The organism is Mucilaginibacter boryungensis (assembly GCF_015221995.1).
Lineage (GTDB): Bacteria > Bacteroidota > Bacteroidia > Sphingobacteriales > Sphingobacteriaceae > Mucilaginibacter > Mucilaginibacter boryungensis.
Genome location: NZ_JADFFM010000002.1, coordinates 288,356 through 346,026, shown reverse-complemented (window position 1 = coordinate 346,026; position 57,671 = coordinate 288,356). Strand labels below are relative to the sequence as shown.

At 42.0% G+C, this 57,671-nt stretch carries 54 protein-coding genes (2 of these 54 running past the window's edge); 24 read left to right on the top strand and 30 right to left on the bottom strand.

Going from position 1 to position 57,671, the window contains the following annotated elements; all coding sequences use genetic code 11:
- The 6 genes in view from rpiA to pgl are tightly spaced (at most 57 nt apart) and all read left to right on the top strand, a layout consistent with a single transcriptional unit that may run on beyond the window.
- Positions 1-171: the end of a ribose 5-phosphate isomerase A gene (gene rpiA, locus IRJ18_RS14390; protein WP_194107018.1), read on the top strand. It extends 531 nt beyond the left edge of the window; 171 of the gene's 702 nt are visible here — the last part of the coding sequence; the start codon falls outside the window, past its left edge; its stop codon occupies positions 169-171.
- A 57-nt stretch (positions 172-228) separates the two neighbouring features.
- On the top strand, positions 229-1,326 hold the full coding sequence (gene tal / locus IRJ18_RS14385) for a transaldolase (RefSeq protein ID WP_194107017.1): 1,098 nt from the start codon (positions 229-231) through the stop codon (positions 1,324-1,326).
- Between the two features lie 8 nt (positions 1,327-1,334).
- A complete protein-coding gene (locus tag IRJ18_RS14380; RefSeq protein WP_194107016.1) occupies positions 1,335-1,958 on the top strand; it encodes an HAD family hydrolase in 624 nt (207 codons plus the stop codon).
- Position 1,959: 1 nt separating this feature from the next.
- On the top strand, positions 1,960-3,393 hold the full coding sequence (gndA, locus tag IRJ18_RS14375; protein ID WP_194107015.1) for an NADP-dependent phosphogluconate dehydrogenase: 1,434 nt from the start codon (positions 1,960-1,962) through the stop codon (positions 3,391-3,393).
- Positions 3,394-3,403: 10 nt separating this feature from the next.
- Complete coding sequence (zwf, locus tag IRJ18_RS14370; RefSeq protein ID WP_194107014.1) at positions 3,404-4,918, top strand: glucose-6-phosphate dehydrogenase; 1,515 nt, start codon at positions 3,404-3,406, stop codon at positions 4,916-4,918.
- Positions 4,918-5,649 (top strand): 6-phosphogluconolactonase, encoded by a 732-nt coding sequence (gene pgl / locus IRJ18_RS14365; protein WP_194107013.1) that lies wholly within the window; start codon positions 4,918-4,920, stop codon positions 5,647-5,649. The genes zwf and pgl overlap by 1 nt, the downstream gene beginning before the upstream one ends.
- Positions 5,650-5,767: 118 nt before the next feature.
- On the opposite strand, the gene IRJ18_RS14360 is transcribed toward pgl, so the two are convergent.
- The 11 genes from IRJ18_RS14360 to spt all read right to left on the bottom strand — a co-directional run bounded on the left by IRJ18_RS14360 (position 5,768) and on the right by spt (position 18,302).
- The gene (locus tag IRJ18_RS14360; RefSeq protein WP_194107012.1) at positions 5,768-6,310 is read right to left on the bottom strand and encodes a CAP domain-containing protein; all 543 of its coding nucleotides are present in this window, start codon (positions 6,308-6,310) and stop codon (positions 5,768-5,770) included.
- 173 nt (positions 6,311-6,483) lie between these two features.
- Positions 6,484-7,539, bottom strand: a complete 1,056-nt coding sequence (locus IRJ18_RS14355; protein ID WP_194107011.1) for a tetratricopeptide repeat protein — start codon at positions 7,537-7,539, stop codon at positions 6,484-6,486.
- Between the two features lie 134 nt (positions 7,540-7,673).
- A complete protein-coding gene (locus IRJ18_RS14350) occupies positions 7,674-8,609 on the bottom strand; it encodes a phosphatase PAP2 family protein (RefSeq protein WP_194107010.1) in 936 nt (311 codons plus the stop codon).
- Positions 8,606-9,232: a sterol desaturase family protein gene (locus tag IRJ18_RS14345; protein WP_194107009.1), complete on the bottom strand. Its 627-nt coding sequence runs from the start codon at positions 9,230-9,232 to the stop codon at positions 8,606-8,608. The genes IRJ18_RS14350 and IRJ18_RS14345 overlap by 4 nt, the downstream gene beginning before the upstream one ends.
- Positions 9,233-9,241: 9 nt before the next feature.
- On the bottom strand, positions 9,242-9,823 hold the full coding sequence (locus IRJ18_RS14340; protein WP_194107008.1) for a DUF4833 domain-containing protein: 582 nt from the start codon (positions 9,821-9,823) through the stop codon (positions 9,242-9,244).
- Positions 9,823-10,569: a CDP-alcohol phosphatidyltransferase family protein gene (locus IRJ18_RS14335; protein ID WP_194107007.1), complete on the bottom strand. Its 747-nt coding sequence runs from the start codon at positions 10,567-10,569 to the stop codon at positions 9,823-9,825. Before IRJ18_RS14335 ends, IRJ18_RS14340 begins: the two co-directional genes overlap by 1 nt.
- 31 nt (positions 10,570-10,600) lie before the next feature.
- Positions 10,601-13,159, bottom strand: coding sequence for a DUF5686 and carboxypeptidase-like regulatory domain-containing protein (locus tag IRJ18_RS14330; protein WP_194107006.1), 2,559 nt, complete (start codon positions 13,157-13,159; stop codon positions 10,601-10,603).
- A gap of 351 nt (positions 13,160-13,510) precedes the next feature.
- Complete coding sequence (locus tag IRJ18_RS14325; protein ID WP_194107005.1) at positions 13,511-14,839, bottom strand: inositol-3-phosphate synthase; 1,329 nt, start codon at positions 14,837-14,839, stop codon at positions 13,511-13,513.
- A 42-nt stretch (positions 14,840-14,881) separates the two neighbouring features.
- The gene (locus IRJ18_RS14320) at positions 14,882-15,865 is read right to left on the bottom strand and encodes an NAD-dependent epimerase/dehydratase family protein (RefSeq protein ID WP_194107004.1); all 984 of its coding nucleotides are present in this window, start codon (positions 15,863-15,865) and stop codon (positions 14,882-14,884) included.
- Entirely contained in the window at positions 15,862-16,980 is a 1,119-nt protein-coding gene (locus IRJ18_RS14315; protein WP_194107003.1) for a GNAT family N-acetyltransferase, read from the bottom strand. The genes IRJ18_RS14320 and IRJ18_RS14315 overlap by 4 nt, the downstream gene beginning before the upstream one ends.
- 116 nt (positions 16,981-17,096) lie before the next feature.
- Positions 17,097-18,302: a serine palmitoyltransferase gene (gene spt / locus IRJ18_RS14310; RefSeq protein ID WP_194107002.1), complete on the bottom strand. Its 1,206-nt coding sequence runs from the start codon at positions 18,300-18,302 to the stop codon at positions 17,097-17,099.
- Between the two features lie 334 nt (positions 18,303-18,636).
- On the opposite strand from spt, the gene IRJ18_RS14305 reads away from it, so the two are divergent.
- From IRJ18_RS14305 to IRJ18_RS14290, 4 genes are all read left to right on the top strand, one after another.
- Complete coding sequence (locus IRJ18_RS14305) at positions 18,637-19,986, top strand: TolC family protein (protein ID WP_194107001.1); 1,350 nt, start codon at positions 18,637-18,639, stop codon at positions 19,984-19,986.
- A 22-nt stretch (positions 19,987-20,008) separates the two neighbouring features.
- Positions 20,009-21,145 (top strand): efflux RND transporter periplasmic adaptor subunit, encoded by a 1,137-nt coding sequence (locus tag IRJ18_RS14300; RefSeq protein ID WP_194107000.1) that lies wholly within the window; start codon positions 20,009-20,011, stop codon positions 21,143-21,145.
- Positions 21,146-21,171: 26 nt separating this feature from the next.
- Positions 21,172-24,336, top strand: a complete 3,165-nt coding sequence (locus tag IRJ18_RS14295) for an efflux RND transporter permease subunit (protein WP_194106999.1) — start codon at positions 21,172-21,174, stop codon at positions 24,334-24,336.
- A 372-nt stretch (positions 24,337-24,708) separates the two neighbouring features.
- Entirely contained in the window at positions 24,709-25,245 is a 537-nt protein-coding gene (locus IRJ18_RS14290; protein ID WP_194106998.1) for a hypothetical protein, read from the top strand.
- A 60-nt stretch (positions 25,246-25,305) separates the two neighbouring features.
- Here the strand turns inward: IRJ18_RS14290 and IRJ18_RS14285 are convergent, their stop codons facing one another.
- Positions 25,306-26,025 carry an RluA family pseudouridine synthase gene (locus tag IRJ18_RS14285; protein ID WP_194106997.1) on the bottom strand — a complete coding sequence of 240 codons (720 nt, stop codon included), beginning with the start codon at positions 26,023-26,025 and terminating at the stop codon, positions 25,306-25,308.
- A gap of 183 nt (positions 26,026-26,208) precedes the next feature.
- Here IRJ18_RS14285 and IRJ18_RS14280 point away from each other — a divergent pair, with 183 nt between their 5' ends.
- Positions 26,209-26,727, top strand: coding sequence for a hypothetical protein (locus IRJ18_RS14280; protein WP_194106996.1), 519 nt, complete (start codon positions 26,209-26,211; stop codon positions 26,725-26,727).
- 141 nt (positions 26,728-26,868) lie between these two features.
- Here the strand turns inward: IRJ18_RS14280 and IRJ18_RS14275 are convergent, their stop codons facing one another.
- The 4 genes from IRJ18_RS14275 to IRJ18_RS14260 form a co-directional block, all read right to left on the bottom strand.
- The gene (locus IRJ18_RS14275; protein WP_194106995.1) at positions 26,869-27,561 is read right to left on the bottom strand and encodes a response regulator transcription factor; all 693 of its coding nucleotides are present in this window, start codon (positions 27,559-27,561) and stop codon (positions 26,869-26,871) included.
- A 101-nt stretch (positions 27,562-27,662) separates the two neighbouring features.
- Complete coding sequence (locus IRJ18_RS14270; protein ID WP_194106994.1) at positions 27,663-28,784, bottom strand: redoxin domain-containing protein; 1,122 nt, start codon at positions 28,782-28,784, stop codon at positions 27,663-27,665.
- Positions 28,785-30,233 (bottom strand): Asp-tRNA(Asn)/Glu-tRNA(Gln) amidotransferase subunit GatB, encoded by a 1,449-nt coding sequence (gene gatB, locus IRJ18_RS14265; protein ID WP_194106993.1) that lies wholly within the window; start codon positions 30,231-30,233, stop codon positions 28,785-28,787.
- A 153-nt stretch (positions 30,234-30,386) separates the two neighbouring features.
- The gene (locus IRJ18_RS14260) at positions 30,387-31,061 is read right to left on the bottom strand and encodes a hypothetical protein (RefSeq protein WP_194106992.1); all 675 of its coding nucleotides are present in this window, start codon (positions 31,059-31,061) and stop codon (positions 30,387-30,389) included.
- A gap of 134 nt (positions 31,062-31,195) precedes the next feature.
- Here IRJ18_RS14260 and tyrS point away from each other — a divergent pair, with 134 nt between their 5' ends.
- The 3 genes from tyrS (at position 31,196) to IRJ18_RS14245 (ending at position 33,570) form a co-directional block, all read left to right on the top strand.
- Positions 31,196-32,485: a tyrosine--tRNA ligase gene (gene tyrS, locus IRJ18_RS14255; RefSeq protein WP_194106991.1), complete on the top strand. Its 1,290-nt coding sequence runs from the start codon at positions 31,196-31,198 to the stop codon at positions 32,483-32,485.
- 138 nt (positions 32,486-32,623) lie between these two features.
- Complete coding sequence (gene parS, locus IRJ18_RS14250; protein ID WP_194106990.1) at positions 32,624-33,118, top strand: type II RES/Xre toxin-antitoxin system antitoxin; 495 nt, start codon at positions 32,624-32,626, stop codon at positions 33,116-33,118.
- A 2-nt stretch (positions 33,119-33,120) separates the two neighbouring features.
- Positions 33,121-33,570, top strand: a complete 450-nt coding sequence (locus IRJ18_RS14245) for an RES family NAD+ phosphorylase (protein WP_194106989.1) — start codon at positions 33,121-33,123, stop codon at positions 33,568-33,570.
- Positions 33,571-33,633: 63 nt separating this feature from the next.
- Here the strand turns inward: IRJ18_RS14245 and IRJ18_RS14240 are convergent, their stop codons facing one another.
- A complete protein-coding gene (locus tag IRJ18_RS14240) occupies positions 33,634-34,713 on the bottom strand; it encodes a M20 family metallo-hydrolase (RefSeq protein ID WP_194108243.1) in 1,080 nt (359 codons plus the stop codon).
- A 146-nt stretch (positions 34,714-34,859) separates the two neighbouring features.
- Between IRJ18_RS14240 and IRJ18_RS14235 the strand changes: the two genes are divergently transcribed.
- Positions 34,860-35,600 carry a tetratricopeptide repeat protein gene (locus IRJ18_RS14235; protein ID WP_194106988.1) on the top strand — a complete coding sequence of 247 codons (741 nt, stop codon included), beginning with the start codon at positions 34,860-34,862 and terminating at the stop codon, positions 35,598-35,600.
- A 109-nt stretch (positions 35,601-35,709) separates the two neighbouring features.
- On the opposite strand, the gene IRJ18_RS14230 is transcribed toward IRJ18_RS14235, so the two are convergent.
- The 5 genes from IRJ18_RS14230 to IRJ18_RS14210 form a co-directional block, all read right to left on the bottom strand.
- On the bottom strand, positions 35,710-36,501 hold the full coding sequence (locus tag IRJ18_RS14230) for an undecaprenyl-diphosphate phosphatase (protein ID WP_194106987.1): 792 nt from the start codon (positions 36,499-36,501) through the stop codon (positions 35,710-35,712).
- A complete protein-coding gene (locus IRJ18_RS14225; RefSeq protein ID WP_194106986.1) occupies positions 36,498-36,767 on the bottom strand; it encodes a DUF3098 domain-containing protein in 270 nt (89 codons plus the stop codon). The genes IRJ18_RS14230 and IRJ18_RS14225 overlap by 4 nt, the downstream gene beginning before the upstream one ends.
- A gap of 3 nt (positions 36,768-36,770) precedes the next feature.
- A complete protein-coding gene (locus tag IRJ18_RS14220; protein WP_194106985.1) occupies positions 36,771-37,649 on the bottom strand; it encodes a cell division protein FtsX in 879 nt (292 codons plus the stop codon).
- Between the two features lie 141 nt (positions 37,650-37,790).
- Positions 37,791-38,801, bottom strand: a complete 1,011-nt coding sequence (locus IRJ18_RS14215) for an ABC transporter ATP-binding protein (protein ID WP_194106984.1) — start codon at positions 38,799-38,801, stop codon at positions 37,791-37,793.
- A gap of 108 nt (positions 38,802-38,909) precedes the next feature.
- Complete coding sequence (locus IRJ18_RS14210; protein ID WP_228072869.1) at positions 38,910-39,302, bottom strand: hypothetical protein; 393 nt, start codon at positions 39,300-39,302, stop codon at positions 38,910-38,912.
- Positions 39,303-39,454: 152 nt separating this feature from the next.
- On the opposite strand from IRJ18_RS14210, the gene IRJ18_RS14205 reads away from it, so the two are divergent.
- Positions 39,455-39,880: an SRPBCC family protein gene (locus IRJ18_RS14205; RefSeq protein ID WP_194106983.1), complete on the top strand. Its 426-nt coding sequence runs from the start codon at positions 39,455-39,457 to the stop codon at positions 39,878-39,880.
- A gap of 57 nt (positions 39,881-39,937) precedes the next feature.
- On the opposite strand, the gene IRJ18_RS14200 is transcribed toward IRJ18_RS14205, so the two are convergent.
- Together IRJ18_RS14200 and IRJ18_RS14195 are read right to left on the bottom strand one after the other, a co-directional pair.
- Complete coding sequence (locus tag IRJ18_RS14200) at positions 39,938-40,981, bottom strand: DUF6807 domain-containing protein (protein WP_194106982.1); 1,044 nt, start codon at positions 40,979-40,981, stop codon at positions 39,938-39,940.
- A gap of 4 nt (positions 40,982-40,985) precedes the next feature.
- Positions 40,986-42,341 (bottom strand): Gfo/Idh/MocA family protein, encoded by a 1,356-nt coding sequence (locus tag IRJ18_RS14195; protein WP_194106981.1) that lies wholly within the window; start codon positions 42,339-42,341, stop codon positions 40,986-40,988.
- 340 nt (positions 42,342-42,681) lie between these two features.
- On the opposite strand from IRJ18_RS14195, the gene IRJ18_RS14190 reads away from it, so the two are divergent.
- From IRJ18_RS14190 to IRJ18_RS14170, 5 genes are all read left to right on the top strand, one after another.
- Positions 42,682-43,110, top strand: a complete 429-nt coding sequence (locus IRJ18_RS14190; RefSeq protein ID WP_194106980.1) for a thioredoxin family protein — start codon at positions 42,682-42,684, stop codon at positions 43,108-43,110.
- Complete coding sequence (locus IRJ18_RS14185; protein WP_194106979.1) at positions 43,100-44,047, top strand: FAD:protein FMN transferase; 948 nt, start codon at positions 43,100-43,102, stop codon at positions 44,045-44,047. Before IRJ18_RS14190 ends, IRJ18_RS14185 begins: the two co-directional genes overlap by 11 nt.
- Before the next feature lie 9 nt (positions 44,048-44,056).
- Positions 44,057-44,278 carry a DUF4266 domain-containing protein gene (locus tag IRJ18_RS14180; RefSeq protein ID WP_194106978.1) on the top strand — a complete coding sequence of 74 codons (222 nt, stop codon included), beginning with the start codon at positions 44,057-44,059 and terminating at the stop codon, positions 44,276-44,278.
- Between the two features lie 15 nt (positions 44,279-44,293).
- Positions 44,294-45,607 carry a DUF3570 domain-containing protein gene (locus IRJ18_RS14175; protein WP_194106977.1) on the top strand — a complete coding sequence of 438 codons (1,314 nt, stop codon included), beginning with the start codon at positions 44,294-44,296 and terminating at the stop codon, positions 45,605-45,607.
- Positions 45,608-45,756: 149 nt separating this feature from the next.
- Positions 45,757-46,125, top strand: coding sequence for a DUF5655 domain-containing protein (locus IRJ18_RS14170; protein WP_317174089.1), 369 nt, complete (start codon positions 45,757-45,759; stop codon positions 46,123-46,125).
- A 60-nt stretch (positions 46,126-46,185) separates the two neighbouring features.
- Here the strand turns inward: IRJ18_RS14170 and IRJ18_RS14165 are convergent, their stop codons facing one another.
- The 5 genes from IRJ18_RS14165 to alaS form a co-directional block, all read right to left on the bottom strand.
- Positions 46,186-47,295, bottom strand: coding sequence for an IPT/TIG domain-containing protein (locus tag IRJ18_RS14165; protein ID WP_194106976.1), 1,110 nt, complete (start codon positions 47,293-47,295; stop codon positions 46,186-46,188).
- A 176-nt stretch (positions 47,296-47,471) separates the two neighbouring features.
- Positions 47,472-47,954: a DUF983 domain-containing protein gene (locus tag IRJ18_RS14160; protein WP_194106975.1), complete on the bottom strand. Its 483-nt coding sequence runs from the start codon at positions 47,952-47,954 to the stop codon at positions 47,472-47,474.
- 1 nt (position 47,955) lies between these two features.
- Positions 47,956-48,834: an AraC family transcriptional regulator gene (locus tag IRJ18_RS14155; protein ID WP_194106974.1), complete on the bottom strand. Its 879-nt coding sequence runs from the start codon at positions 48,832-48,834 to the stop codon at positions 47,956-47,958.
- A gap of 154 nt (positions 48,835-48,988) precedes the next feature.
- The gene (rpsA, locus tag IRJ18_RS14150) at positions 48,989-50,938 is read right to left on the bottom strand and encodes a 30S ribosomal protein S1 (RefSeq protein ID WP_194106973.1); all 1,950 of its coding nucleotides are present in this window, start codon (positions 50,936-50,938) and stop codon (positions 48,989-48,991) included.
- A gap of 250 nt (positions 50,939-51,188) precedes the next feature.
- On the bottom strand, positions 51,189-53,846 hold the full coding sequence (gene alaS / locus IRJ18_RS14145) for an alanine--tRNA ligase (protein WP_194106972.1): 2,658 nt from the start codon (positions 53,844-53,846) through the stop codon (positions 51,189-51,191).
- A gap of 201 nt (positions 53,847-54,047) precedes the next feature.
- On the opposite strand from alaS, the gene IRJ18_RS14140 reads away from it, so the two are divergent.
- The 3 genes from IRJ18_RS14140 to IRJ18_RS14130 all read left to right on the top strand — a co-directional run bounded on the left by IRJ18_RS14140 (position 54,048) and on the right by IRJ18_RS14130 (position 57,317).
- On the top strand, positions 54,048-54,383 hold the full coding sequence (locus IRJ18_RS14140; protein WP_194106971.1) for a MerR family transcriptional regulator: 336 nt from the start codon (positions 54,048-54,050) through the stop codon (positions 54,381-54,383).
- A 113-nt stretch (positions 54,384-54,496) separates the two neighbouring features.
- The gene (locus IRJ18_RS14135) at positions 54,497-56,611 is read left to right on the top strand and encodes a ComEC/Rec2 family competence protein (protein ID WP_194106970.1); all 2,115 of its coding nucleotides are present in this window, start codon (positions 54,497-54,499) and stop codon (positions 56,609-56,611) included.
- 64 nt (positions 56,612-56,675) lie between these two features.
- Positions 56,676-57,317, top strand: coding sequence for a DUF4412 domain-containing protein (locus IRJ18_RS14130; RefSeq protein WP_194106969.1), 642 nt, complete (start codon positions 56,676-56,678; stop codon positions 57,315-57,317).
- A 154-nt stretch (positions 57,318-57,471) separates the two neighbouring features.
- On the opposite strand, the gene IRJ18_RS14125 is transcribed toward IRJ18_RS14130, so the two are convergent.
- On the bottom strand, positions 57,472-57,671 hold the 3' portion of the coding sequence (locus tag IRJ18_RS14125) for a hypothetical protein (RefSeq protein ID WP_194106968.1). 415 nt of this gene lie beyond the right edge of the window; the window shows 200 of its 615 coding nt (coding positions 416-615); its start codon lies beyond the right edge, outside the window; its stop codon occupies positions 57,472-57,474.

The window sequence follows — 57,671 nt, the reverse complement described above, 5'->3', positions numbered from 1 at the left end:
AAAGGGAAAGACGGCCCCTGCATTACAGAGAACGGTAACTTAATATTAGACTGCCGCTTTAATAATATGCACAGCCACTTTGAAAAAGACATTAAAGCCATAACAGGGGTAATTGAAAGCGGCCTTTTTATGGGGTATAACCTGGAAGTATTGGTTGCAGCCAATAATTAATGTCTACTAAATACATCTACAAAATAGAAATATACGTAAAAATAAAACAAGCATACCATGGCAACTAATAAAGTAAAGCAAATACATGATTTTGGTCAGAGCATCTGGCTTGATTTTATAGACCGCGAGATCATATCAAACGGTAAATTAAAAAGCCTGATAGATGATGATGGCGTACGCGGTGTAACTTCAAACCCGGCAATTTTTGAAAAAGCCATCAGCAGCAGTTCTGCTTATGATAAAGAGATTGCTGAACTTGCAAAAACCGCAAAAACTAACGAAGAGTTATTTTTTAACCTGGCTATTACAGATATCCAAAACGCGGCAAAGCTATTTGAGGGTGTTTATAACGAAGAAGTAAAAGGTGCTGATGGTTATGTTAGTTTGGAAGTATCGCCGTTTTTGGCTTTAGATACCGAGGGTACCACCAAACAGGCCGAAGAACTTTGGAAAAAAGTTAACCGCGAGAACGTAATGATAAAGATCCCCGGTACTAAACCGGGTTTAAAAGCCATTCGCGATTCTATTGCTAAAGGCATAAATATCAACGTTACTTTATTGTTTGGTTTGCCACGCTACGAAGAAGTTACCGAAGCCTATATTGCTGGTTTGGAAGATTTATTAGCAGCCGGCGGCGATGTAAGCAAAGTAGCATCGGTAGCCAGTTTCTTTTTAAGCCGTATTGATGTATTGGTTGACCCAATGCTTGATGAAAAAGGCTTAGGCGATTTGAAAGGTGAGGTTGCTATCGCGTCGGCTAAAAAAGCTTACGAAATATACAAACGTGTATTCAGCACCGAGCGCTGGAAAAAACTGGAAGCTAAAGGCGCCAAACCACAGCGTTTACTATGGGCCAGCACCAGCAGCAAAAACCCTGCATTTAAAGATACTAAGTATGTTGAGGCATTAATTGGTGCCGATACTGTGGACACTGTTCCATTAGAAACCATTGAAGCTTTCCGCGATCATGGTGTAGCTGCAGATACTTTAACATTGGGCCTTGATAAGGCTACCGAAACTTTAGAAAGGTTAAAAGCAGCTGGGATTGATATTGACAAGATAACACAGCAGTTGGAAGACGAAGGGATTGATAAATTTAACAAGCCTTTCGAAAAATTGCTGAATGCCATTGAGGAGCAAAAAAACAAAGCTTAATCAATGCCATGCATAGCGACCGGATAAAGATCCTGTTTTTTGATGTGGGTGGTATACTGCTCACCAACGGCTGGGGAAACGAGTCGCGCAAACTGGCATCCGAACAATTTAAACTGGATTATGCAGAGGTGAACGCCCTGCATAATTTCATTTTTAACGTGTACGAAATTGGTAGTATTACGCTGGATGAATACCTGGATACGGTAATATTTAACCACGAGCGCGATTTTACCCGCGAAGATTTTAAAGCTTTCATTTTTGAGCAATCGGTTGAATTACCAGATATGCTGGCTTGGTTAAAACAATGGAAAAAAGACTGCGGCTTCAGGGTAATTTCCATTAATAACGAGGGTAAGGAACTGAACGATTATCGGGTAAAGAAATTTGGTTTGCACGATTGTTTCGACGCGTTCATCTCATCGTGCGAAGTAAAAATGCGTAAACCCGATCCGGGGATATGGCAGTTGGCCATGGGCATTGCACAGGTATCGCCTAAGCAATGCGTTTATTTCGATGACAGGGCTATGTTTGTTGCCACCGCGCAAAAACTGGGTATCCGATCGTTCCAGCACACCGGTTTTGAAACAACCAAACAGATATTAGAACAATTGAAAAAAGAAAACCTCAATTAAAATGAGCGATACAGAAAAAAAATATGCCTTCGGGATGATAGGTTTGGGCACTATGGGCCGTAACCTGCTATTAAATATGGGCGACCACGGCTTTGCCGGGGCCGGTTTTGATAAGGATGCCAGCAAAGGCGCTTTACTTGAACAGGAGGATAAAAATAAAAATCTGAAAGGCTTTAGCGAAGTTGAACCTTTTATTGCCAGCCTAAGTACCCCGCGGGCTATTATGATGCTTGTACCTGCCGGTAAAATTGTTGATGATGTAATTGCCGAACTTTTACCGTATTTGGATAAGGGCGATATTTTAATTGATGGGGGTAACTCGCACTTTACCGATACCAACCGCAGGGTTGAGGAATTAGAAAGCCAGGGTTTCCACTTTTTTGGGATGGGTGTATCGGGTGGTGCCGATGGCGCGCGCCGCGGGCCAAGCATTATGCCGGGCGGTGATAAGGCAGCCTATAATGTAATGAAACCGATATTGGAAGCTATTGCTGCCAAAGCCGAAGATGGCGAGCCATGTGTAACCTATATTGGTCCTGGCGCGGCAGGGCACTTTGTAAAAATGGTGCACAACGGTATTGAATATGGCCTGATGCAACTGATAGCCGAAAGCTACGAGATTATGAAAAAAGGCCTGAAGATGGATAATGATGCCATCCAAAAGGTATTTGCTAAATGGAACGATGGCCGCCTGCAATGCTTTTTGCTGGATATCACAAAAGATATTTTTCTGTTCAAAGCGCCGGGTACCGATCATTTACTGATTGACGATATTAAGGACGAAGCCCGTGCCAAAGGTACCGGTAAATGGACATCGCAGGTAGCAATGGATCTGCAAGCACCCATCCCTACGGTAGATACAGCGGTAGCGATGCGCGATCTGTCTAAATACAAACAACTGCGCGTACAGGCGTCTGAGTTATATAGCGATGTGCCTGTTATTAATGTAGATGACAAAGAGCAATTCCTGGCCGAACTGGAGCAGGCGTTCTACTTCACTATGATCATTTCTTACGCGCAGGGCATGCACTTGTTAACCAATGCATCTGCAGAATATAAATACGATCTGAAATTGGCGGAAATAGCCAAGATATGGCGCGCGGGCTGTATCATCCGTTCTAAATTCCTGTACGATATTTATAATGCTTATACTAAAGATAGCGGTTTAGCCCATCTGCTGCTTGATGGCGGTGTGCAAAAACTGGTTAATGAAGTAGTGCCAGGTACCCGTTCGGTATTATCAAAAACTATTGCTGCGGGCATAGCTGCACCTGCATTTACAGCCAGCTTAAGCTATTTTGACGCGTTCCGCAGCGCACGCATGCCATCTAACTTAACCCAGGCACAACGCGACTTTTTTGGTGCACACACCTACGAGCTGATTGGCAAAGAGGGCGTATTCCATACAGAGTGGATGGCTAAAACCAACAATTAAAAAGAAAGACATGAACCCAAGCACACATACAGAACCAACCATATTTATAATTTTTGGCGGCACCGGCGATTTAAACATGCGCAAGCTGGCCCCGGCGTTATATAACTTATATTTAGATGGGTGGTTGCCCGAAAACTTTGCCATTATAGGTACCGGCCGTACCAAATTTACCGACGAAGCTTACCAGGAAAAATTGCTGGAAGGCATCAACAGTTTTTCACGCAGTGGTAAGGCCGATAAAAAGAAATGGGACGAATTCTCGAAACATGTAGCCTACCAGGTCTCTGATATCAAAGATTCGGAAACCTATAAAGAATTTGGCGGGAAGATAGAAGGGTATAATAAAGAATGGAAAACCAAAGCCAACGTAATCTATTATCTGGCGGTGTCTCCTAACTTTTTCCCCATTATTGCTTCAAATCTGGCTAAAGCCAAATTAACCGAGGATACCAAACGTGTACGTATAGTTATTGAAAAACCGTTTGGGCACGATCTGGATTCGGCAAAGGAACTGAATAAACTGCTGGCTAACATTTTTGATGAGCGCCAGATCTATCGTATCGACCATTACCTGGGTAAAGAAACAGTGCAGAATATTATGGCATTCCGTTTTGCCAACTCGCTGTTTGAACCGCTTTGGAACCGTAACTATATTGAACACGTGCAGATATCTGTAACCGAACAATTAGGCGTGGAAGACCGCGGCGATTACTATGAAGGTTCGGGGGCATTGCGGGATATGATACAAAACCACTTGCTGCAGCTACTTTGCCTGGTGGCTATGGAAACGCCTATCAGTTTCGATTCGGACGAGGTACGCAACCGTAAAGTTGAAGTATTGCGTGCAATGCGTCCTTTCAGCGCCGATGATGTGCGTAACTCGGCCGTGCGTGGACAGTACGCCAAAGGCTGGATGGAAGGCAAGGAAGTGCCGGGTTACCGGGAAGAATCGAATGTCGACCCGGAATCGAACACTGAAACCTTTGCCGCTATTAAATTTTTTATAGACAACTGGCGCTGGCAAGGCATCCCGTTTTACCTGCGTACCGGTAAGCGCATGCACCAATCGGCATCGGTAATTACCATCCAGTTTAAGGATGTACCGCATAGGGTATTCCCTTCAGAATCAAGCGAAAGCTGGCAGCAAAACAGGCTTATCATTAGCATACAGCCTGAAATGAGCATCCGCCTGCAGGTACAGGCCAAACGCCCCGGATTGGATATGGTGTTGAATGCTGTTGACATGGTATTTGATTATAAAGGTACTTACACCAACCAGGCGCCAGAGGCTTATGAAACCTTGCTGCTGGATACCATGCTGGGCGACCAAACCCTGTTTATGCGCGGCGACCAGGTTGAAAGTGCCTGGGAACTGATTATGCCGATATTGAACGCATGGCAAAGGAAAAAGAGCCTGAGCTTCCCTAACTATTCAGCCGATTCATGGGGCCCGGAAAATGCTGAAGCTTTAATAGCCCGCGATGGTTTCCATTGGTTTACGTTACCATTAAACGGGAAGAAATAATGGGCGTGAAACTAAATATATCGGCTACGGAAGCCGAAGTATTGGACAATTTAGCAGGATTTTTTATAAAAGCCGGCAACGAAGCAATTGCCGATCATGGCCGCTTTTCGGTATCATTATCCGGCGGGTCATCACCAAAGAAATTGTACGAGTTACTGGCTTCCCCGGCTTATAAAGACCAACCAGACTGGTCAAAAGTTGATTTCTTTTTCGGCGATGAACGTAACGTAAAGCATACCGATAAAGACAGCAATTACCTGATGGCTAAAACTGCCATGTTTGATGCGCTGCATATTGATGGAAAGCAAGTATTCCCGGTTGATACGAGTTATAGTCCGGCTGGCGCGGCTAAGGCCTATGCCGATACCATTAACGGGTACTTTGAAGGTAAACCCGTGGTATTTGACTTGGTGTTATTAGGTTTAGGGGATAATTCCCACACGGCCTCGTTATTTCCCCATACGCCCATCTTGCATGACGATACCGTATCGGTTAAGGAAGTTTGGCTGGAAGACCAGCAGGTATACCGTATTAGCATGACCGCACCGATGATCAATGCGGCCAAGCATATCGCTTTCTTAGTATATGGTGAGGGCAAGGCTATAGCCGTGCACCATGTGCTGGAAGATGCTGCCGACATTGAAGAGTATCCGGCACAACTGATCAGAAAAGATGGTGGTGTGCAGTGGTTTTTGGATACGGCGGCGGCATCAAAATTAGAAAATAAATAAAAATGGATAAAAACAGATAAAAATAAATAAGAACTGTTCATATCAACAAAAAAGGTGTAAGTACGGATACTTACACCTTTTTTGTTATTGGTACTGATGTTTAAATAAAAATTAAATGTTAGTTTTTGCCTTTATCCAAAGTACTTACCCGGGCCTGGCCACTTTCTAAAGCCCTTTGCTCGGCCGGGCTATAGGATTCGCGACCGCCGAAGTCCTGCACCCAGTAATCATTATATTGTGCTATACCTATTTCTCTAAAGGCGGGATTCATCAGGTTATGGCAATGGCCCTCGCTTGCAAACCATTCTTGCATTACTTGTCTGATACTTTGCTGGCCTTCAGCAATGTTTTCGCCAATGATAAAGCTTTTGTAACCATTAAATATATAACCGGCAAATACAATCCTGTCCTGCATACTACGGCCGTCTTTACTGGTATGGCTAAAGTAACTCTTATCGTTCATATCCTTAGCATGCCTGAAAGCAGATTTTTGCAGCGAGGTGTTCCAGCTAAGCGGCGGCGCTGGCGGGAACCATTTGGTACCGCAATTGCAGCCTCTGGCACGCGTAGTGTTAATATAGTTTAAAAATTCCTGTTTAAAGCTCTCGGCGGTTGCCGGGCGGTATTGTGTGCGGGCGGTGCTTACTATTAAAGTAAGCATGAGAAGTAATCCCCCTCCAAAAATCATTTTCCTCATAATTGCCTTTATGACTGCCCTTTAATCCCTTAGGTTTAATCACACTAAAGTAAATTTGCTTTATTGTTTATTTAACTTCTTTTTACGATAGTAAATTAATAAGACGGCAACTATTAACGTAATGCTGGCAACTAATATTATAATGATACTGTTTTCTTCGCTGAGCTTGCTTTTGAAGATTTCTTGCTTACGGCTGTCAATAGTTTTTTTTTAGCTTGCTGGGTTGAATCCTGGGCTTTAAGCGCGGCTAAGGTGCGGGCCTGTTCGGCTTTTACAATAGAATCTTCGATAACATCGTGACGTTTTAAAGCAGCAGCAGCTTTTTGAGGCATATTCAGATGAGTATATAATGATGCATAGCTTGTTTGCACCATTGACTCCTGTTTAGAGAAATGATTTTGTGACGACAGGCTTAAGGCTTCATCCAAATCGCGCTGGGCCAGTTTATAGTCTTTTATAGACATTTTTATCCCGGCTAACTCAATTAAACTGGCTATTACATTCCGGGTATCGTTCCGCATACGCGATATAGTGTTTGATTGCAGGATGAACCATTTGGCCTGGCTAAATTTCTTTTGGTCCTTATAGATTCTCACCAGGTTATTAAAACTCAGCAGCAAGCCATTGCTATCGTTATACCGTGAATACGAATGCAGTGCTTTAATGGTGTAATCGGCGGCGGCGTCCTGGTAAACGGTGCGTGTACGCTTCAGCGCTATCGAGTCGTATTTTAAATAATAGTTCGCTATTTTTTGGTAATACAATGCGCGTAAGGTGTCGTTGGTTACCAGGCCAATTTGGCGCTTAAGGTCTGTTATGCTTGCTGGCATCCGCTGTGTCAGGTCATCCTTAGCGGTATCGGCCGCAAAAAAAGGCGCAATAAGCGGGGAGATCTTTTTAATTAAAGTGGCCTGCATCTCGGCATCGCTTGCTATAACAAATGGGGTTACCATGGCAGGCTCAACCTTCACATAGCTTTTATAAAGAATAACCTTGGGGCCTAAATTTTCGGCCAACAGGTGCCTGGATGTATCCGGGTTTAACGTATTTTGATTTGTGCCCGTTTTAATAGAATCGGGAAGGGAAGCTAATATTGCGGGTTTAATACTATCTACTACCGTACCTGTTTGGGCACGCGTTGTCAGCGTAACAGCTGTCAAAATAAAAGTAGATAGTAAAAAAAAGTATTTCATGTGTATGCAAGTTATAAACATTTACACAAATAATATGCCGTTTACCAGCAAACAGTATTTCAGGAAGTTTTGTAAAGGAGCCGGAATTAATTTGTAATTAAAAATATTGATACCAAGCAAAATGAGCTTATAAATTAGGAAATTACTTTTGCGTACCTATTTAAAAATGATTGTAAGCGGTTAAATCTGGCGATGAAAAAAAATAATAAAATGCCTGTTATAGCACACACTATGCCTGACAATACATCCACTACATAGTGATGGCTGGCATATACAGCAGTGAACCAAATACCCAACATTACTATAGCGAAAAATATATTTATCCAGCCAAGCCGGTTTTTTAAGCCGTAAAACAATACAATAACGGGATAGGCCGAATGTAACGAGGGCATAGCGGCAAATACGTTCGATCCTTTAGTATATATACCCTTAAATACACTGGTATGGAAAAATTTATCGAAACGGGCCAGGCCACCAATATGCGCTGTAGTATGCGGGAAAAATTGAAAACCATGCAACTGAACATACCAGGGCGGCGCAGCAGGATAGATATAGTAAACAATAAAGCCCAGTATATTCACTGTAAAAAACGTAAGTGCAAAATATAGAAACTCCTTTTTATGGGTAAAGAAAAGATAAGTGGCAAAGCCAAGGGGCACAGGTATCCAGCACAAATAAAACAGGCCGGTTATTACATCAACGGCTGTAGTGTGGTTAATCAGCCAGTATTCATTCGCGGTTATTAATTTGTCATTGTAACGGATGCCAAAAAGGCTTTTATCAAAGTCGTACAGATCTTTAATGTGTACCGGGTTGTAATTATAATTAGGAAAAGCCTTCATATAATCAAAAATTATCCAGTACACTACAAAAATACAGAAGCCCGTAATAAATTTGCGGGTAATAGGCGCCAGGTAAAATAGTGCATTGCAGATAATCACCAGCACTACCTCATCACTTTTAAAACCTACTAAATATCGTGATAGTAATAAATAAACAACAGAAATGATTGTAACTAAAGTAATAGACCTGGCATTTACTGCAACGCCCGGAACTTCGGCTTGGTTCATACTTGTTTCTTAGGGAAATCCGATTGGAATATTTTATCCCAAAGGGCTGAACTTACACCATAGCCTTTGCTTGGGTCCTGATAGTGGTGCAGCATATGGTGCTGTTTTATTTTTTTCCATAACCCGCCTTTAAAGTTAAAGTGGTGAATGGCATAGTGGCCAATATCATAAACCAAATAACCGATTATAAAACCAGCAAAAAAACCGTAAACATGATTGGTTGGCAGCAGGTATTTAAAAAGGAAAAAGAAGCCGGTAGCCAAAGGTATACTGGCTGATAATGGCATTACCAGGCGTTTAGCATCGCTGGGATAATCATGATGCACGCCGTGGAATATAAAATGCAGCCTTAATGCCCAGGGTGCCTTAGGTATATAATGGAATACAAAGCGGTGCAGTATGTATTCGGTCAATGTCCAAATAAATAAACCTGCGGCCAGCATTTCAAAAAAGTTAAGTATACCTAAGCCTGTTTTAAAAAGCGCTACATAGCTGCAAATTAAAATAACGGGGATAAAGGCAAACAAGGGCACAGTAAAATGTACTTTCGACAGACTTTCTAAAAAGTCGCTTTTAAACATCCTCACACTCTCTGTCGAGTTCGACACATAATTCTTTTTCATAACGCTTAATCAGGGTTTAAAACGTTCCATGATCTCTTTACCTGTGGCAGGGTCGGTACCTTTCATTTCCACATATACAATATTGGGTATCCAGAACGATCCGCCTTCAACTTTAACAAATATACGATTTAGTATAGCTTGTTTTTTTGCAATTGTTGCAAAGATATGGTATTTCCCATCATCGCTCTTCTGCAAATTTAAGGGCATTTTTTTATACGCTACAAATCTGATATCAAATTGATTGCTTTTTACCTGTTTTGAGGTAACGCCATAAGCAAATTTGCGTTGTATATAATTCAATTCCTCGCGCTGCCCTTTTTCGGCATAACGTATCCAATATACATGCAGCGGGTTGTCGGTATCCAATTCGCCTGATTTATCGGTGTTTAATTCATATATCAGCGTATTGGTATTCGGGTCGCGCTGTATATAGAATAATTTAGAAATATTGGCCGGTTCGGGAAAGTGGATGTCCTTTTTCAGGTTTCGTTTAACGGTATCCGTTTCGGAGGCAGTAGTATTAAATTTTTTGACCGAGAACCCTTGTAGAAATAATGTTGACGAGAGCAGCAATGAAAATAGTAAACGCATTAATTAGAGGAGTTAGTTTTGTCTTTTTCCAACAACGATCTTTTTGCATCGATCAGCCGGTTAAAGGCAGTAATATTTGTTAAAAACGAAAGGGCTACAATAGGTATAGTGAATATAGATATGGTTTCAAATACATGGTACTTAACGCCGGGGATATACAGTTTCCAATCGCCACCAATATATAACGACGTTACGCCGCATAGTATGGCAAACAAACCAATGGTCACTACCCGTTCAGGCCTTTGCATCAGGCCCCCTTTGCATTCAATACCCAGGCCTTCGGCACGCGCACGCACGTAGCTTACCATCATAGACCCTATCATAGCAATAAAAGCGGCTATAGAGCTGATAAAATAATGATGCCCTACCAGGTAATAACATATACCCAGAAACATGATCAGTTCGCTATAACGGTCAAGCACTGAATCGTACAAAGCCCCAAAGGTAGATTTCATGTTGCCCAAACGTGCAACCTGGCCGTCAAGCATATCAAACAGGCCAGCAAAAAGTATCAATCCGCCGGCCCAGCCTACATATCGCAAATCGCCGCGGTTGCCTTCTTCGGCGCCAATAATAAAAATTACAGCTACACCAACGTTTAGCACAAAGCCAATAGACGTTACCATATTTGGCGTTAAGCCTAACTTAATTAAAAGTTTAACAAACGGATCAATAACCTTATAAATGCCCAGCTGCAAACTGGTACGTAAGGATGTATTGTTGGGATTAGTAACCTGGCTTTCCATATTGTATGCTAAATTGCTTTAAAGATAAAAGTTAAAAATCAAATTTAACACGTGTACGTATGCCCCAGGTTGCAACGCCGGGATGATCCAGGTAGGTGAAACGTTTAACCGCATCAATCCTGATCAGTTTAAATATATTTTCTATACCTACACTGCCTTCAATATATGGCGTGTTACCCAATGCATAAGTAATTGGGGCGCCGTTTTTTTCAATGGGGTATTGGTATAACTGGGGATGGATACCCGGATTATTATTATCACCTACACTACCATACAATAATTTAAAGGTGGTTGTTTCGCGCCACTTTAATTTTTTTAGCAATGGTATTTTGTTAAAGAAGAGCCCTTGCCAGTGCTGGTCAATTTTTAAAGCCACATATTTGTCGCTCACAAACTCTAAAAAGTTCATCAGGTTGTACGATTCTATATCGTAAGCATAGGTTTGGTTAGCCTGATGAATGGTAAGCAGCGGATAAGGTACCTGGCCAAAAATGCGGTTGCCTTCCAACGATATATCAGAATACCCCAGGAACGATTCGTAAAAATGTTTATCAAACCGCAGGTCCACATTTTGATAGTTGTACGAACTGTTAAACACGTTTTTAATACCCTGGATATAGTTAAAAGTAACAATGGGGTACTTATTAGGGATAGGTATACGATATATTTTGCCCTGGTAAAACTGTTCGTGCGGGGCATAACGTAACTGCAGCGAAGCTTCAGATGTGGTTAAGTGATTTACCACATTTGGCGTAGCCGTATTGGCATTACTAATAGAATACAACGAACCGGCCGGTTGCTGTGTCCAGTTATTAAAGCCTAATGCGTACGAGAAATGGCTGGCATATTCATGCACGTAGTTGATCTTGTAGTTATCGTTATACAAGAATTTATCATTTTCCCCACGTTTAAAGGATAGTAAAAAGTTATCCTCCTGTACAAATTGCAAAGCCTGTCCCGGTATCTTAGTATCTTTTTGTACGCTTATACGCACATAGTTCTGCGGGAATTTATAAATAGATTTATCGTTGAGGGAATAAGTGGCGCTGCCAAAATATTTCCATTTCTTATCGGTAAAGCCATAAGCGCCATAAGTTTCAAAATAATAGCGCTTACTTAATTCGGGGGTAGTACGGCCGCCTAAACGCAGGCGTAAGCCTTCAATAGGGTTAAAGCTGTAAAACGCGTTTGAAGGGCCAACCTCAAACGGGCCGAATGATTTATAGCCAGCTAACAGTAGGGTGGCAATATCCATAGTGCGCCTGAACGAGGGCATTTTCTGCAGGCTGTCAATATTTTTATAAACTTTAGATTCGGCCGTAGTTAGCGTATCTAAACGATTTTTAGCCCAAAAGTCATCACTGCGGTGCTTCACCTCATCGGCTATCTCGGTAGCTTCGGCGGTGGTATAGGTTGTATCGGGCCGGGGCTGGTTAACTATGTAGTTTTTAAAAGTAATAGTCCTGTCGCCAAATATGCCGCCGTTCTTTTTCTTATTTAGGCCAAAGTCGGCTAAAATGTCACTCCGGCTAAGGTGATAGCGTTTATCAGGGTTTTGTTCAAAATCTAAGTTAACCCGTAACGATTTTACAAAGTTAAGGTTGATGTTTTTGTTAATAACCAGTTCGGCTTTTTGTACGGCATAATTACCATCAAGGGTAATGTAAATATTGCCCTCAAAAAGCATATCGGTAGTGTTACGCGGCGTAAAGCTTAGTTTTACCAGCTTGGTATTGTTCACTACCACCGTATCTGTAATAAAAAATTTATAAAACGTTGGCGCCGAGTTTGATATGGGGCTAAGAAACTGGTTAGTGATCAAAAATATATTATTTTGATAGATATCAACATCGGCATAAATATGCTTGATGTACTGGCCAAGGCCATCGTTATCTATAAAACTGCCAAAATCAACGCTTTTTTCTCCTAAAATTATGGTGCGTTTTTTTTCAGGATTTTTGCGATAATAATTCTGGGTTAGTTTTTCGGTCAGGTACATAGGCAGCAACGACTTACCCGGTATCAGCGTAGTATCGCGATTATCTAAAATAAACTTATATTTCCTGAAGAATTTCTTTTCGGCCAGTTTATCTGATACGTTAATGAACGATAACTGTAGTTTATCATACGCCCGGTATTCAACATAATCATAAGCCTCGGGGCGATTCTTCGGTTTGTTCTCTATCACCTTACGAATCAGTTCAACAGCCGGGTTATCCCTGTTGGTATATTTTGGCCTCTTGGCCGATTTTATGGTCACTTCCTGTAATGCCTTAGCCTCGGGAAATAACCTGATATTAACCACTTGCTCTTTACCAGGGACGATGGTTAGCAAAGCAGGCTTATAGCCTACAAACGTGGCCTTTATTTGGAAATATTGTTGAGATGAGCTTAATCTGTATTTACCCTGGTCATTACTGTTAATGCCAATGGTTGAGTTAACAAATGATACGGTTACAAAAGATAGCGGCTGATGAGTGTTGGCATCGGTTATGGTACCCGAAACCGCGGTGTTTTGCGCAATTACATTGAATGAACAAAATAACAGAAGAAAGAATAAAGAAAATTTAGAAATATGATTAAAGTTCATTTGCTCAAAATACAATTACACTATACAAACTTATCTTGCCGTAAATAATTGTAAAACAGTGCCAGAATTAAGCACTTTATTTACAATAGATGAAGCCGCCTTGCTTCTTATTAACACCTACTTACGGCCTAAAGTCACATTTAGTTTGTCCGAATTAGGGTATACCGGGGGTATGCTTGTAAAACGCCCAAAGTTAAAAAAAATCTATATAGACTATTGTGGTCAAAAAGTCAAATGTTTGGCTAATGTATGGGTATGTTGTAGGGATGACAAAGAGAGAATAAATGTGCTGAATAGCAAGGGCGCAGCAATAAGATACTGCTGCGCCCTTTGTATTGATATAGTAGGCCGTTATTTATTCGAGTCGGCAAAAACGTCGTCGTAATAATCAAGCCCTAAATGCGTGATCAGGTCTTCGCCCATCAGGTAACGCAGGGTGTTTTCCAGTTTTTGCAGTTGTTTGAATATATCATTCTCTGCCTGCAGGCCAGGCGCGGTTTGCGGCGATTTAAGGTAGAACGATAACCACTCCTGTATGCCTACCATACCCGCGCGTTTAGCCAGGTCGATAAATATAGCCAGGTCTAACGCTACCGGTGCGGCCAGGATAGAATCGCGGCACAGGAAGTTAATTTTGATCTGCATTTTGTAGCCTAACCAGCCAAAAATGTCGATGTTGTCCCAGCTCTCTTTGTTATCGCCATGCGGCGGATAGTAGTTGATACGGATCTTATGGAAAATATCGCCATACAGGTCAGGGTTTTCTTCCGGCTTCAATATATCTTCCAGCACGCCCAGTTTCGATACTTCCTTAGTTTTAAAGTTATCCGGATCATCTAACACCAAACCATCACGGTTACCCAAAATGTTGGTACTGAACCAGCCGCGTACACCTAATGAGCGTGCAGCCAGGCCTGGTGCCAAAATGGTTTTCATCAGGGTCTGGCCTGTTTTGAAATCCTTGCCGGCAATTGGGGTTTTGGTTTGTTTAGCCAGTTCAATTAAGGCCGGGGTATCTACAGTTAAGTTAGGGGCACCATTAACAAATGGTATACCTAATTTTAAAGCAGCATAAGCATAAAGCATACTTGGCGATATCAGGTGATCATCGGCCGCTAAACCGGCTTCAAACTTAGCCAGGCTGCTGTGTACATCAGATGGTTCAAAGTATATCTCGGTTGATCCGCACCATAGTACCACTACGCGGTTAAGGCCATTTTTCTCTTTAAAGTTTTTGATGTCTTCCATCAACTGGTTGGCCATTTCTAAACGTGTACCGGTTTTTATGTGTTCGCCGGTAAGGTTTTTAGCGTAGTTTTTATCAAACGCCGCCTTCATTGGCACTACCTTTTCCAATTCCTCTTTAACAGAGAAAAGCAGGCCTGGTTCCAATACTTCGGCGTTCATCGCTGCCTCGTATACGTTATCAGAAAATACGTCCCACCCGCCAAAAACAATATCGTTAAGGCTGGCCAATGGTACAAAATCTTTAATTTTAGGGTTACGGTTTTCGGTCCTTTTTCCTAACCGGATGGTTCCCATTTGGGTGTGCGAGCCTATTGGCTTTGAGATGCCTTTTTTCACGGCCTCAACGCCGGCAATAATTGTGGTTGCAACTGCCCCAAGGCCAGGTATTAAAATACCAAGTTTACCTTCGGCGGGCTGAATGTTAATTTTCATTGGTTTTGATTCTATTTTTCGTATGATATAGTGTATACTGATCTACAGCCATTTATTGGCTTTGTACCAGCTTATTGTTTCTCGTAATCCGGCTTTCAGATCGTGTTGGGGATAAAAGCCCATATCGTGCTTCGCCTCTTCAATACTGCAATGCCAGTTGGTTGCAGTAAGCTCATGCAATTTTTCCCTGTTAAGCACTGGTGTTTGACTGCGCAAATAACCAACAAATTCAGATACCGATGCAATAATTTTCACAAAGTTGACAGGTAAATGAATTTTGTATGTTTTGCTGCGCAATATATCTTTTGTAATGTCAGCTAATTCATATCTATCGTAAAAATTACCATCGCTTAAATTATAAGCCTGGTTTTTGCCGCTGAATAACGCCCTTACGCTTGCTTTGGCAAGGTCTGTTACATAAATAAAGCTTAGCTTTTGCGCGGCGGTACCTATGTAGGGCTCAAATCCTTTAGCAAATTGTTTAAGCGCAATGTAAATATCCTTATCGCGCGGACCGTAAACGGCGGTGGGGCGAAGTATAGTACAATTTAAACCTGCAATGGTTTTCAATTTCTCTTCGGCCAGCAATTTACTTTTACCGTATGATGTTACAGGGCGCGGTATGCTGTTATCATTAATAATACCGGTTAAGGTATGTAATGGCCCTAACGCTGCCAGGCTGCTTATAAAAACAAATTTTTTAAACGTTGCCGATGCCGCAGCTGCTTTAGCCAAATTAACAGTATAGTTTACATTTACCGCGTTGTAGGCCTGCTGGTTTTTTGCCCGGGTTAAGCCTGCCGCGTGTATCACATAATGATATTGGTTATCCTCAAATTCCTTTTGCAGGGCTGCCAAGTTATCAAAATCAGGATAAGTGTATTTAATATCCAGGTGTTTAAGATGCTCTGTCTGGCTGCTTTTTCTTACTGCTGCAAACACTTCCAGGTTGTTCCGTAACGCTTCCTCCACCAAATGATACCCTACAAAACCGCTCGCTCCGGTTATCAAAACCCGTTCCCTCATATCTGTTTTTGGTATAGCCTGTATTTTTTATAAGGATCGCCCTTAATGGCTTTTATAGCCTCGTTAATCATTGTGTTATTTTCAAGCGTCCAACCGGCTTCAGCGTGTTTAAGACCTTTTTCGGTATAGTTTTTAATAATTGTACCGTATAAAACAGCCTCGATACCCATTTTGCGGTAACCTTCAACCACGCCTAAAGCATAAATGCGCAGGCTTTGTATCTTCTTTTTACCTAACAATAGTTTGAAAATGCCGGTAGGTAACAAGCGCCCGCGTTTAATTTTCTTAAATATCTCGTTATAGTTGGGCAGCGCTAAACCAAATGCTACAATTTTTCCATCCTGCTCGGCAACCAGGGCAAAGTCAGGATCTAATATGAGTTTTAGGTCTGCCGCCAGGTAATTAAATTCCTCGTCGGTTAAGGGGACAAAGCCGGTGTTTTGGTCCCAGGCCGAATTGTACACCTCGCGCAGTTTTATCGTTTCTTCCTTAAAGTTCTTCAGGTTTACCTTGCGAATGATAATGTTATTGCGTTTCAAGCGCTCGGTTAACGCGTTAAGCAGCTTTACCGATTTGTCATCGTAGTTATTCCCGTCCCAATGCCAGGCAATCAGGTCAACATCTTTTTGGAAACCAAAACCTTCTATTAATTGGGCATAGTAAGGGAAGTTATAGGTCTGCATTAAAAACGGCGAACTGTCAAATCCTTCAACCAGTAAACCACACGGTTCGTTAGTTGAAAAGTTAACCGGGCCCATTATTTTACCTATTACGCCTTTGCCCTTTAGCCACTTGGTGGCTATATCAAAAAGCATATTAGCGGTTTCCTGGTCGTTTATACAATCAAAAAAACCAAAGAAGCCATCGTTTGCCTTATTATATTGGTTGTGGGCATTATTTAAAATGGCGGCAATACGGCCAACTACCTTATCACCATCATAAGCCAAAAAGCATTGTAACTGGTTGTGCTTATGAAAAGGGTGCTTGGTAAGCAAATCCCTTTGTGCTATAAAAAGTTCGGGGACATAATACGGATCGTCCTTGTACAAATCGTGCGGAAAATCAATAAATGCAGCTAATTCGTTTTTCGAGCTTACAGATAAAATTTTTTTCACAGGTTATGAATTGAAGATGTACAGGATATACATATGCTTGGTACAAATGTATATAAACAATTACGCGCAAGGTAGTCCTTTATTTTAAAAAGACTGTCCTTGCGCGTTATGGTTATTTATATTTTTTCTTTGATGGCGGTTACACCAACATCTTTAAATGCCTTGGTAATTTTTTCAACAGCCTCTTCAATTTGTTCGAAGGTGTGTGTAGCCATTAATGAGAAACGTAGCAGCGATGAATCAGAAGGAACTGCAGGCGATACTACCGGGTTAACAAAAATGCCGGAATCCTGCAGGTGTTTGGTAACCAGGAAAGTTTTTTCGTTATCACGAACGTAGATAGGCAGGATAGGGCTTTCAGTAGGGCCTAAATCGAAGCCTTCTTCAAGCAATAAACGCATAGCGTAGTTGGTATTTGCCCAAAGTTTATCAATACGTTCCGGTTCCGATTCTATAATATCCAGTGCGGCAATAACGCTGGCAACCGATGCCGGCGGCATGCTGGCGCTGAACATTAACGCGCGTGCACGGTGTTTCAAATAATCAATAGTAATAGCGTCGGCAGCAATAAAACCACCCAATGATGCTAATGATTTACTGAAGGTACCCATGATCAGGTCAACCTCATCGGTCAATCCAAAGTGCGATGAAGTACCTGCGCCTTTATGGCCAATTACGCCTAAACTGTGCGCATCGTCAACCATAATATTAGCACCGTATTGGTCGGCTAACTGAACAATCTCAGGTAGCTTCACAATATCACCTTCCATACTGAATATACCGTCAACCGCAATTACTTTAACCGAATCTTCCGGCAAAATGCTCAGCTTGCGCTGAAGGTCGGCCATATCGTTATGGGCGTATTTTATTACCCTCGAGAAGGAAAGACGGCTGCCGTCAATTAAGGAAGCGTGGTCGTATTCGTCTAAAATTAAATAATCGTTACGGCCGGTAATGCACGAAAGTACACCTAAATTAACCTGAAAACCGGTACTGAATAATACCGCGGCCTCTTTACCTACGTAATTAGCCAGGCGTTGTTCCAGTTCAATATGAATGTCCAGCGTGCCGTTTAAAAACCTTGAACCTGCACATCCCGTACCATACTTATCAATTGCTTTTTTAGATGCCTCTTTAATTTTAGGATGGTTTGTTAATCCTAAATAAGAGTTAGAACCGAACATCAGCACACGTTTGCCATCAATCATCACCTCGGTATCCTGCCCAGACTCAATAGGCCTGAAATAAGGATATAATCCCATTTCTCTTATTGCTGCCGCGTCTTTGAACTGAGCAATCTTATCATGTAGTTTTTTACCCATGTATTAACTCTGCTTAAATTTTTTGTAAAAATACCATGAAAAAGCTAATATCTTCTATCACGTTGAGAAATTTTTTAACAATGCCTTTATGCGGGCACTACTATTTCCCAATATGCAAATTAATTAATTTTTTTGTTAAAGTACAGCCATCAGTTTGTATTTTCTTTCAATTTTTTTTCCACGGGCCATATCTGGTAGTTATAATGTCAAATAAATGTAACAGATTTATTAAATATTAAAACCTAAATTTATTAATGCAATATTCGCACCAATCTCCCCTGATTGGTAAACTTTTGCCTATAGCTATTGTTAGTTTTCGCACTTAATTACCACGATGAAAAACAGTTTTCACTTCACAATATTTTCTTTTTTAATTCTTCCGGTTACTTTATTGGCCCAAACAAAGCAGGATTCATTGCCTGCCGTGTTAAGTTTAGACCAATGTATAAAATATGCTTTACAAAATCAACCCGCGGTTAGGCAAGCCAGCATTGATGAGGCGATAAACGAAAAAAATATCGGCATTGCATTATCGGCATGGTTGCCGCAGGTAAACTCGAATAACAGCGCTACGCATTATTTTAAAGGCAGCCCTGCTACAGGCGGGGGCGCAAATGGCGGCACTGGTGTTGGTACCAGTAGTGATATTCATAATGTATCTGTTTTAGGTATACAGGCCACACAGGTAATATATAATAACGATGTGCTGCTGGCATCAAAGGCTTCAAAATATTCGCGCGAGTACTATAAGGACAATGCCTACAACAGCCAGATAGCTGTAGTAGCCGATGTAAGTAAGGCTTTTTACGATGTCCTGTTATCACAACGGCAACTGGATATTATAAAGGAGGATATTGTGCGCCTGCAACGCAGTTTAAAGGATGCTACCGCGCGTTATCAGGCCGGTGTGGTTGATAAAACTGATTATAAGCAGGCAACCATAGCCCTTAATAATGCTATTGCCAGCCGTAAGCAAACCGAGGAAGCGATTAAAAGCAAATCGGCTTTTTTAAGACAGCAAATGGGCATGCCGGCCGAACGGCCCTTAAGTTTATCGTACGATTCGACCCGTTATGAACGCGAAGCTTTTATTGATACTAACCAGGTTTTAGATTATACCAACCGCATAGAATACCGCCAATTAGAAGCACAACGCAACCTGACAGGGCTTAACGTAAATTATTACCGCTATGGGTTTTTACCGTCCTTATCGGCAAATGGCGCCTACAACCTGGGCTATTTCAGTAATAAACTGGGCGATCTGTACGGCAATTCGTTTCCAAGCCTGTATGCGGGTTTAACTTTATCTATCCCTATTTTTACCGGGGGCAAACGTTTACAAAACCTGGCCAAGGCCCATTTACAGGTAGACCGTGCCGATCTGGATCTTATCCAAACCAAAAACACCATTAATACCCAATACACACAGGCCCTGGCTAATTATAAAAGCAACTACACCAATTGGCAGTTGCTAAAACAAAATGTGGATTTGGCAAACGATGTATATAAAGTAGTTAGCTTACAATACCGCGAAGGAATAAAAACTTATCTTGATGTCATTGTTTCACAATCAGACCTGCGCACGGCCGAACTGAATTACTTTAACGCGCTGTTCCAGGTGCTTAGCAGTAAAATAGATCTGCAAAGGGCTATGGGGACAATTGGTACATTTAATAAACAGTAATAACAGAAGATACCTCTATTATATGAAAAACTCCTATATATATTTAATTGCAGCGGTGGCGTCAATCGCTATCGCATCATGCGGCAACAAACAGGAAAAACAAGCCCCGCCGCCGCCCACTGCAGTAGACGTCACTGAGGCCACACAAGGCAACGCAGTGTATTACGACCAGTACCAGGGCACTGTTGTAGCAGTAAATAGTGTGGAACTGCGCAGCCAGGTGGCAGGTTTTATTACAGCCATATTTGTTAAAGACGGCGCTTTAGTAAGCAAAGGGCAGCCGCTATATGAAATTGACCGCCGTAAATATCAGGCTGCTTACGCTCAGGCTGTGGCTAATGTAAATAGCGCGCAGGCAAACCTGGTGAAGGCCCAGAAAGATATAGATAGATACAATATGCTGCTAAAGGCCGATGCTGTTGCCCGCCAAACGGTTGATAATGCTGCGGCTGCGTTTGAAACCGCGAAAAGCCAGGTAGCAGCAGCAAAAGCAGCAAGGGAATCGGCCGCTACCGATTTGTCTTATGCTGTTATTAAGGCGCCATTTAGCGGTCGTATAGGTATATCGCAGGTAAAACTGGGTACGCAGATCACTCCGGGCACTACGCTGTTAAATACTATATCAGCAGATAATCCAATGGCAGTGGATGTGGTAATTAACGAGCAGGATATCAATCGTTTTTACGATCTCCAAAAACATAATACCGATAGTACCTTCAGGTTAAAATTATCCAATGATTCCCTTTATAACAGGCCTGGAAGGATATTGGCCATCGACCGTGGGGTTAACAATCAAACAGGTACGGTTAAGGTACGTGTGCAATTTGATAATACTGACGGTATGTTAAAGGATGGTATGAGCGCCCAACTAAAAGTATTGAACAATAATTCTGGTCAGCGTGTAATTATCCCTTATAAAGCCGTTACCGAGCAAATGGGCGAATTTTTTGTTTTTGTTACCCAGGATACCATTGCCCTGCAAAAGAAAGTAAAATTAGGCCCGCGCTTAAATGATAACGTGGTGATAATGGACGGCATAAAAGCCGGTGATAAAGTAATTACCGATGGCTTCCAGCGTTTGCGCGATAGCGGTAAGATAACATTAGGCCCGCCACCTGCAGCAGCGGGTAAAAGCCGGCACAACCAGGCAAATAAATAGCGGCGTCCGTTTAAATATAAATTAGAATGATAGCAGAAACCTTTATAAAAAGACCCGTTACCGCGATTGTTATTTCCATAGTGATTGTAGTGGTAGGTATTTTAGCTATAAGTAGTTTGCCCGTTGGGCAATACCCCGAAATAACCCCCCCAACGGTAACTATAACCGGTAACTACACAGGTGCCGACGCGCTTACGGTAGAGCAAACCGTAGCCACACCAATTGAGAGCCAGGTAAACGGTACACCTGGGATGACCTATCTGCAAAGTAATAGTACTAACAATGGTGCGCTAAGTATGACGGCCAACTTTGAAGTAGGTACCGATATTAACATTGCCGCGCTTGATGTGCAGAACCGTGTTGGTATTGCTACACCAACCCTGCCCCAAGAAGTACAACGCCTGGGCCTTACCGTACGTAAAAAGAACCCAAGCATATTATTGCTGGTGGCTTTATATTCGCCAAACGGAAGCCACAATGTTACTTTTTTAGATAACTATGCCAACGTTTTTATTAAAGATGCCTTGCTGCGCGCGAAGGGTGTGGGTGATGTGATATCGCGGGCTGACGATTTTAGCATGCGCATTTGGTTGAAGCCTGATAAACTGGCTGCCCTTGGCATGACCCCGGCTGATGTGACCGCCGCGCTTAACGAACAAAACGCACAGGTAGCCGCGGGTACGATAGGTGCTACGCCACAGGAACATGGCCAAACTTTTGAATATTCGGTACTGGTAAAAGGGCGCTTAGCCAAACCTGAGGAATTTGGTAATGTAATTGTCCGCACACAGCCTAATAATGGTGCGGTGGTGCATTTAAAAGATGTGGCTCGTATTGAATTGGGTAAATTTAACTATGCCGGCAACAGTTATGTTGATGGCAAAAGGTCATCGTATCTATTGGTTTACCAGGCACCGGGCAGTAACGCTATTGAAACAGCAGACGCGGTTTATGCAACCATGAAAGAGCTTAAAAAATCTTTCCCGGCTGATGTTGACTATGTAGTTCCATTTGAGGCTATTACGGTAGTAAAAGTTTCTGTACACGAGGTTGTGGAAACCCTGATTATTGCTTTGTTCTTGGTTATTATTGTGGTGTTTTTATTCCTGCAAAGCTGGCGTACAACGCTTATCCCTGTATTGGCCATCCCGGTTTCCATTATCGGTACATTCATTTTCTTTATCCCGCTGCATTTTACCATTAACACGCTTACCCTGTTTGGCTTTGTGCTGGCTATTGGTATTGTGGTGGATGATGCCATTGTGGTGGTAGAAGCGGTGCAGCATTACATGGACGAGAAAAATATGTCGCCAAAGGATGCTACCCTGCACGCTATGCGCGATATTTCGGCGCCGGTTATTGCTATCGCTTTAATATTGGCCGCAGTGTTTGTGCCGGTAGGTTTTATACCGGGTATAGTAGGGCGTTTGTATCAGCAGTTTGCTATTACCATTGCCATTTCGGTATTAATATCGGCATTTGTGGCATTATCATTAACACCGGCTTTATGTACGCTATTGTTAAAGCCCCATAAACTGGATAAACAATCAAAAGGACTGGATAGATTCTTTTTTAGGTTTAATGCCTGGTTTGAAAGGCTTACGGGGAAATACCGTAACGGGGTTGATAAAGGTATCAGGAATTCCAAATTTGTGATCATTATACTGGTTTGCATTATAGTAGGGACCATCATGCTATTTAAAGGTAAGCCTACAGGCTTTATCCCAACGGAAGATGAAGGTCGTATTTACATCACTTACGATTTGCCCGAAGCTTCATCAACCGAGCGCACAGTAGCCATACTGAACCAAATGATGGATACGCTAAAAAAAGTACCCGAAATATATCATTATGCGGCATTGGGGGGATTAAATGTGGTGAGCTTTGCCACAAAATCTAACAGCGCAACCATATTTGTGCAATTGAAACCGTGGGACCAGCGTAAAAAAACATCGTTACAACTGGTGCCTATATTGCAGAAAAAGTTGGCATTTTTCAAAGAAGCCAGTGTTGTGGTTATTCCGCCGCCGGCTATTCCTGGACTTGGCACCACCGCGGGTTTTTCTTTCATTTTAGAAGAAAGGCAAGCAGGGGGAGATATAAAAAATTTTGAAAAAGTGCTGAAAACCTTTATTGGTGAAGTGGCGAAGCGCCCCGAAATTGGTAAAGCATTCTCCTTCTTTACCGCACGCACGCCAGCCTATCAGTTAACTATAGACCGTGAAAAGGCTAAACGCCTGGGTGTGCAGATATCTGACATCAACAATGCCCTGCAAACCTATATGGGCAGCGCTTATATTAACGACTTTACTATTTATGGGCGCAACTTCCGCGTACTGGCGCAGGCCGATACAAATTACCGTACCAATATGGATAACCTGGGGCAATACTTTGTGCGTAACCAGCAAGGGACGATGGTGCCTTTAAGTACGCTGACGACTTATAAAATGATAGAAAATGCACCACTGATATCGCACTTTAACCTGTTCCGCTCCGCCGAGATTGACGGGAACCCCAAAGAAGGCTATAGTAGCGGTGATGCATTGAAAGCTTTAGAGGAAGTTGCCGCGCAAACCCTGCCCCAAGGTTATGGATACGAATTTTCCGGTTTAAGCCGGGAGGAAAAACTATCCGGATCGAAAACGATATATATATTTATGCTGTCTATCGGTTTTGTGTTCCTGTTTCTTGCTGCCTTGTACGAGAGTTGGTCGGTACCGTTCTCGGTATTGTTAGCGGTACCACTGGGCGCTTTCGGCGCTATTTTGTTCCTCACGTTAAATAAATCGCTGGTTGATAATATTTACGCGCAGATAGGTTTGATTACCCTGATAGGTTTGGCCGCAAAAAACGCCATCCTTATTGTTGAGTTTGCAAAAGAGCGTGTAGATAATGGCATGGACCTGGAAGAAGCAACGCTGGAAGCGGTAAAGCTTCGTCTGCGACCAATCATTATGACATCAATGGCGTTTATTTTAGGCGTGGCACCATTATTATTTGCTTCGGGCGCAGGCGCCGAGGCTCGAAAAACCATTGGCTGGACAGTGTTTGGTGGAATGCTTGGTGCAACATCTCTGGCCATATTTATTGTGCCAGTGCTATTTTACCTGATCACTAAGGTGGCTTATGGTAAAGAAAAGCTGGCTGAACTACATAAAAACTTTAAACCAGACCCAGAGAAGTTGCATTAATATTCATCATTTTTAAGTTTAATATTAAAGGTCACCGCGAAATGGTGACCTTTTTTTATTGAAAAGCCATTAAACTTCCGTTATACAGTACATTTTTTGCCATAGATACTGAACACTTAAATGACATAAAAGCATGCCATAATTGGCTCTCAAAAACCTGACTTTTAAATGAGAATAGCAAAATGAGCTACAGTTTTTCAACTGTTTGATTACTGATTTACAGCGTTTAAGTGTATAGTTTTAGTTATAGCCTATAACCAGTTGAAATGTTAAATTGGCATAAAATTGACCTTTTTGTATTTGTTTTGGCAAAGTATTTGTAAATGGGGAATAAGCAATCTAAAAATTGTTCACTTACAAATGAAAACAAAAATGAAACACTCAACTAAATTAATAGCTACCGCTGTTGCAGCAGTAGGTATTTTCTTCGGAACACAAAAAGCTAACGCGCAAACTAAGGAAGCAAATCCATGGCGCTTAGGCATTGGCCTGGAAGCTGGTGCACCAACAGGTAACTTACACGATGTATCAAACTTTGAATTAGGCGGTACTGCCCGCCTGCAATATGGTGCTGACAAAGGCTTAGCCTGGACTTTAACCTCTGGCTATTACAATGCCTTTGGTAAAGAGATAACCGTGGGTAACACAACTGTAAAAAGCCCATCAATAGGTATTGTACCTGTAAAAGCTGGTATTAAAGCTTTCTTTGCTGATAACATTTACTTCGGCGCTGAAGCAGGTGCTGGTTTTGAAACCAAAGGCGCTAAGGATACTAAGCTAATATTAGCTCCAGGGTTAGGGTATGCCGGTAAATCATTAGATGTAGGCGTACGTTATGAAAACTTCTCTGGTCAGGGTAATAACTATGGCTTAGTTGGTTTACGTATAGCTTATGGCTTTGGTTTATAATCAATAAAAACAACCATTTAACACAAGCCCTCCCGATGTGAATCGGGAGGGCTTGTGTGTTTAACTATCAAACTTATCCAGCAATTTCAGTAACGTCTCAAAGTCCTTAGGATAAGGGGCATGAATGATAACATCCTTCCCATCTAATAACTTAAAGGTTACTTCGTAAGCGTGCAAGGCAAAACGTTTCATAATAGGCATCTCTTCCTGATCTTTACCTAAATGGTACTTGCGTTTCAGGGCTGATAGAAATACCGGCTTGCCGCGATACATTTCATCGCCTGCAATGGCGGCCTGTTGGGTAGCCAGGTGTATACGGATTTGGTGCATGCGGCCGGTTACAGGTTTACATTCAACCAAAGTATAATGCTTATAAAATTTAATGGATTTAAACCATGTTTCAGCACGTTTACCTTCCTGGCGATTAATTGATACGTTACCTTTACCTGTATTAAGGATTGGGAGATCAATAAACAAGTCCTCGAATACGTGGGTGCCTTCAATCACCGCGTGATAAACCTTTTTTACCTGACGGTGCTCAAACTGCATCGATACCGAGCGATAAGCCTCGGGTGTTTTAGCGATAATAAGTGCTCCGCTGGTTTCTTTATCCAAGCGGTGACATATCTGCGCATCATCCGAATACTGTTTTGCCAGGCGCAGCATATTTATCTCGCCGCCTTCCCGTTCATCAAGCGTGCTGATAAAGGCGGGTTTATTCACCACAATCAGGTCATCATTTTCAAAAAGGATCAGCTCGGTAAATTTTGGAATCTTCATTATAATGTGTTGGCGTATTGTTCATTTTTTGAGTCAAACACAAACAGATACGTTGTTTTACAGCCTGCAAAAATACGGTTAATAAACCAAATATATAGCGGCACCGCTTCAAATAGGGCTGAATTTGAGATTGGCATGGTTATTATTCAGGTTAGATATATTCAACTACCTATTTAAAAGCATATGAACACCAATAACACACAACCTGAAGAAAAGGGATTTTTTGAAAAGGTTAAAGACACCATAGCAGGTTTATGGGAAGATACGACAGAGAAAGCCGAAGATTTAAAAGATGCAGCCGGAGAAAAAATTGATGAGCTAAAAGGAAAAAATACTAAAACAAGAAGCACGACCAAGAAAAGCCCGGTTGCAAAAACACCGGCTAAAGCTAACAAAGCTGCCACCAGCGCAAAAACTAAAGTTACTGAAGCCAAAAGTAGTGGAAAAGCAAATATAGCTGATGGAAAAACGAACGCCCATAAAAATGTAGCAAAGGCTAAAACAGAAGCCGCCAAAGCTACTGACAAGGCCAAAACTACAGCGTCGAAGGCAGGCGACAAAGCTAAAACTACAGGCACCAAATCATCTGCCAAAGTAAGTTCGGCTAATAGCGGCGCTAAAAAAACAGCAGCGGCTAAAACGGATAAAGCATCGACAACGGCTAAAAAGAAAACTTCAACTGCTAAGAAATCAGCAGCATAATATAGTCGATACACTCAATAGAAAAGGACACCGATTTCAGTGTCCTTTTCTATTTCATTCCAGCGTCATTGCAAAGCGTGGTGGTTAAAGGAAAAAGGAGATGCGAACATCCTTTTCTTAACTAATCACTTATCTCCAAACTCAACTTAACTCAAACTTGTAACCAACACCTTTAACAGTTGATACATAATTCTCGCCCAGCTTTTCCCTGATCTTACGGATATGCACATCAATAGTACGGTTGGTTACTACAACCGAATCCTCCCAGATATTTTTCAGGATCACTTCGCGCGTGTACACCTTGCCTGGTTTTGATGCCAGCAGGTACAGTAATTCAAACTCTTTTTTGGCCAAAACAACTTTATTGCCACCCTGGAAAACAAGATATGCTTCGCGGTCGATCACCAGATCGCCAATTTCCAATTTGTTATCGATTACCTCTTCGGGGGCCGAATTGCGGCGTAGGATGGCATTAATGCGGCTAACTAAGGCACGTGGTTTAATAGGTTTGGCTATATAATCATCAGCACCTACATTAAAACCCGCAATTTCTGAATATTCCTCGCTGCGGGCCGTCAGGAAAACCATAAAGGTGGTTTTAAACTCGGGCATGGTGCGCATAATACGGCAGGCTTCAATGCCGTCCATTTTGGGCATCATAATATCCAGCACAATTAGGTCGGGTTGTACTTTTTTAGCTTCGGCTACAGCTTCCTGTCCGTTTTTGGCAGTATAAACCTGGTAACCTTCTTTTTTCAGGTTATATTCAATCAGTTCCAGTATATCGGGTTCGTCGTCAACAATTAATATTTTCTGCCTTGATATTGTGCTCATTTATGTAGCGGTTGAATTTTAATATAAAAGTACCTGCTTTATTGCACTAAACGGTTAAGTGAATATTAACAAATTGTTAAACGTTACTTTTGGGTAACATGTTATTGACCTTTATTGAATGTTTTGTTTAAAAAATCTTCAAGATCGGCCCCTGATAAATTTTTAGCTACGATAATACCCTGGGGATCAATTATAAAATTTGCGGGGATGGCTTCAATATGATAAAGCTTTTCTGTAGGGCCGTCAAACTTTTTCAGATCAGATGCTTGTTCCCAGGTCATGCTCAGTTCGGCAATACCTTTTTGCCAGGCTTGTTTATCATCATCCAGCGATATGCCTAAAATATTTAAACCTTTACTTTTATAAGTGGCGTATTGTTTTACTACATTGGGCATTTCTGCCCGGCATGGCCCACACCATGATGCCCAAAAGTCAAGCATCACGTATTTGCCTTTATAGTCAGATAGTTTTACCGTTTTGCCATCCATCATCATGGTGGTAAAATCGGGCGCTTTATGGCCAACCGAGATAGGTTTTACCAGCATCATTTGTTTTACAAACTGCTGCACTGCGGCATTGCCTTTAAAAGTATCTTTTATCGCATCAGCATAAGCTACCAGTTGCTGCTCATATTTATAAGTATCCAGCGATGTAGCTGCGTAAAAGGCCGCCAGCGATTTTTGGTTTTCGGTTACAAATTTATAAACAGCCTTGTTCATCTCGTCTTGCGATTTCAGGAACTGCGGCCTGTATACGGCCAGTAATGAATCTGATTGGTGCCCTATTTTTGCGAGTTTAGCCTGGTATTCCGTAACGATCTTTTCAGTTTTAGCGCCATACTCATTAGTGATCTTGTTAAACTCCTGTATTTTCTCCGATTCCTGCGAGCCGCTGATCGAGTAAGCATGGGTGCTATCGGCCTCATCGGTTTTAAAGGTAATATCATCGCCGTTTTGGGCTATCAGATCAAACACGTTTGCCCCAATACGCAGTTTATATAAGTTGGCATATACCGAGGGATGCTTAAATTGGAATTTACCATCCTCACTTAAATTTACCGAATCTACAACGTTTACCTGCGCGCTGTCGGCTTCCAGCAGATATACTTTTTTAATGGCCCCAGGGTGTTCCAATGTGCCATTAATATGGAATGCATTTTTATCAGCACAGGATGCTATGATAAGGGCAAGCAACGCCAAACTGCTATAAATACGATTTTTCATTTACTTTGTTTCTAATGCCTTAATAAGCAATTGGTTAGTTTTTTGCGGATCTATTTTCCCTTTCGATTGTTTCATGATCTCGCCCATGAATAATCCTAAAACCCCCTTTTTGCCTTTTCGATACTCAGTTACTTTGTCGGGGAATTTAGACAAAGCTTTCAAAATAAATTCATTTAATTCATCGCTGCTATCGCTAATAAACAAGTTAAGCTCGGTAGCCAGTTGTTCAGCAGATTTGCCGGTGTTTTTTAGTAGTTCGGGTAATAATTTATGAGCCGCAATGGTATGGTTGATCTTGCCATCGTCTACCAGCTTTATCATTCCTGCTAAATGTTCGGGGTTGGGTGGTGTGGTGTGGCTATCATCCAAAACTGCTTTTAGCGGGCCCATCAGCCAGTTAGTTGCGGCCTTGTAATTGGTGGTATATTTTATGATGGTTTCAAAATATTGGGCCAGATGATAATCTGATGTGATCACCCCGGCATCATAATCTGATAAACCGAATTGGGTGGTATATTTTTGGTATAGCTCGCCGGGTAAGGCGGGCATTTCGGCACGTATTTGTTCAATATCAGCTTTGGTAAGTACTAAGGGCGGCAGGTCAGGCTCGGGGAAATAACGGTAATCATTAGCCATTTCCTTACTGCGCAATACCGAGGTTTCGCCGGTATCTGCATCAAAGTTTAGTGTATTTTGGTCAATATGGCCCCCATTTTCAATTACATCTATCTGTCGTTGAAATTCATGGTCGATAGCGCGCTGTACATTGCGGATAGAGTTTAAATTTTTTACTTCGCAACGGTTGCCATACTGAGACGCGCCTTTTAATCGTACAGAGATATTGGCATCGCAACGCAAGCTGCCTTCTTCCATATTTCCATCGCAAATATCAAGATAACGTACCAGTTTGCGTATCTCTGTCAGGTATTGCCCGGCTTCCTCTGCGCTGCGCAGGTCGGGTTCAGATACGATCTCTATCAGCGGGACACCTGCACGGTTTAAATCAATCAACGAGTCGGTGCCATGCTGGTCATGCATGCTTTTGCCCGCGTCTTCCTCCAGATGGATATGATGTATGGCAATATCTTTTTTGCTGCCATCGCTTAGCTTCACAGTAATGTGGCCACCCAAACAAATAGGGGCCAGATCCTGGCTTATCTGGTAGCCTTTCGGCAAGTCGGCATAAAAATAATTTTTACGGGCAAAATGGTTTTCCTGGTTAATGGTACAATGGCAGGCCAGCCCCATTTTAATGGCATAGGCCACCGCTTTTTTATTTAAAAATGGCAATGTGCCCGGGTGCCCCAGCGATACCATGCTGATATGCCTGTTAGGTTCGGCCCCAAACGCGGCGCTATCCGATGAGAAAATTTTGCTTTGTGTGGATAATTGCGCGTGAACTTCCAATCCAACAACCAGTTCATATTTATCACTTACAGAAGTTGCCATAACAGTAGATAGTGCGCGGTCTTAATTTGTATCGAGGTCAAAAATATAATTTTACTTGGGTAAAATATTAATTAATGCAGATTAATTGGTGTTTAGATATGAATATTCTTAGGCCTGCACTTGGTTTCAATACCCTATATAGCATATAGAGGCCTATGCTTGCTTTTTCAGCTTGGAATCTATCTCATCAAAAATTTCCATAAAGGTATCATGTATCTGTAGCCGATAGGTCATTATTACTCCGGTTAGGCGCGCTTCCTGTTCCGGTGTAAAAGGATGGTGCCAAACCCGCATACATATCCGCTTAAGCGCGTAAGCCACTTGCGATGCATCAACATAAGTTTCCAGGTACCTGTGTTTTTTAAAAGCTTCAAAGAAGGTAAGGAATACATCAGTATTTTGCAACCCGCTGAAAGTCAGGAACTCGTTAATCACTTCTTCGTCGCAACTGCCCAGATGTTTGTAAAAATCATCGACAGTTATTTTATTGGTAGTTACCAATAAGTTGTCCAGTATCAATTCAATAGCAATATGGCCTAAAAAGAATGGCTTAACGGGTGAACCCTCTATTACCGGGCGTAATACTTCTTTTAGTTTACGGCTATGGGTCAGGAAAAACCCGGACGAGTGAAAGTGCCTGTCTACATCCAGATGTTTTTGCCAGCCGGCAATTAATGCATTTACGGTATCTTTATGATGGTGCAGCTTTTCGGGGTGCAGGATAATAGTTTTATCGGCATTTTTTAATAGGTCGGGTAGTACCGTTCCCAGGATATGGTAACAGTTAACGGAATGCCTGTCGAAGTAATAATGCGATAAAAAATTCATAAATAGCCTTAATTGCAAGATAGAGGTAAATGCGTGAATGTGCAAATGTGCAGATATGCAGATGTTAAATTAAGGGTTGCCACGTTTGTTATAATTTGCATATTTGCACATTCGCACATTTGCATATTATATAAATGAACTTTGTTGAAGAATTACGCTGGCGCGGCATGCTGCACGATATTATGCCGGGAACTGAAGAATTGCTGAATAAAGGTATGGTATCGGGCTATATCGGGTTCGACCCTACGGCTGATTCGCTGCATGTGGGAAGCCTGGCGCAAATTATGACGCTGATCCATTTTCAACGTGCTGGCCATAAGCCTTTTGCCCTGGTTGGCGGCGCCACCGGTATGGTGGGCGATCCATCAGGTAAATCGGCCGAACGCAATTTACTTTCAGAAGATGTTTTGCAAAAAAACCTTGATGGTATTAAAAGTCAATTAGAACAGTTTCTTGATTTTGACTGTGGTGCCAACAGCGCCCAAATGGTAAATAACTACGATTGGTTCAAAAACTTTAATTTCCTTGATTTTATCCGTGACGTAGGCAAACACATCACTGTTAACTATATGATGGCTAAGGATTCAGTAAAGAATCGCATCAGCGGCGATACGGGAATGTCGTTCACCGAGTTTAGTTACCAGTTGGTACAGGGGTATGATTTTTATTACCTGTGGAAAAACCATAACTGTGCCCTGCAAATGGGCGGTAGCGACCAATGGGGCAATATAGTTACCGGTACCGAACTTATCCGCAGGAAAGGAGAGGGCCAGGGGGAAGCTTTTGCATTAACTACCCAGTTGATCAAAAAATCTGACGGAAGTAAATTTGGTAAAAGCGAGGGCGGCAATATCTGGCTCGACCCGGCTAAAACATCACCGTACAAATTTTATCAGTTTTGGTTGAATACCAGCGATGATGATGCCAAAACTTATATTCGCATATTCACCTTGTTTGATAAAGAAACGATTGAGGCTTTAGAAGCCGAGCATGCTGTTGCACCTCATTTACGGATATTGCAAAAAGCATTGGCAAAAGATATTACTGTACGTGTGCATAGCGAGCAGGAATATGAGAAAGCGATAAAGGCATCTGAGTTTTTATTCGGCAACACGGATATTCAATTTTTAAATGAATTGAACGAGGCTGAAGTACTGGGGTTGTTTGATGGCGTGCCAAACTTTACTATCAACGCAAATGAAATAGCAGAAGGCATAAATGTAATAGATCTGCTGGCCGAAAAAACGGCGGTATTCCCGTCAAAAGGAGAGGCTAAAAAAATGATAGCGGGCGGTGGCGTTGCCATTAATAAGGCTAAACTTGGCGGGGTTGATGATGTGTTTAACGCATCGCACCTGATCAATGGTAAATACCTTGTGGCGCAAAAAGGCAAAAAGAATTACTTTTTGATTATAGCTGAGTAGGTTTAAAGCAAAAAGACTAAGCTGAAAGCATTAAATATTATGGCCCCTTTAATTAGGGGCTTTTTGGTCTGCCCTTGGCTTTAAGCTTAGATTAAAATAAATTTGTAAAACCGACAAAAGTGTATTACTTTTGGATTAATGTCTGAAAAAAGAAAACATATCGATGAAAATGTAGTTAATGAACCTATGGTAGCATATATGGCCGCAGGCATGGATAACTCATTTTATAGTTTACTAAGCGGGGTTAAACCAACTCGTTTCAGTACCGATTTTGACCTTCTAAAACTTACCCGCGAGGGGTTACCTAAAAAGGTATTAACCTCGCTGGCTAAAAAGATATCCCTAACCCTTCAGGAGCTATCCGACATTATGCATATTTCCGAACGTACCCTGCAGCGTTACGATGATAATGCCGTGGTTAAAACCGAATATGCCGAAAAGGCTATTGAACTTGCCCGTTTATATGCCCGTGGCCAGGATGTTTTTGGTTCTATGGATAAATTTAAACGCTGGATGAAAACCCCGGGGCATGTTTTCCGTGGCGAAACTCCCATTTCCCTACTGGACACTTCTGTCGGTTTTGATATGGTGCTTCGCGAATTGGGCCGTATCGAGCATGGTATTTTTGCCTAAGCATGTTACTTTACCGTATTACCCGCTGTATCTATGCTAACGATCTGTCTGGCACCGGAGCGCGCCTATATGGCGGCCGTTGGAATAATATAGGCAAGGCTATGGTTTATACGGCATCATCCCAATCATTAGCCATATTAGAGGCATTAGTACATTTGCCCACTGCTATAATCCCTGATGATTTTTGCCTTGTAACTATTGATGCACCTGAAAGTATTTTTGTAGCCGATACCCGCTTGTTTCCACCAAATTGGAATGCTTACCCCGAACCAGAAATACTAAAACGTACCGGTGATTTTTTCCTTAAGCAAAACCAGCAATTATTAATGAAAGTGCCATCGGCTATTGTAAAAGAAGAGTTCAATTACCTAATCAATCCACAACACCCAGGAATATCGAAAGTGAAAGTTGTTAAAAGCGAGCCTTTTACTTTTGATGAAAGGCTTTTTTAAGTCAAAAGTCTTAGGTTTAAAGTCAAAACTTATATAGTTGGCGCTTGATTTAAAACTTCAGGCTTAAGACTTCGAACTTAAGACTAATTCTCCAATCATCTTCACGTACAACTCAATCCCTTCTTTAATTTCATCTATATATACAAATTCATCGGCCATGTGCGAGCGTGCCGAATCGCCGGGGCCTACTTTCAATGATGGGATATCCAATAATGATTGGTCGGAGGTAGTTGGAGAGCCGTATGTGGTTCGCCCCAGTTTAATGCCTGCCTGAACAATAGGGTGGTTTTTATCAATGCTTGATGGCTTCAAACGAACAGATCTGGGCTTAACATCACAGTTAACATGCTGATGGATAATTTCCAACACTTCCTCGTTACGATAAGCATCTGTTACTCTTACATCAACCGTAAACACGCAACTGGCCGGCACTACATTATGCTGCGAACCGGCATTGATAATAGTGACCGACATTTTTATGGGCCCAAACACTTCAGACTCACGGGGGAATTTAAAGGTACGGAACCATTCAATATCGGACATGGCCTTATAAATCGCATTTTCGCCTTCCTCGCGGGCGGCATGGCCGGCTTTGCCGTGTGCGGTGCAATCCAGCACCATTAAACCGCGTTCGGCAATGGCTAATTGCATTTGGGTGGGTTCGCCAACTATACCAAAATCCAGGGTGCCAAGCTCTGGGATGATCAGTTCAAGTCCGTTTACGCCTGAAATTTCTTCCTCGGCAGTGGCGGTTAGGCACAAATTGTATTGCAGCTCATCCTGATCATAAAAATATAGAAAAGTTGATATTAGTGATACCAAACAGCCACCGGCATCATTGCTACCCAGGCCAAATAGTTTACCATTTTCAATCGCCGCATCATACGGATCGCGGGTATAACCAGAATTAGGTTTCACCGTATCGTGATGCGAGTTAAGCAGTATTGTTGGTTTAGTTGGGTCGAAATGTTTATTCCATGCCCAGATATTATTAAGCTTACGATGCGTTTTAACCCCCTGCTGCTGTAAAAATTTTTCTATCACATCGGCCGTTTTATCCTCTTCTCTACTAAACGAAGGCAGGTGAATCAGTTGTTGTAATAGCCCAATGGCTTGCTGGTGTAAATGGTTAATGTCCGTCATCATATAAATGGTAAACAAAAATAGGTTTTTTTATGAAGAGGGGATGAAGTGTTTTTAAATGCAGACAACCACCAACAGCCTATTGATAAAATGCAGAATATTTTTATTTTTGATTGAAATATCAACAGTTCAAAACCCTCGCAATTATGTTTTTCCATGGTAATTTCCCCTATTACTTTACTGTTGCCTTGCAGGTGCTTTGTGTAATACATTGTTTAAGGCGGGGAAAGCAGAACTGGATATGGCTAATTATATTTTTACCACTGGTGGGATGCGTGGTATATCTTATTATGGAGATAATCCCATCAAGCCGGGTAAGGGCGCCAAGGGTTGATGTAGGTGCAATAATTAACCCGGGCGGGAAAATAAAAAAACTGGAAGAAAACCTGCGATTTACCGACACTTTTAACAACCGCATAATATTGGCAGATGCCTATCTTGAAACCGGCCAAACCGATAAGGCTATTGAGTTGTATGAAAACAGCCTAACCGGGGCGTTTTCTGAAAATGAGCACGTGCTGACGCAACTGATTATTGCATATTACAAACAGGAACGTTATGCTGATGCAATAAAGATGGCTGGCAAAATATACCACAACCCTCAGTTTTTACGCTCACAAGCACATTTATTTTATGCCATGTCGTTAGAAAGCGTGGGCGAACAGGACAAAGCCGAGGCTGAATTTAAAGCTATGCAGGGGCGCTATTCATACTACGAGCAGCGCTACCAATACGGTATGTTTCTTTTACGAAATAACCGCGACGAAGACGCCGGGAAGGTTTTTGCTACCATGTTAGAAGAAGAACCTCATTTAAGTTCAATGGAGCGCAAAAGCGCTCGTGCCTGGTGCGCTAAGGCAAAGGCGGAGTTAAAAGCTATAGCCTGATCTATACTTACCAATGTCATGCCGAATTTATTTGGGGCATCCATGAGCAGAGTGACTAAACAATAAAGGCTTTCATTTGAAAGCCTTTATTGTAAATATGTATGTTGAACTATGCAACTAAATGCCCGGTATAATACATGGCTATAATGGCTATACCTACAATAATGCGGTAAAAGCCGAATAACCTGAAACCTTTCTTCTCAAGAAAGGTAATAAATGTACGGATAGCCAGCATGGCCACTATAAATGCCACCACGTTGCCTACTACCAGGAATTTTACCTGGTCGCCGGTGAACATGTGTTCGTGGTTTTTGTGAAAATCATAAAGCTCTTTTACAGTCGCACCAAACATAGTCGGTACCGCTAAAAAGAATGAGAATTCGGCGGCAGCGGTGCGGGTTAATTTTTGGCTCATACCACCAACAATAGTAGCTGCCGAACGGGATACACCCGGCACCACAGCTAAACACTGAAAGAAACCAATTTTTAAAGCTGTTAAATAGGTGATGTTTTTTTCCTCTTTAACTACAGGTTTATTAAACCACCTATCAACAAAAAGTAAAATGATACCACCTATTAATAACGAGAAAGCTACTACAAGCGGGCTTTCCAGTAAAATATCTATCTTCTTTTTAAAAAGCACGCCTACTACAACTGCGGGCAGCACGCCTACCACTAACTTGAAGTAAAAATCGATAGAACGGAAGAAGCGTTTGAAGTAAAGTACCACTACGGACAGGATAGCGCCTAGTTGTATCACCACCTCGAATAGCTTTACAAATTCGTCTTTACCAATGCCCATTATGGCGCTGGCTAAAACCATGTGCCCGGTTGATGATACCGGCAAAAACTCGGTCAACCCCTCAATAATAGCGAGGATAATGACATGAAACATACTCATGCTTTATCTTCGGCTTTGGTTGAGGGTTTTTTTAACAGCGCGTAAAAGCCAAGACCGAAGCCTGCTAATACAACTATTGGTGCAATTACAATTTTAGCGGTACTATAAATATCGGTAGTACCCGTCATGATCACAAAACCGATGGCTACTATTAGTACACTGATGCCTAAAATAGTATAGTTGCTTTTATCGTACAGGAAGTTTACATGTTCGTTATCGGTAGTGGTTTTTGCAGCCGTTGCAGGCCTGGTATATTTTTGTGCCATAATTTATCTGTATAAACTCATTGTTTTTGATCGTAAGAATTTGCTAACCGCCAGGTAAGTGCTTAAACCGGATATAAAAATGCCCAGGCCTATCACCACTAAAAATACAAGGCCAAACTCTGCATAGTTTTGTAGTACTACAAGTTCGGGCAGGGTTTTGTTGGCTAAGTATAAAGTCCCCATTAAAATAATAATGGCTATAAGCGCGCCCAGCAGGCCATGCCATATACCATATAATAAGAAGGGTTTGCGGATGAACGACCGTGTAGCTCCCACTAATTGCATTGATTTGATAAGGAACCTTTGCGAATAAATAGCCAGTCTGATGGTATTGTTAATCAACCCAACTGATACTACTACAAATATACCGGCAAAAACAAGTATAACCAGGGTAATTGAAGCCAGGTTCTCGTTCATTTTATCAACCAGCGACTGTTGGTATTTTACTTCTTTAACTAATGGATTTTTCAGCAATTCATTTTTAAAGTGGGTAATGTCTTTGTTGTTAGCATACTCCGCTTTCAGATAAACATCTACCGATTGCGATAGGGGGTTATAGCCTAAAAACTGCACAAAGTCGGTACCCAGATCTTTTTGGAGGTTGCGTGCGGCCAGTTCTTTACTAACATACAAGGCCTGCTTTACCATTGGGTTACCTTCCAGCTGATGTTGTAACTGTTGTACATCGGCTTCGCGTGCGCTTTCGTCAACAAAAATATTGACCACGATATTTTCTTTAACGTATTTAGACAGGTTATTGGCGTGCACCAGTATTAACCCTAACAAGCCTACCATTAGTAAAACCATAGCGATACCAAACACAGTTGATATGTAGATGGTCTTGGTTTTTTTAGCTGAATCGCTTTCTTCAAATTCTTCCATAAATAACTATTGGATTGCGAAATTAAGAAACCCTGTCTAAAGGTAAAACTTTATGTGTGATTATTATAAATTGATATATGGATTATGGGAAAGTTTAACAAAAATTAACCATTGAATGTGCAGATATGTGTAATCGCACATTTACCTCGTAAATTTCCCAAACTCATGATACCGGCGTACACTGATACTTACCTTATCACTAACTTTGTATTTACCCTTGGCCATGTTCAATACTCGGATCTGTACTTTTTGGCATTCAACTATTAGTTCCTCATAAATACCTTTGAACAATACTTTATTCACTACCCAGCTATTGGTAAGGCCCTTGCTTACTTTAATATCTTCGGCATATATAACTACATTGCCCCGGCGCGATGTGATACCGCAAACTTTAGCCTGTGCTGCTGTAAGCTGGGTACTGCTGGCAAGTATTAATGCCGTATAAAGTAATTTGGGTTCGCTGTATAATTCTTCAGCGCTGCCGCTTTCTACTATTTCACCTTCCTTAATTACGATCAGCTGATCGGCCATACTCAGTAATTCAGCCGGGTCGTGCGATACCAGGATAGCAGTAACGCCTTGTTTGGTTACAATATTTCGGATATCCTGTTGCAGGCCTTCGCGATAACGGGCATCTACCTGGTTAAAAGGTTCATCGAGCAATAAAACCTCTGGTAAGCTTATCAATGCTTTAGCAATAGTAACCCGCTGCTTTTCACCGCCGCTAAGTTTGTTGAAAACCTGGTCATGCAGGTGTTGTATACTCCAGGTGTTTAAGGCCTCCGTAATTTTCTTGGTTTCATAATGCAGGTCGCTTTCCGATAGTCCCGCCTTTACATTTTCCCAAACGGTGGCGTTCAAGTCCATTTCATAATGGTCCTGAGTTAGGAATTTAATGGAACGGTGTACTTCCTGGCGTGCATTTTCGCGGTCGGGTAATAATTCCTGATGAAAAAATACATCACCCGAATCTGGTACCATTTTACCGGCCAGCAGGTTAAGTAAAGTAGTTTTACCGCTGCCGCTTTCGCCTACAATACCCGTAATTTTTCCGCGCGGAATAAACAGGGTTATGTTATTAACACCGGAAGATTTATTGCCGAAAAAATTTTTAGTAATGGCTATCGTTTCCAGTATCAATTCATCTTTCATGCGGGTGTTTATGGCTATGCTTTCGCAAGCCTAAACTATAAAAGATTATTGTGGTATAAAAGCCATTTATTAAAAAGGCATTAATGCTGATTATTTCAAAAAACTGACCTATTCTTTCTCGTCAATCTCTTTTTTAAGCACTTCAACTTCCTGTTTTTCTACCTGTATCCCTTGTCTTATCAGCCCAAAAAGGCTCATGTACACATTAGCAATCCAAACCAAAGCAAAACCAGCAACCAGGTAACCGCGCCAATCATCCAGCAATAATTTATAGTTGGTAAGGAACAGGAATACTATTGTAACATAATGGCTGAAACAGTATTCGCAGGTGAACAGGTAAAAGAATTTGCGTGCGACTATAGTTTTGCTTTTATGACAGCGCTTAATGCAAAATTCGCGCGGTTCGCGAAAAACCTCTTCGTGGGTAACTGTCCAGGCTATACACGCTACCGGAACGGCTAACAAAAATAACCAGGCTATCTGTGTGGATACAGGCATCATGCCAATACAACACGCTAACAATCAAATTGATTGACTGATATTATATTATTTGGTGGAATTACACCCCGCAATTGTCGCATTTGCCCATGCTGCTTTTTAAATGTCGACCGTACCTTTACATTGTAATTATCACTAATTTAAAACAACATATTATGGAAACTGCAAATACAACCGCTATTACTGTAGCAGCTACTGTTAACGCACCAATAGCCAAAGTTTGGGATTACTGGAACAGCCCTGAACATATTACCAAATGGTGCCAGGCATCGCCCGATTGGCATGCGCCATTCGCTGAAAACGACCCGCGCACAGGCGGTAAATTTAAAACCACTATGGCCGCTAAAGATGGCAGCTTTAGCTTTGATTTTGGTGGAACCTATAGTGAAGTGACAGACCATCAGTTGATAGCTTACAGTATGGACGATGGCCGCCAGGTAAAAGTAGTTTTTGAAGATAAGGGTGACAGTACTAAAGTAACTGAAACTTTCGACCCGGAAAGCCAAAACCCCATTGAAATGCAGCGCGGGGGCTGGCAGGCTATTTTAGACAGCTTTAAAAAATATACGGAGGAAAATTAACCGGGCTTACGTAAAGACGCTGTCTGTTGATTACGGGTAGCGTCTTCTTTAATAGGCTTATTTTTTGCCAAACACGGCAGCCATTGTGTTCAATTGTGAAGCACTAATTGTACTGCTGCCATTTGTTATTACAATCCTGTATTTAAATGTAACAGATTCGCCTTTCTTTAAAGTAAGGTTTTTGGCTGATTTACCATTGGTAAATATCTTTTCTCCTAATGGATTAGCGGCAAACAGACCGTAACCGCGCGCATGCCAAAAGGTAGGATAGTTAGGGTTTTGTGGATGATCTATAATAGCAATACTTACTGAATCGGCACTCATTTTTCCGAACACTTTACACCATACGCCGCGGGTGCTCCAGACATCGTCGCCGGTTTTGCCGGCGCTGGTTAAATAATTACCATTAGGGATATTATCTGTGCCGCCTTTCACTATGGTTACATTGCCTTTGTCATCAGTAAACTTCTGGTCTTGTTTGGTCGGTATCTGCAATTCATGCGCTAAGCGTAAGCCAAGCAAACCATCCTTTGCATCGTTAAAAACAGCATCTTTATCGGCCTTTAATGTAGTAGTGCGGTCTATAATACGTTGATTGGCATCGCCGCTAAATTCAAAGCGGGTAGTTTCTTCCAGTATTACGTCCTTTGCCTGGTTTGTCCAGTTGGCATGGTAGGCCAATACACCAACGTTGCCATTTTTAGTTTCCAGCACTTTATCCGTACGCACCCAACCGTACTGACTTTTTTTAGCTGCCGGGATGGCGTAACTGTTATTCCAAAAATCCAGCCCGTTCAGGTTCTCAAAATTGAACCATAGCCCAATATGATGCGGGTGATCGGTGGGGTCGCCCACCCTGGCATCAAGCGGGAAACTGCGGGTAACTATGGTGCCATTAGCCGCATGCAGGGGAAATAACACAGGTTTCTCCAGGGTATCAGGATACAGGAAACTGGTAAACAGTTTACCGCCTATTAATACATCTATACTTTTATTTTTTTTTGATTTTATGATAAGCACCGGCTGCGCTGTTTGCGCTATAGCAATTGCAGAGAACGCGGTTGCAATTATTGCTAACCCTGCTTTTTTAATGTTGTTCATATCCTTAATATTTAAACACTTTACCATTGGCCATTACTTCCTGTGTCTTTTCATCAAATGTGGCTTTGTATCCGGTGTGCACAGCGGCGTTAGTCATGATATTGGCTATAGAGTGGCTGTAACCTGCCTCAACCGGAGCATTGGGTTGCTTGCGGCTGCGTACACATTCCATCCAGTTGCGCACATGGTTAGATGTCAGGGCATCGCCGCCGGTATTAGCCGATACTACTACCGCTTCGGTGTTTTTCAAGCTGATCTCCGGCAACAGATTGGCCTTCATGCCCATAGCTGCCGCCATCTTCTCGGTCAGGCCGCCTTTAGGCGATATTTTATTGGTGATCAGGTTTAGCTCGCCACCATTGCTGTAATATATCTCGGCCGGGTGTTCATCGCCATTATGCATACGTGAGCCGAACGTTACCTGGAAGCCGGTAGACATATCATCCAGCGGGCCGTAATCAAAGGCCGCTAAAATAGTATCCCAGTTTTTACGGCCATCTTTCCATTGGTATATACCACCATTGGCTACCACACTGCGTGGATGTTTTAACCCTGTAAACCAGTGTACGGTATCAATTTGGTGGCTCATCCACTGGCCCGGTAATCCCGATGAATAAGGCCAAAATAAACGGTATTCCAGGTATTTACGGGGATCAAACGGCTCGTAGGGGCGGTTCATAATAAAACGCTTCCAATCTGTATCAGCTTCTTTTAGCACGCCCAACAGTTCGGGCCTGCGCCAGCGCCCCGGCTGGTTTACGTTCCAGGTTAATTCTACCATGGTTATCGGCCCAAACTTGCCCGATTTTATAAACTCATTGGCGGCATGATAGTTGGCCCCGCTACGGCGTTGCGACCCAATCTGCACAATTTTACCCGTTTCTTTCACAGCTTTCAAGGCAGCACGGTTATCTTCCATGGTTTCGGCAAACGGTTTTTCTACATACGCATCGCAACCGGCTTTTACCGCCTCTATGCAATGGCGGGCATGCTGAAAATCGGCTGTGCTGATAAACACTGCGTCAACCATTTTGCTATCATAAAGCTCTTCATTATTACGGAAGGCTTTCACATCGTTTTGCATCTTCTCTTTCCAAATAGCCGCGCCTTCTTCCCGGCGGCGCTTCCAGATGTCGGACACTCCAACTACTTCAAAGTTCAACTCTTTATAATGGTTCATAAAACTGGGGATGTGCGAACTGCGGTGCCTGTCGGAAAAGCCGACTACCCCTACCCGCACCCTGTCATTAGCCCCAATAATACGGTTATAGCTTTTAGCGCTCCAACTGGTTTTGGTGAGCAATACACCGGCTCCGGCCAATGTGGCCTGCCTGATAAAAGTGCGGCGAGATTTTTCCATGCTGTTTTAAAAGTATTTTGGTTTATGAATATGTAGTCACTGCCGGCCCCAAGCCGTCAATTTGACATTTTTTATTTGTTTTAAATAGGTACCTGGTTTATATGCCGGCCTGTACATGACCGTGGTTAACCAAATATGCTGAAAATTATTTAAATTGAAATTATATTTTCAAGGGACAATTTGTTTATCGATTCATTATTCCCGTTCATCTATACTTAGCATGTTTAAACATGGATTTACTGTATATTTAATGTAAGTTTTTTGATATGTGAGGCGATCATTCAAATAGTTATACACTAAATTAAATCAGTATGCGTTTTAATGTTTTAATACCCCTGAAATGAAACTATTGATATTACTATCCTTTTTGTCTTTGTTTACTACTTTGCCGTGGTTAGGAAACTTTAATGAAGCTACTTCTGAAGCTACAAAAGAAAACAAATATATTCTTATCAATTTCTCCGGTTCCGATTGGTGCGGCCCTTGCATCAGGCTTCGAAAAGAGATACTGGAAACTTCAACTTTTGAAGTCTACGCAAAAGACCACCTGGTTTTAGTACGTGCCGATTTCCCCCGTCAGAAAAAGAACCAACTGGATAAAGCACAGGTAAAGCAAAACGAGGCTTTAGCCGATAAATACAATCCGCAAGGAAAATTCCCATATACGTTATTGGTTGATAAAACCGGCAAAGTGATAAAAGCCTGGGATGGGTTTCCAAATGAATCTCCTGAAAAGTTTGTTACTGAAATAGCTGAGTATGCCCGCTAACGTATTAAACAAAACGGCTGTTTACAAACGTGCTATGCGTTTAATGGGTAACCGCTTTGAAATAAGCGTAGTTGCCGATGATGCTGGTTGGGCTAACGCCCGGATTGATGATGCCGTAGGTGAAATTCAGCGTATTGAGAAATTACTGACCACCTTTAGCGAGGATAGCCAAACCAATGCAATAAACCGCAATGCGGGTTTACAGCCTGTAAAAGTTGACCGTGAAGTGTTTGATCTGATAGCCCGATCTATTAAAATATCGTCAATTACACAAGGCGCATTTGACATCACCTACGGTTCTATTGGTAAGAGTTTATGGAATTTTGATATGGGCATGACAGCCTTGCCCGATGCCGCGACGGCGCGCAACGCCGTACGGCTTATCAATTTCCGTAATGTAGTTTTAGATGCTGAAAATTGTACAGTTTACCTGCGTGAAAAAGGAATGCGCATTGGTTTTGGTGGAATAGGTAAAGGGTATGCGGCCGACCGCGCCAGGATGATATTAAAACAAGCAGGCGTTGAAAGCGGCGTGGTTAATGCTTCGGGCGACCTAACAGCCTGGGGGTTGCAGCCAAACGAGCAAAAGTGGACTATTGGTATTGCCAATCCCGATAGAGAAGGAGAGGCCTTATCGTATATGTCTATCTCAGATTTGTCTGTAGCAACATCGGGTAATTATGAGAAGTTTGTAGTGATAGACGGTAAAAAATATTCGCACACTATTGATCCCTGCACCGGATTACCTGTTAGCGGGATAAAAAGTGTGACGATAATTACCACCAATGCCGAAATTGCCGATGCCATGGCTACGCCGGTCACCATTATGGGTGTGCGTGCCGGGCTGGATATGATCAATCAGTTGAAGGACATTGAAGCCGTGATCATTGACGACTATAATAACGTATATACATCAGATAACATCCATCTTAAATAAACCCCTATTATGATAAAGCCATTGATGAAACTATTAGCCTGCCTGGCGTTTATGGCATCGCTTACATCGTGCGTGCATTTAAAGGAATATCAAAAAAACCGCATTAACGATGCGGAAATGGCGCTGTCAAATCGCAAAGCTGAAAGAAATGAACTCAATTTCCAATCGTACCTTGAAGCATCGTCAGGCGCTAATGCCGGTAAAACCGGTGGTGGTTGTGGTTGTAATTAACATTGGAGCAGAATTATGAAAAAAGTATATTTATCTGCACTGGGTTTTGCATTTCTATGCCGCGTTAACGCCTATGCCCAGCTAAAAAGCAGCGTTAATGTTACCAAGCCGACATTTACAGTTAGCGCGCCAGCTAAAGCCGACACTACCAATTACGAAAGCAGGCAATTAAAAATTGATGAAATAAATTTAGTCTCCAGTTATTACGACCAAACTGGCGAACACTCGGCTATAACCGGCGGTATCGGTACCCAAAAGGTATCTGATATTTCTAACGGTTTGAATATAAACCTGGTTTGGTGGGGCAACACTAACAAGAATACCTTAAATGTAGGTATGGGGTTAGATCATCATACCTCGGCATCATCGGCCTATGTCACCACAACAGGTCAGGGTAAACAGGATGGTAGCCGCGTTTATCCATCGTTAGACTGGACTACCGAAAACCAGGCCAAAGGCACAAGCTTTGGATTGGGTAGTTACTATTCGGGCGAGTATAATTATAAGTCATTTGGTGCGGATATGCACTTTTCATTAAAAACTAAAGACCGCACGGGTGAGTTTAGTGCTAAATTCCAGGCTTATTTGGATAAGGTAGTAATGATCTATCCATCTGAGTTGGTAACAGCTTTAAGCCCGCCGGCACCTGCAGGCTCTACCTATATTACTACGGCCAGCGGTAACCGCGTATTATCTGTAAATGGCAAACGTAGTTCAGAATCAAGCCTTGCAACCAGTCCGCGTAATACTTATACCGCTTCTTTCGCGTGGAACCAGATCATTAATTCAAGGTTACAAGTTTCATTATTGGGTGATGTGGTTCAGCAGACCGGCTTTTTAAGCTTGCCTTACCACCGCGTGTACTTTAATAATGGCAAGGATACTATTGAAAGGCTGCCATCATCGCGCTTTAAACTTCCCTTAGGTTTCAGGCTAAATTATTTTGCCGGTGATAATATCATTTTGCGCACCTACTATCGTTACTATACCGATAGCTGGGATACCCGTTCAAATACCGCTAATATCGAGATTGCATATAAGGTATCACCATTCTTTTCGATATCCCCTTTTTACCGGTATTATACTCAAACTGCTGCTAAGTATTTTGCACCTTATAAAGCTACCCCGCCAACAGCAACTTATTTCTCCAGCAATTATGAGTTAGCCGCGTTTAACAGTAACTTTTTTGGCGCTGGTATCAGGTTAGCTCCTCCCAAAGGTGTGGGTGGCTGGCAGCATCTGCATGATATTGAATTGCGTTATGGGCATTATACCCAAACTACAAATTTGGCCTCGGATGTAATTTCCGTGGCACTTGGGTTTAAATAACATAAGGCAAACAAAAAGCCGTTCTATAATAAATATAGGACGGCTTTTTTATTGTAGGTAAAGTGCAAGCCAATTAATTCCCATAAATTCGTAAAACGCGAATAAGTACATCGCTTAATAACGAAATTGTAAATTACATTAAGTAAGTAGTGATACCCGGAGAAGAAAAACAATTAGCTGAATTTTTAGCAGGCAAAAGTGAGCAAACATTGATGCTGTTCAATTATTTTATTACCCATTTTAACAATCTCGGCGATATTATTGTAGAACCGACAAAAACCATGATAGGCATATCTAACAGCAATAAGCGCATTGCCTGGATTACGCAATTGGGTAAAAATTTTGTGCATGTGGTGTTTCCGTTTAAACAAGAATATCCTGATAACCTGTGCTTTCAAAAGATAGCACAAGTTCCTGATCAAAATCAATTTAATCACCATTTCAGGATGTACTTTCCGGATGATATAAACGAGGAGGTACTAAGCTATATGGCCATGGCTTATGCTGAAGAAAAATAAAAACGTCTCCCGGTATAAGGGAGACGTCTTTGTTTTATAGTATGAGTAGCTATAGCTGTATTAAAGCGTTACCGTGAATAAGGTACTAATACCTGGGGTAACAGTCGCAACTTTGCCACGTATCTTCACAACAACTTGCCCTGTAGTTACGCCTTGAGGTACCGTTACTGTCATTCTATCAACCGACGAGGTAAGTACTACGGCGGCTGTGCCATTTATGGTAACTACATCATCTGTTAAAACAGTGCTGAAGTTATTACCTATAATAGTCATTACCGCACCCGCCTTACCGCTTAACGGGGTAACACCACTAATAATTGGTGACGCAACATAAGTAAATATCGGGCCTGTAGTAGTTTCGCTGTTTTTTACTTTAACACTTACAGCACCAGTAGAACCGGTTGAAGGTACAGTAACCACCAGTTTGGTAGCTGTGGCCGATTTTACTGTTGCCGCAACACCGTTGAATTTAACAATGTTATCTGTTAAAGTAGTACTGAAATTTGTTCCCGCAATAACAACTGAGTCGCCTGCAGCGCCAAAGTTTGAGGCAATATTATCAATTGTTGGTCTTGCAGCTACCGGGGTAGGGTCGGTAATTTCAGTTTTGGGTTTGGTAACAGCTTTGTAGTTGTAAATAATAAAGCTGCCGGTTGATGTAAATGTACGGCCGGTTGCATCGGTAAAGGTAAGGTTCCATTTAACCGTAACCTTGGTATTATCGGTTGTAACAGTTACTGTGCCTGAAATTGCATAATAAGTATTGCCGCCCGTTTTATATGATACGTAAACCTGTGTGACAGTAGTAGTGGCGCCTGCCCCCTGTACTTTAAGATTGGCATTGCCCGGATTTGACGAAGTGCCGAGTTTTGGTGTAATGGTATTATCGGCAACACTAATGTCGGGTATATAAAAGGTAAGCGAACTTGCGCCTGCATCGGCAACTGCGGTAGTTTGCAGGGCGCTAACGTTATCGCCGGCGGTGCTGAAAAACGTGGATGAAATTGCTGCCTGGCTTATATCCAGTGTTTTGCCATCAATTGTACCTGTTAACGTAGACGTTGGAGTGACAGGATTAATAACATCGTTGTTTTTACATGAACTTGCTGCGGTTAAAAATAATAGCAGCAGCCCAAATACCTTTAAAGTTTTAGAGTTTAAGCTTGTCATAATTTTTTAGGGTTAATGGTTATATCAAAATTGCAAATAATATCCTATAAAATAATATTATTTGTATACGGCCTTGTATTATAAAAGGTTTAAATATAATGATAATAACTTGATATACAGAATTATGTTGTTATTGCCAATTATAACCATAATATAGCAGGCTATATTTATATTTATTAATCCACCCTAAAATCATCTGGTGCTACTTTAGCTTTTTTAACCCGGCGGGGATCAAAATGAATACCGGGCGTTAGCCAGTATAACAATATAACGCGTGAGTAACGGAAAGTGAATGGCGAAAAAAGCACGGCGGGAAGCAGTGTGGCCACTACATACCACCATGGGTTTTCGCTCCCGGTTAATATATAGGTAGCTACCGCAAAACTAACCATAATAGCCACATTAATGGCATAGCTAACAAACATGGCCACATAAAAAAAGCCTGGCTCAATTTCAAAATGAAAATTACAATGAGGGCAATCTTCGTTCATTTTTTGCCCAAATACATTAAAAGGACTGCTTCCAAACATATTACCTGTGCGACATTTTGGGCATTTGCCATGTAACGCAGCTTTAAATGCTGAAGGGATATAGGCAGCACTTTCGGGTTTAAGGCTGGTTGTATTTAAGTTAGTGGTTGCTAATATTATGGTTTTCATATTATTCTTGTTTTAAACTCTTTCTAAATTCTTCAGGGGCAAGGCCTTCCTGTTTTTTAAAAAATTTGGTAAAATAGGAGTTGTCCTGAAAATTAAGCTGCCTTGCAATTTCGGTGATACTGAGCTTGAAATTGATCAGTAAGCGTTTGGCTTCCAGTGTCACCCTTCTGCGGATAACTTCTCCCGCTGAAATGCCTAACACATCGTTACAAAGCGCGTTTAAATGGTTGGGCGTTATATAAAGCATGGCAGCATATTCATGTGGCATCCTTAATTTGGTGAAGTTTTTATCAATCAATTGCTGGAAGTTTTTTAGCAGCGTATAGTTATAGGATAAAAGTTCGGTCATCGGCTTTTCGTTTTGCAAGCGGCTAATGGTAATAAATAACTCCAGCATTAGCACGCGTACCATATCGGCCCCCATACGCCCGGGACTTTCACTTTCTGCGATAAGCTGTTCAAATAAATTGCCTACCCTGTTTTGGGCATTCTCAGGTATATCGATGACCTGGTCTGTACTTATGCCATCGAAAAACGCAAACTGGGACAGGTAATCCGCATGGTGTAAGAATGAATTAAAGAAAGATACCGAGAAATTGATCACATACCCATCAACTGGTCCTTTAAAGTTCCAGCTATGCACCTGGCCGGGTACCATAAAGTAAATCTGATACGGGTTTACAGGAAAGCTTTGAAAATCGATAACGTGACTGCCTGCCCCAGTAGTGAATAGTACTAAATGATAAAAATCGTGCTTATGCGGCAGCAATAAATTTTTATGGACAGCTAAATAAGGTGCGAAGCGGCTGATCATGATATCGTCTTTTGTAAAATTAGATATCGATGAAATATCGTAAACCGGAAACTTCGCTTTATTCATAGTGTAAATATACCACCAATCTACCAGCAATTACGGGTAGGTTTTTTATCTTTTGTGGTACTATTTACTTATTTATTAAAATTGTAATTTGATCCAACAAAAAAAGGCCTCCCGATTTATCGGGAGGCCTTATATAAAGGATTTAAATTAATGACTATTTAGACTCTTCAGTCTTGGTTTTTTTAGCCTTGTTTTCAGCACCTTCCATTTGTTCTTTCAGCTGTGCTAACACGCTTAAGTCACCCAAGGTCGATTTTTCAACCGATTCTTTAACTTTTTTCACCGCGCTTGTAGTTGCTTTCGCTTCTTTTTTACGGTTTTCAAAGTCGGTAACCCTTGCTTCAGTACGTTGGTCTTCCCAAATACGTGAGTGTGAAATAACAATGCGTTTGTTCTCTTTGTTAAACTCAATGATCTTGAATTCAGCAGTTTCCTCAGCTTTCAAAGCTTTGCCGTCCTCTTTAACCAGGTGTTTGGTTGGTGCGAAGCCTTCAACACCGTATGGAAGGGCAACAATGGCGCCTTTATCGGTTACTTTCAACACAGTACCTTCGTGAACTGAATCTACACCAAAGATGGTTTCGAAAGTATCCCAAGGGTTTTCTTCCAGTTGTTTGTGGCCTAAGCTAAGCTTGCGGTTTTCAACATCCAGTTCTAAAACAATCACGTCTAATTTTTCACCAACTTTAGTAAATTCGTTAGGGTGATTTACTTTTTTAGACCATGAAAGGTCGCTGATGTGGATCAAACCGTCAATGCCGTCTTCCAGTTCAACAAACACACCAAAGTTGGTCATGTTTTTAACTGTAGCAACGTGCTGGGTGCCAACTGCATAGCGTGCAGCAGCATTTTGCCATGGATCAGGGGTTAATTGTTTAATACCCAAGCTCATTTTGCGTTCGTCGCGGTCAAGTGTTAACACTTGTGCTTCAATCTCGTCGCCCACTTTCAGGAATTCCTGAGGGTTACGTAAGTTTTGAGACCATGACATTTCTGATACGTGGATCAGGCCTTCAACACCCGGGATGATTTCAAGGAATGCGCCATAATCTGCAACGGTAACAATTTTACCTTTTACTTTGCTGCCGATAGTCAATTCAGGATCAAGCGACTGCCAAGGGTGTGGGGTAAGTTGTTTTAAACCAAGGGCAATACGTTTTTTCTCGTCATCAAAGTCAAGTACCACAACGTTGATCTTCTGATCCAACGCCAATACTTCACGCGGATGCTCGATACGGCCCCATGATATATCTGTAATGTGCAGTAAACCATCAACACCACCAAGGTCAATAAATACACCAAAGTCGGTAATGTTTTTAACGGTACCTTCCAATACCTGGCCTTTTTCAAGTTTGGCCACAATTTCAGTTTTTTGGTTTTCCAAATCGTCTTCGATAAGCACTTTGTGCGATACCACAACGTTTTTAAACTCGTGGTTAATCTTAACAACTTTGAATTCCATTGTTTTACCAACGTACACATCGTAATCGCGGATAGGTTTGATATCGATCTGTGAACCTGGTAAAAAGGCTTCAACGCCCATTATATCAACGATCAAGCCACCTTTAGTACGGCTCTTAACAAAGCCTGTGATGATCTCGTCGTTATCAAGAGCCGAATTAATGCGCTCCCATGATTTTTGTGTTTTAGCACGCTTGCGTGAAAGTACTAACTGACCGTTAGCATCTTCCTGTGATTCAACAAAAACATCCACTTTATCACCGATCTTCAGATCTGGCGTATCGCGGAATTCAGATAATGATACCATACCATCAGATTTGAAACCGATGTTTAATACCACGTCTTTGTTGTTGATGTTTACAACAATACCTTCAATAATTTCACCCTGGTTAATAGAGTTGAAGGTAACATCGTACATTGCTTCTAACTTTTCACGGTCAGCAGCGCTGTAATTGCCAAACTTTTTGTCGTCAGCGTCCCAGTCAAAATCCTGGTTTGAAGTGGTGATCGTAGCTTTGATCTCGTCAATCGAAAGTGAATCAGCTTCTGATTCGATCTTTTCTTCAGGTGCAGTAGCTGTAACTGTATCCAGTTCAGCCTCTTTTGCTTTTAATTCGTTTTCTACTTCTTGTTTTTTTGCCATTAATTAATTTATCTCCTTTTCCCAACCTAATTGGGACTGCAAAGGTAAGAATATATTTTTGGCTAATAAAAACTTTTTTAATGTTAAATATTGATTTTTAAGGGGTTTTATCAGATATCTTCCATTTTTAGGGAGTAGTTTACGGCGGTTTAAACAATTGTTAGGAATTGTTTATAGAATTTAGGCGCAGGTTGATGGTGCATAAAGATATCCTAACACGCATGAGCGATGACGAGCGCTTGACCTTAATTTAACTAATCACTAACCTCGCCTTTTCCAGCGCCCTATCCAAGCCACTTGCATCCTTACCGCCGGCGGTAGCAAAAAATGGCTGACCGCCGCCGCCGCCCTGTATCTCTTTAGCCAGTTCGCGCACGATGTTGCCGGCGTTCAGGCCTTTTTCTTTCACCAGGTTTTCAGATACCATTACGGTTAGGCCAGGTTTGCCGTCAATTTCGGTAGCCAGCACCATAAACAGGTTTTCCACGATGTCTTTCACCTGGTAGGCCAGGTTCTTCACCGCATCAGCATTGGGCAGGGAAACGCGCTGGGCTATAAAGTTAATACCGTTAATATTTTCAGCCTTAGCCGCTAATTCGTTCTTTAAGCCGGCTGATTTCTCCAGTACCGATTTTTCGATCTCTTTTTTCAGGCGGGTATTTTCTTCCAACAGGGTTTCAACGCTTTTGGCGATGTCCTTTGGATTTTTCAGTAACTCTTTCAACTGGTGTATCAGTGCGTTCTGATCGTTTATATAAGTCTGCGCGGCAATGCCGGTAATGGCTTCAATACGGCGCACGCCGGCAGCAACAGCGCTTTCGGCTACTATTTTAAAGAAACCAATTTGGCCGGTAGCCTTAACGTGCGTACCGCCGCAAAGCTCCTTGCTAAAGTTATCATCGAAGGTAATTACACGTACATATTCGCCATACTTCTCACCAAACAAAGCAGTTACACCGCTGGCTATGGCAGTTTGATAAGCCACACTGCGTTCCTCCTTCAACTGGATGTTCTCGCGCACCTTTTGATTAACGATGGCCTCGATCTGCGCGATCTCCTCGTCGGTTACTTTGCTAAAGTGCGAAAAGTCAAAACGCAGGTATTCGCCATTCACTAACGAACCTTTTTGGTTGACGTGCGAACCCAACACTTGTTTCATGGCGGCATGCAGCAGGTGCGTGGCGCTGTGGTTACCTTCAATATTATGGCGGCGTTCCGCATCAACAATAGCAGTCAACGCATCATTGGGGTTCTTAGGCAGACTATCCGCAAAGTGGACGATCAGCCCGTTCTCTTTTTTGGTATCCGTAATATGGATCACCTCGCCATCGGGGAAAACCAGTTCGCCGGTATCGCCCACCTGGCCGCCGCTCTCAGCATAGAAAGGTGTTTTATCCAAAACGATCTGGTATTGTTCCTTACCCTTAGCGGTTACCTTGCGGTATTTTATAATATGCGCGATGCTTTCGGTTTCATCGTACCCGGTAAATTCTACGCTGTCATCGTTCTTTAAAACTGTCCAGTCACCGGTATCAATAGCAGTAGCAGCGCGGGAGCGGGTTTTTTGTTCTTGAAGCGCGGCCTCATAGCCGGCCATATCAACAGTCCAGCCTTTTTCCCGAGTCATTAGTTCTGTTAAATCTATTGGGAAGCCATATGTGTCGGATAGTTCAAATGCAAGCTTTCCGGGAAATATGTTCTTATTTTCTTTATTCCAAACCTGTTCTCCAACTATATTATTTTCTAAATAAATTATGCCTTGTGCCAACGTCTTCAAAAAGGAAACTTCCTCTTCCTTAATCACCTTCTGCACAAAATCTTTTTGAGAGTACAATTCATCAAATACTCCTTTAAACTGTTCTGCTAATAAGGGCACTAACTCGTTAAAGAAAGGTTCTTTAAAGCCCAGGGTTTGGTAGCTATAACGAATAGCCCGGCGCAGGATACGGCGGATAACATAACCGGCTTTGTTACTGGCAGGTAGTTGCCCATCTGCAATAGCAAAGCTGATGGCACGGATATGGTCGGCCAGTACACGCATGGCCACAGCAGCGTTCCAATCGGCATCGCCGGGTTTGGCCGCGCTATTATATTTCTTACCGCTTTTATCGGCAATAAACTGTATCAATCCCTGGAAAACGTCGGTATCATAGTTTGATGTCTTGCCTTGCAGCACCCGCACCAAACGCTCGAAACCCATACCTGTATCCACATGTTTGGCCGGCAGCGGGTGCAGCGAACCGTCTTTCACCCGGTTAAACTGCATAAACACGTTATTCCATATCTCAATTACCTGGTCGTGGTCGGCGTTTACTAAGGTAGCGCCATCTACTTCAGCGCGCTCGTTATCCGGGCGACTGTCGAAGTGGATCTCCGAACACGGTCCGCAGGGGCCGGTTTCGCCCATTTCCCAAAAGTTATCTTTTTTATTTCCCGGGATGATATGGTCTTCAGCAACATACTGCTTCCACAGGTTCAGCGTTTCGGTATCCTTTTCTAAACCTTCTTTGGCGTCGCCTTCAAAATAGGTCACATACAGGCGGTCTTTAGGTAGCTTATATACCTGGGTCAATAGTTCCCAGCTCCAGTCAATGGCTTCTTTTTTAAAGTAATCGCCAAAGCTCCAGTTACCCAGCATTTCGAACATGGTATGGTGATAGGTATCAATACCTACTTCTTCCAAATCGTTATGCTTGCCACTTACGCGCAGGCAACGCTGGGTATCGGCCACGCGGGGATACTTCACAGGCGCTTCACCTAAAAAAATATCCTTAAACTGGTTCATGCCCGCGTTAGTGAACATTAATGTAGGGTCGTTTTTTATAACAATAGGGGCCGATGGAACAATGGTATGTCCCTTAGCAGCAAAAAAATCAAGAAAAGCCTGGCGTATCTCTTTAGCAGTCATAGTAGGGCAAAGATAGAAAAATGTCGGAACAGGGATTTAACAGATTTTTAGGATTACATGATTTATAATAACCGTTACGTCATAGTATGCGTACGAAATATCCCCGACAAATAATGTCAATTACGCAGATAAGCAGAAGGAAATCCTGAAAATCTTTTTAATCCGGTTAATCATGGTTCAGACAATTTATTACATTTGCGTATGCCTTATAAAGAGCGCGAAATAAATAAGATGTATTATACCATGGGCGAGGTATCGGCCATGTTTGATGTGAACCAATCGCTCATCAGGTACTACGAGCGCGAGTTTGATATTTTACAACCCAAGAAAAATAAAAAAGGCAACCGCTATTTCACCCCAGAGGATGTAGAGAACCTGAAGATCATCTTTCACCTTATCCGCGATAAAGGTTATACGCTGGCCGGCGCTAAAGAACACCTAAAGCAAAGCGGCGACGAAACCAAAGAGACCCAAACCATGATAAGCACCCTGGAAAACCTGAAGAAGTTTTTGCTGGAGGTGCGGGATCAGATGTAAAGACAATGCGAAATTCGGAATGCCAATTGCGAAATGATAAGTAGTAAAATTCCGAAATCGAACTTTCGTTATTCAAATTTTCTTAGTTTTATTCCTCAACCCAATCACACCACATGTTAGCCGCGCATAAAGGCGAAATTCCTTTTGTTGTTTTGATCGTTCCGTTTTTGATTGGGATATCGCTGGCTTTATCTTTTAACCTCGCGGGTTATCAAACTATAATTGCTATTTCCTTTTTTACATTGCTGATTGGCTTCATTGCGCTGAATTTGCTTTACCAACTGGTAGGATTGTACCGCTACACCTGGGTGGGTGCAGTACTAATGCATCTGTTAATATTGCTGGGCGGGTTATTATGTACCATTAATTATGATAGCCGCAACCACGCTACTTATTTTGAAAAATTACCGGCTGATGTGCTGCTGGTGAAAGTGAACAGCGAGCCGCAGCTAAAAAATCAGTTCCTGCGGTTTACTGCCGTGGCCGAACTGAGCAGTTATAAAGGGGCAAAACGCCCTGCAAGCGGCACATTATTGATTACATTGATTGTAGACAGCGCCCGTGCACATAGTATTGGTTACGGTGATGAGTTGTTAATCCCTGCTAAATATAAACCAGTCGATGGCCCTTTTAATCACGCTGAGTTTAACTACAAGCAATACCTGGCGCATCAGGATATTTATACGCAAGCCTTTTTAAATCCGCGCGATGTAGTGTTGCTAAACCACAACGCCGGCAACCCGCTGGTGGCCTATTCGCTGCAATTGCGGCAAAAGCTGGTTGGGCAATTTAAAACTTATATGCATAGTCCCGAGGCCATCGCGGTAGCTTCAACCCTGATACTGGGCTACAAAGCCGAACTGGATAACGATATTTTACAGGCATATTCAAAAACCGGGACTATCCACGTGCTATCGATATCGGGTGCACATGTGGCCATTATTTTTGTAATGATTGGCTGGCTGCTGGGTTTTATGGACAGGTACCGTTACGGCAAAATATTTAAAGCGGTGCTGACTATCCTGTTTATCTGGTATTATTCGTTATTAACCGGCTTATCGCCTGCCGTATGCCGTGCCGCGGTGATGATCAGTTTGATCATTATCGGTAAAACTTACAACCGCCGCATTAATACGCTGAACATTTTAGCTGTATCGGCTTTCGCTATTTTACTGTTCGATCCTTTTTTAATTACAGATGTGGGTTTCCAGTTATCCTATTTAGCTGTTGCCGCGCTTATCGTTTTTCAGCCTATAGTTTATCGCTTATGGGATATTGATAATAAATGGCTGGATAAGTTGTGGGTATTTTGTTCGGCCAGTATCGCTATACAAGCTATTACTTTTCCGCTTAGTGCGTATTACTTTCATCAGTTCCCGGTTTATTTTTTGTTGACCAACTTATTCATTATCATCCCGGTTGAAGTAATTATGTACGCCGGTATCCTTTGTTTGGGATTAGCACAAATGGGTTTATCAGTATTAGCAAAGCTTGCCGGCTATGTGCTGGAGAAAAGTATATTGCTGATGGATGCCGGTTTGCAATTTGCCGAGCGCTCGCCTTATGCTTCGATAAATAAAATATGGTTAACGCGGGTTGAATATCTTTTGTTGATCACTGCGTTAGTATTCCTGTTCGCAATACTATATTATAAACGGATAGTATTCCTCAAGATAGCTTTAATATGTGTACTGGTATTATCAATCAGCTTAAGTTTTAAACGGATCGATGGGTTAAGATCTAACAGTATTTCATTCCTCAACCTTAAGAAATATCCTGCCATATTATTTAAACAGGGTGATAGGGCAGTGTTGCTCACTAACCTAACGGATACTGATAAGAATTACCGTTATTCCATTCAGCCATATTTAGATAGCGCCCGAATAAGTGAACTAACCAAATTACCATTTAATAAGGACGTAGCTAATTCATTTTTGCTGAAAAAAGGTAACCTTGTTTGCTTCATGAATAAAAGTTTGCTGGTGTTGAATAAAGATTTACAATACCAAACATTTAAGCCGCAAATAAAAATGGATTATTTATTCGTTACCGGTAGTCCGTGGGTAAGTATGGCTGATGTTGCGAATAACTATCAGTATCAAACACTTATAATTGATGCTGATAACAGTAACCAGCGTTTAGCCACATTGCAGGCCGGGCAAAAGAAAAATGACAAAAAAATGTACGTGCTGAAACGTAACAAATCGCTGGTTATTGAGTCTGAATGAATGTGAGGCGCTAAGGAATTATAATTATATTTGTTGAAGCGCTATAATTAATCAAAGCATAAACATGAAATTAAAACTATTATCAGTAGCTGCAGGCATTGCTTTGCTGGCAGGTTCAATGGAAGCGAAAGCTCAAAAAGTGTATAAGGAGGGTGTTATTACGTACACAGCTACATCTTCACGCGGTTCGCTTGATGTAAAAACTTCTTTCAAGGCCGATTCAAGCGTAACCGTTCAGCAATCGGGCCCGGCTAAAATTAGCATCATTACCCAGGGGGTAGGTGATTACCTGGCCATATTGGTAGATGTGCCTGTAGCCAACATGAAAAAAGCTGCAATTGCTACACCTGCGGAACTTGAAGAAGGCAAAAGCCAGTTACCTGCATTAACATTTACACCTGGCACTGAAACTAAAGTTATTGCCGGCTTAAACTGTAAAAAAGTAGCGGTTAAAGATGATAAAGGGGATAGCTTTGACGTATGGGTAACCAACGATATTAGTGTACCAGCTAATGGCATGAGCCAGTTATACGCTAAAGCAGGTGGTTTCCCGGTACAATTTACTACTTTCCAAATGGGGCAAAAAGTTGATGTCGCCTTTAAATCTATCAGTGATGAAAAGGTACCGGCAGGTACATTTAGTATTCCTGCGGGTTTCGACAGGATCAGTCTGACCGATTTAAAATCGCTTGGCGGTAACAGATAATAAATTAAAGTATTCATACAACAGTAAAGGCTGCCCAAGGGCAGCCTTTACTGTTGTATGTCTCTCTGTCATGCCGAACTTGTTTCGGCATCCCATCATTAAGGTACCTATCCCGTTAGCTCCCGAAACAAGTCAGGGATGACGTATGATGATATTACCCTAATTCCTCACTCAGCCCTTTGATCCAGTCATTAAACAGTCCTGTTTCAATTTCCACGGCCACATCTGCGTGGTTTTGCCAATCGGGCGAGAATTGCTGTAACTGATTGATCATTTCTTCCAGATGGCCTTCCTCTTCAAGGATGATGGATTTTACATTTACTTTGCTTTTCGCACTATCCAGTACATCCTGGT

What these genes read in the sequence shown, in the direction of transcription:
- tal (WP_194107017.1), top strand. Translation starts at nt 229, where the DNA reads ATGGCAACTAATAAAGTAAAGCAAATACATGATTTTGGTCAGAGCATC.
- IRJ18_RS14380 (WP_194107016.1), top strand. Translation starts at nt 1,335, where the DNA reads ATGCATAGCGACCGGATAAAGATCCTGTTTTTTGATGTGGGTGGTATA.
- gndA (WP_194107015.1), top strand. Translation starts at nt 1,960, where the DNA reads ATGAGCGATACAGAAAAAAAATATGCCTTCGGGATGATAGGTTTGGGC.
- zwf (WP_194107014.1), top strand. Translation starts at nt 3,404, where the DNA reads ATGAACCCAAGCACACATACAGAACCAACCATATTTATAATTTTTGGC.
- pgl (WP_194107013.1), top strand. Translation starts at nt 4,918, where the DNA reads ATGGGCGTGAAACTAAATATATCGGCTACGGAAGCCGAAGTATTGGAC.
- IRJ18_RS14360 (WP_194107012.1), bottom strand. Translation starts at nt 6,310, where the DNA reads ATGCTTACTTTAATAGTAAGCACCGCCCGCACACAATACCGCCCGGCA.
- IRJ18_RS14355 (WP_194107011.1), bottom strand. Translation starts at nt 7,539, where the DNA reads ATGAAATACTTTTTTTTACTATCTACTTTTATTTTGACAGCTGTTACG.
- IRJ18_RS14350 (WP_194107010.1), bottom strand. Translation starts at nt 8,609, where the DNA reads ATGAACCAAGCCGAAGTTCCGGGCGTTGCAGTAAATGCCAGGTCTATT.
- IRJ18_RS14345 (WP_194107009.1), bottom strand. Translation starts at nt 9,232, where the DNA reads ATGAAAAAGAATTATGTGTCGAACTCGACAGAGAGTGTGAGGATGTTT.
- IRJ18_RS14340 (WP_194107008.1), bottom strand. Translation starts at nt 9,823, where the DNA reads ATGCGTTTACTATTTTCATTGCTGCTCTCGTCAACATTATTTCTACAA.
- IRJ18_RS14335 (WP_194107007.1), bottom strand. Translation starts at nt 10,569, where the DNA reads ATGGAAAGCCAGGTTACTAATCCCAACAATACATCCTTACGTACCAGT.
- IRJ18_RS14330 (WP_194107006.1), bottom strand. Translation starts at nt 13,159, where the DNA reads ATGAACTTTAATCATATTTCTAAATTTTCTTTATTCTTTCTTCTGTTA.
- IRJ18_RS14325 (WP_194107005.1), bottom strand. Translation starts at nt 14,839, where the DNA reads ATGAAAATTAACATTCAGCCCGCCGAAGGTAAACTTGGTATTTTAATA.
- IRJ18_RS14320 (WP_194107004.1), bottom strand. Translation starts at nt 15,865, where the DNA reads ATGAGGGAACGGGTTTTGATAACCGGAGCGAGCGGTTTTGTAGGGTAT.
- spt (WP_194107002.1), bottom strand. Translation starts at nt 18,302, where the DNA reads ATGGGTAAAAAACTACATGATAAGATTGCTCAGTTCAAAGACGCGGCA.
- IRJ18_RS14305 (WP_194107001.1), top strand. Translation starts at nt 18,637, where the DNA reads ATGAAAAACAGTTTTCACTTCACAATATTTTCTTTTTTAATTCTTCCG.
- IRJ18_RS14300 (WP_194107000.1), top strand. Translation starts at nt 20,009, where the DNA reads ATGAAAAACTCCTATATATATTTAATTGCAGCGGTGGCGTCAATCGCT.
- IRJ18_RS14295 (WP_194106999.1), top strand. Translation starts at nt 21,172, where the DNA reads ATGATAGCAGAAACCTTTATAAAAAGACCCGTTACCGCGATTGTTATT.
- IRJ18_RS14290 (WP_194106998.1), top strand. Translation starts at nt 24,709, where the DNA reads ATGAAACACTCAACTAAATTAATAGCTACCGCTGTTGCAGCAGTAGGT.
- IRJ18_RS14285 (WP_194106997.1), bottom strand. Translation starts at nt 26,025, where the DNA reads ATGAAGATTCCAAAATTTACCGAGCTGATCCTTTTTGAAAATGATGAC.
- IRJ18_RS14280 (WP_194106996.1), top strand. Translation starts at nt 26,209, where the DNA reads ATGAACACCAATAACACACAACCTGAAGAAAAGGGATTTTTTGAAAAG.
- IRJ18_RS14275 (WP_194106995.1), bottom strand. Translation starts at nt 27,561, where the DNA reads ATGAGCACAATATCAAGGCAGAAAATATTAATTGTTGACGACGAACCC.
- IRJ18_RS14270 (WP_194106994.1), bottom strand. Translation starts at nt 28,784, where the DNA reads ATGAAAAATCGTATTTATAGCAGTTTGGCGTTGCTTGCCCTTATCATA.
- gatB (WP_194106993.1), bottom strand. Translation starts at nt 30,233, where the DNA reads ATGGCAACTTCTGTAAGTGATAAATATGAACTGGTTGTTGGATTGGAA.
- IRJ18_RS14260 (WP_194106992.1), bottom strand. Translation starts at nt 31,061, where the DNA reads ATGAATTTTTTATCGCATTATTACTTCGACAGGCATTCCGTTAACTGT.
- tyrS (WP_194106991.1), top strand. Translation starts at nt 31,196, where the DNA reads ATGAACTTTGTTGAAGAATTACGCTGGCGCGGCATGCTGCACGATATT.
- parS (WP_194106990.1), top strand. Translation starts at nt 32,624, where the DNA reads ATGTCTGAAAAAAGAAAACATATCGATGAAAATGTAGTTAATGAACCT.
- IRJ18_RS14245 (WP_194106989.1), top strand. Translation starts at nt 33,121, where the DNA reads ATGTTACTTTACCGTATTACCCGCTGTATCTATGCTAACGATCTGTCT.
- IRJ18_RS14240 (WP_194108243.1), bottom strand. Translation starts at nt 34,713, where the DNA reads ATGACGGACATTAACCATTTACACCAGCAAGCCATTGGGCTATTACAA.
- IRJ18_RS14235 (WP_194106988.1), top strand. Translation starts at nt 34,860, where the DNA reads ATGTTTTTCCATGGTAATTTCCCCTATTACTTTACTGTTGCCTTGCAG.
- IRJ18_RS14230 (WP_194106987.1), bottom strand. Translation starts at nt 36,501, where the DNA reads ATGAGTATGTTTCATGTCATTATCCTCGCTATTATTGAGGGGTTGACC.
- IRJ18_RS14225 (WP_194106986.1), bottom strand. Translation starts at nt 36,767, where the DNA reads ATGGCACAAAAATATACCAGGCCTGCAACGGCTGCAAAAACCACTACC.
- IRJ18_RS14220 (WP_194106985.1), bottom strand. Translation starts at nt 37,649, where the DNA reads ATGGAAGAATTTGAAGAAAGCGATTCAGCTAAAAAAACCAAGACCATC.
- IRJ18_RS14215 (WP_194106984.1), bottom strand. Translation starts at nt 38,801, where the DNA reads ATGAAAGATGAATTGATACTGGAAACGATAGCCATTACTAAAAATTTT.
- IRJ18_RS14210 (WP_228072869.1), bottom strand. Translation starts at nt 39,302, where the DNA reads ATGATGCCTGTATCCACACAGATAGCCTGGTTATTTTTGTTAGCCGTT.
- IRJ18_RS14205 (WP_194106983.1), top strand. Translation starts at nt 39,455, where the DNA reads ATGGAAACTGCAAATACAACCGCTATTACTGTAGCAGCTACTGTTAAC.
- IRJ18_RS14200 (WP_194106982.1), bottom strand. Translation starts at nt 40,981, where the DNA reads ATGAACAACATTAAAAAAGCAGGGTTAGCAATAATTGCAACCGCGTTC.
- IRJ18_RS14195 (WP_194106981.1), bottom strand. Translation starts at nt 42,341, where the DNA reads ATGGAAAAATCTCGCCGCACTTTTATCAGGCAGGCCACATTGGCCGGA.
- IRJ18_RS14190 (WP_194106980.1), top strand. Translation starts at nt 42,682, where the DNA reads ATGAAACTATTGATATTACTATCCTTTTTGTCTTTGTTTACTACTTTG.
- IRJ18_RS14185 (WP_194106979.1), top strand. Translation starts at nt 43,100, where the DNA reads ATGCCCGCTAACGTATTAAACAAAACGGCTGTTTACAAACGTGCTATG.
- IRJ18_RS14180 (WP_194106978.1), top strand. Translation starts at nt 44,057, where the DNA reads ATGATAAAGCCATTGATGAAACTATTAGCCTGCCTGGCGTTTATGGCA.
- IRJ18_RS14175 (WP_194106977.1), top strand. Translation starts at nt 44,294, where the DNA reads ATGAAAAAAGTATATTTATCTGCACTGGGTTTTGCATTTCTATGCCGC.
- IRJ18_RS14165 (WP_194106976.1), bottom strand. Translation starts at nt 47,295, where the DNA reads ATGACAAGCTTAAACTCTAAAACTTTAAAGGTATTTGGGCTGCTGCTA.
- IRJ18_RS14160 (WP_194106975.1), bottom strand. Translation starts at nt 47,954, where the DNA reads ATGAAAACCATAATATTAGCAACCACTAACTTAAATACAACCAGCCTT.
- IRJ18_RS14155 (WP_194106974.1), bottom strand. Translation starts at nt 48,834, where the DNA reads ATGAATAAAGCGAAGTTTCCGGTTTACGATATTTCATCGATATCTAAT.
- rpsA (WP_194106973.1), bottom strand. Translation starts at nt 50,938, where the DNA reads ATGGCAAAAAAACAAGAAGTAGAAAACGAATTAAAAGCAAAAGAGGCT.
- alaS (WP_194106972.1), bottom strand. Translation starts at nt 53,846, where the DNA reads ATGACTGCTAAAGAGATACGCCAGGCTTTTCTTGATTTTTTTGCTGCT.
- IRJ18_RS14140 (WP_194106971.1), top strand. Translation starts at nt 54,048, where the DNA reads ATGCCTTATAAAGAGCGCGAAATAAATAAGATGTATTATACCATGGGC.
- IRJ18_RS14135 (WP_194106970.1), top strand. Translation starts at nt 54,497, where the DNA reads ATGTTAGCCGCGCATAAAGGCGAAATTCCTTTTGTTGTTTTGATCGTT.
- IRJ18_RS14130 (WP_194106969.1), top strand. Translation starts at nt 56,676, where the DNA reads ATGAAATTAAAACTATTATCAGTAGCTGCAGGCATTGCTTTGCTGGCA.